This is a genomic window from Acidovorax sp. KKS102, from assembly GCF_000302535.1.
Taxonomy (GTDB): domain Bacteria; phylum Pseudomonadota; class Gammaproteobacteria; order Burkholderiales; family Burkholderiaceae_C; genus Acidovorax.
This window is the reverse complement of the sequence record NC_018708.1, coordinates 283923-341593: the sequence shown is the minus strand read 5'-3', so window position 1 is coordinate 341593 and position 57671 is coordinate 283923. Positions and strand designations below refer to the sequence as shown.

Below are 57671 nucleotides of genomic sequence, written 5' to 3'. Positions count from 1 at the left end.
CAGCGCCACTGGCGGGCGCGGTCGTTCCAGGGCATGGCGTACGGGATCAGCCGCTTGGCGATGGCGTGCAGGCGCTGCAGCTGGGGGTGGTTGTCGGGCGCCAGGGCGCGCTTGGCGCGGGCCTGCTCCAGCATCTGGCGGTACTGCTGCGCGGCAGACTGCTCCAGCGTCTCGGCGGGCACCAGCTTGCGCAGGCTGGAGGCTGAGCCCACATCCACCTGCGCCAGCACCGGCGCAGCCGCGCTGGCACCCGCCGCCAGCAGGAACGCGCGGCGTGCGGACCAAGGGGACGACGGCGCGACGGAAGGAGCGGGGCAGAAAAGACACATACAAGGCAATCCCAGAAGGAATAATGAGCAGCGCTGGCACACAACACACCAGAGCCTGCCGCGCAGATGGAGGCTGACAGGATGGCTACAAGGGTGCGTCGGCGATGATAGACAAAACCCCCGCTCGCCCATGTCAGACACCTCCACATCTTCCACCCCCAGCCTCGCTCCCGCTACCGCCCCGGACAAGCCCCCGCGCACCCCCTGGCTGCAGACCCTGCGCGTGTACCTGGAGCCCGCCAGCCTGCGCATGCTGACGCTGGGTTTTTCGGCCGGGCTGCCGCTGCTGCTGGTGCTGGGCACGCTGAGCTTTCGCCTGCGCGAGGCGGGCATCGACCGCAGCACCATCGGCTACTTGAGCTGGGTGGGTCTGGCCTACGGCTTCAAGTGGGTGTGGGCGCCGCTGGTGGACCGCATGCCCATCCCGATGCTCACACGGCTGCTGGGGCGGCGGCGCAGCTGGCTGCTGCTGGCACAGCTGGTGGTGGTGGCGGGCCTGGTGGGTATGGCCCTGGCCGACCCGCGCCTGACTCTGGGGCCCATCGTGTGGTGCGCCCTGGCCGTGGCATTTGGGTCGGCCACGCAGGACATCGCGCTCGATGCCTTCCGCATCGAATCCGCCGACGCCAACCACCAGGCCGCGCTGGCGGCGTCGTACCAGACGGGTTACCGCCTGGCGATGATCTGGGCCGGGGCAGGCGTGCTGTGGATTGCCGCGCGCTCCGAGGTCGCGCCCGCTGTTGGCCAGGCCCTCGCGCAAGGTGCCGCCGCGTACCAGAACGGCGCCTGGCAGGCCGCGTACCTGGCCATGGCCGCGTCGATGGTGGTGGGCATTGTCACCGTGCTGTTCTCGCGCGAGCCCGCACCGGTGGCGCTGCCCCCGGCCAAGAACCCTGCCGAGTGGATCCAAGGCGCGTTGGTGGCCCCGTTTGCCGACTTTCTGCGCCGCTATGGCTGGCATGCGGCGCTGATCCTGGCGCTGGTTGCCGTGTACCGCATCAGCGATGTGGTGATGGGCATCATGGCCAACCCGTTCTACGTGGACATGGGCTACACCAAGGACGAAGTGGCCGCCGTGACCAAGATTTACGGTGTGATCATGACGCTGGCGGGCGCCTTTGTGGGCGGCGTGTTGTCCATGCGCTTTGGCGTGATGCGCATTCTGATGCTGGGCGCCATCCTCAGCGCGGCCAGCAACCTGCTGTTCGCCTGGCTGGCGGGCCACGGGCACGACGTGACGGCGCTGATTGCCGTGGTGTCTGCCGACAATCTGGCCAGCGGCATCGCCTCGGCCGCGTTCATTGCCTACCTGTCGAGCCTGACCAACGTGAGCTACTCAGCCACGCAGTACGCGCTGTTCAGCTCGATGATGCTGCTGCTGCCGAAGTTTGTGGCGGGCTTCTCGGGCGACTATGTGGATGCGTTTGGCTACGCCCAGTTCTTCACCTCCACGGCGCTGCTGGGGCTGCCGGTGCTGGTGCTGGTGTGGCTGGCATCCCGCATCCAGAAGGTCGGTGGCGCCTGATTCATATGCCCAGACAGCTACTCAATCAATAGCAAATCCTGAAGCCTCTCGCCACCCGGTTTACCGGAACTTTACGGGGGCTTCAACACGGGGAGACGGCTCTACCGGACCATGAAGACCGTTTCAAAGCCTCGCCACTACACTGCCGCCATGAGCTCCCAACTGCTGATGATCGAAGACGACGCCCGCCTTGCGCAGATGGTGGGCGAGTACCTGGGCCAGTCGGGCCTGCAGGTCACACACCGCGCCGATGGCAAAAGTGGCCTGGCGCAGCTGCAGGGCCCTGATGCGGGCCCACTGCCCGACCTGGTGATCCTGGACCTGATGCTGCCCGACATGGATGGACTGGAAGTGTGCCGCCGCATCCGCTCGCTGCAGGGCAACGCGGCGCAGGTGCCGGTGCTCATGCTCACCGCCAAGGGCGACCCGATGGACCGCATCATCGGGCTGGAGCTGGGCGCTGACGACTACCTGCCCAAGCCCTTTGAGCCCCGCGAGCTGCTGGCCCGCATCCGCGCCATCCTGCGCCGGCGCACGGATGGTGGCGGTGCGGCCGCTGCCACCCAGGTGCTGCGCTTTGGCACGCTGGAGATTGACCGCGACGCGCGCACTGTGACCGTGGCGGGGCAGGCGGCGGACCTCACCTCGTACCAGTTCGACTTGCTGGTGGCGTTGGCCGAGCGCGCGGGCCGGGTGCTGACGCGCGACCAGATCATGGAGGCCGTGCGCGGCCGCGAGCTGGAGGCGTTTGACCGCTCCATCGACGTGCACATGGGCCGCATCCGCGCCGCCATCGAGCAGGACGCCAAGAACCCGCGCCGCATCCTCACTGTGCGCGGCGTGGGCTATGTGTTTGCCAAACAGCAGGATTGATCGCTGACGCAGGCACCCGCTGCCTGCGCTGCCGCCCCACGCATGTCCCTGTCCAACCCCTTCTCCCGCCGCCTTTATCTGCGCATCTGGCTCGCCGTGGTCGGCGGCATGGCGGTGCTGACGCTCACCGTGGGCTGGGCCTGGCGCATCGCCGAGGAGCAAAAGGCCCAGAACAACCAGCCGTTTGTGCCGCCCTCGCGCGAGATGGCGGTGCGCGACCCGTCGGGCAACCTGGTGCTGCGCGGTATGGCCACGCGTCAGCCGTCCGAGCCGGGCGAGGTGGTGGAATTCCACATCGAGGCAGAAAACGGCCAGATCTTCACCCTGCAGATGGCGCCGCGCCAGCCCCGCATGGGCCGCAATGGCGGCCGACCCGGTGGCCCCGGCCAGGACGAGGCCGCTTTCTGGACCCGGCCGCCCTTTGGCTTCTTGTGGCTGCTGGGCATCGTGGGCCTGGCGGTGGCCGTGGGTGTGTACCCCATCATCCGCCGCCTCACGCAGCGGCTGGAGGCGCTGCAGCGCAGCGTGAAGAAGTTTGGCGAGGGCGACCTGTCGGTGCGGGTGCCCGAGCAAGGCCAGGACGAAGTCGCCGACCTGGCGCGGCAGTTCAACGCAGCAGCCGAGCGTGTGGAAACCCTGGTCAAGTCGCACAAGTCGCTGCTGGCCAATGCCTCGCACGAGCTGCGCTCGCCCCTGACCCGCATCCGCATGGGGCTGGAGCTGATGGGCGGCCAGCAGCCCTCACCCGCGTTCCGCGAAGAGATCCTGCGCAACATCGCCGAGCTGGACCAGCTGGTGGACGAAATCCTGCTGGCCAGCCGCCTGGACGCACGCGAGGCCGACGTGGGTACCGTGGAGCTGGTGGACCTGATTGGCCTGGCTGCCGAGGAATGTGCGCGCGTGGACGCCGACCTGGACGTGAGCGCCAGCCCCGACTCGCTGGAAGTTCGCGGCGTTGCCAAGCTGCTGCGCCGGGCCATCCGCAACCTGCTGGAGAACGCACGCCGCTACAGCACGGGCGAGATCACGGTGGTGGTGCACCGCCGCCAGGGCCGCGCCGAGGTGCATGTGTGTGACCACGGCCCGGGCGTGCCGCCCAGCCAGCGCGAGCGCATCTTCGAGCCCTTCTACCGCCTGCCGGGCGCCAGTGAGCGCGCGGGCGGTGTGGGCCTGGGGCTGGCGCTGGTGCGGTCGATTGCCGGGCGCCACAACGGCACCGTGCACTGCCAGGACCGGGCTGACGGCGACAGCGGCGCATGTTTTGTGCTGGCGCTGCCGCTGGCACCGTCCACGCACTGAGCGGCGCGGAAATCTGCGCAGGAATCAGCGCGCCACCGAGCGGTGCGCCAGGGGCCAGCGCCAGGCCATGGCGGCAAACAGCACCGCCCCCACCCCCAGCGCTGCGGCCGCCACGGCGAGTCCGTAGACAAAACCCTGGCCCTGCGTGGCCGCGTGGTGCAGCATCCACGCCACCATGGGCGGGCCTACGATCTGGCCGATGCCGTAGGCGGCCGTGAGCAGACCCGGAAAACTGTCGCCCGCCGCAGGCCACACCCGTCGCGCCTCTTGCAGCGCATAGAAGGTAATGGCCGTGAAAGGCAAGCCCAGCAGCAGGCTGCCCAGCGCAAACCCCGCAGGGCCCGGCCACACCAGACTGAGCGCGATGGCCCCGGCCTGCACCACGTAGGCCGCCATCAGCAGCCAGCGCCGGTCCCACGCGGCCGGCGTGCGGGTGGACAACGCTGCGCCCAGCGCCACCCCGGCACCAAACAGCGGCCAGAACAGATCGGGCCAGGGCGACCCGGATGGCAGCGCCGCGCGCGCAATCACCGGCAAAAAGGTGGCGGTGACGATGTACCCCAGCCCCGCAAGCCCATAGGCGAGTGTGAGCCCTGCGCGCGCCCAGAATCCGTGGCCGGGGGTGGATCCGTCCACCACCGGTGCGGTGGCCGCAGCCGACGCGGGCATCGCCACCCCTTGCAGCACGGGCCAGATGGCGGCGCACAGCCCCACACTCAGCAGCCCGAACACCGCCCAGCCCACAGCGGCAGGCCACTGCAGCGCCACCATGGCACTGGCCGATAGGCCGGTGAGCACGATGCCCAGCCCCGGGCCACAAAAGATCAGTCCCCCGAGCGCAGCCTGGCCCAGCGCCACCAGCCGCAGCATGCACCACACCGAGACGTTCAAGAACACCAGCGCACTCGCCACGCCTGCCGCAAACCGCAGTGCGGGCCAGGCACCCGGCAGCGGCAGCGCCATGCCCAGCGTGAGCAGCACCGTGGCCGCCAGCCCCCAGCGCGCCAGTCGCGCCGCATGCCACCGCTGCCGTGCACGCGGCGCCACCCAGGGCAGCGCCATGCAGGCCAACGCCCCGATCAGGTACCCAAGGTAATTGGCCGTGGCCAGCCAGCTGCCGCCCGCCAGCGTGACCACGCCGTCGTGCAGCATCATGGGCAGCAGCGGCGTGAAGGCAAACCGGCCCACGCCCATCGCCACCGCCAACGCGGCCATGCCCGCCAGCGCTACGGACAGGGGGCGGTCTTGGGGGGCGGTGCGCGGTTCCATGCGGGCGGTTTCCAGTCTATGATTCTGTTTTGAGATTTATTTTTTACTAATCATCTCATAACAAGAATCATGATGGATTTTGCAGCCCTCGAAATTTTCCGGGCCGTGGCGCAGGAAGGCAGCGTCACCCGCGCGGCCGAGCGACTGGGCCGCGTGCAGTCCAACGTGACCACACGCGTGCAGCAGCTGGAGGAGCAACTCGGCGCCACGCTGTTCCTGCGCGAGGGCAAGCGCATGGTGCTGACACCTGCCGGGGAGGCGCTGCGCTGCTATGCCGACCGCCTGCTGGCGCTGGCCGAAGAAGCGCGCCAGTCGGTGCACCCCCACGAGCCCAGCGGCCGGCTGCGCCTGGGCGCTATGGAAAGCACGGCCGCCGCACGCCTGCCCCAGCCGCTGGCCCGGCTGCACGCACAGTGGCCGGGGCTGGTGCTGGAGCTGTCCACCGCCCCCTCGCGCCAGCTGGTGGAGCAGGTGCTGGCCCACACCCTCGACTGCGCACTGGTGGCCTGGCCGCCGCCGGGCATTGACGCCGACGCGCCGGTGGAGCGCACCGCCGTGTTTGCCGAGGCCCTGCTGCTGGCCCTGCCCGCCGACCACCCGCCCGTGGACACGCCCCAGGACCTGCAGCTGGACACCCTGGCCGCCTTCAGCCCCGGCTGCACCTACCGCCGTATGGGCGAGGCTTTCCTGCAGCAAAAGGACGGCAGCCCGCCGCGCGTGCTGGAGCTGGCCTCGTACCACGCCATCCTGGCCTGCGTGGCTGCCGGGCGCTGTGCGGGGGTGGTGCCCCAGGCCGTGATCGACCTGATGCGCGAACCGCCTGCCCTGCGCCTGGTGCCTTTGGCCACCTGCGACACAGTGCTGGTGCGCCGGCGCGGCTACCAGTCGCCCGCGCTGGGCGCGCTGCACGCCGCGCTGACCGCCAGCGAAGCGCCCCTCCCCACTGCATCCACCTGACCCCTTTTCCACAGATCGCACAAGGAGCCTCCATGCCCGCCGCCTTCACCACCCACCTGGGCCTTGCGCTGCCCATCATCCAGGGCCCGATGACCGGGTCGGACACGCCCGCACTGGCCGCCGCCGTGTCCGAGGCTGGCGGCCTGGGCATGCTGGGCTGCGGCATGCGCTCGCCCGTCGCCATGGCCGAGGCCGCCGCAGACGTGCGCCGCCGCACCGACCGGCCCTTTGGCATGAACCTGTTTGTGCAGGCCACGCCCACGCCCGACGACGCCACGGTGCAGGCCGCGATGCAGCGCCTGGCGCCGTTCTATGCCGAGTTCGGCCTGGTGCCCGAGCGGCCTGCGCAGTGGTGCGAGGACTTTGCCGCGCAGTTCGACGCCCTGGTGGCCGCACGCCCCGCAGTGGCCAGCTTCACCTTCGGCATCCTCACGGCGGCCCAGGTGGCCAGGCTGCAGGCGGTGGGCAGTTACGTGATCGGTACCGCCACCACGCTGGCCGAGGCGCAGGCCTGGGCCGCCGTGGGCGCGGATGCGGTCTGCGCATCGGGCATGGAAGCCGGGGGACACCGGGGCACGTTCCTGACACCCACACAGCCCGGCGCCACCGGCGTGGCGCCTTCATTGGCCGACTTTGCGGCAAGCATGGTGGGCACGCTGCCGCTGGTGGCGCAATGCGTGCAGGCCTTGTCCATCCCGGTGATTGCTGCGGGCGGCATCATGGACGGACGCGGCATTGCGGGCGCCCTGGCGCTGGGCGCCCAGGCGGTACAGATGGGCACGGCATTCCTCACCTGCCCTGAGTCGGCCATTGGCACCGCTTACCGCGAGGCCCTGACCCACGCCCAGGCCACCGACACGCGCACCACCCAGATCTTCTCGGGCCGGCCTGCGCGCGGCATCGTCAACCGCATGATGCAAGCGCTGCAGGCGGACGAGGCCACCGTGCCGCCCTACCCCGTGCAGAACGCGCTGACCGGCGCGCTGCGCCGCGCGGCCGCCCAGGCGGGCCAGGCGGACTGCCTGTCGCTGTGGGCAGGCCAGGGGGTGGCCCAGGTGCGGCCCATGCCAGCGGCGCAGCTGGTGGCGTTGTTGGCCCAGGAGTGGCAGCAGGCCACCGCGCCGCGTGGCAACTCCCCTATCGGCCACCAATAACTATTATTTTTATAGCGCCAGGGGCATATTGAACTAGCGCTTGCGGCCAGAAACGCCCTAAAACCCGCGCAGTAGCCTCCCGATATGAACAGGGCGCTAAAAACTGGCGCGCTGTGAAACCCGTGCCACCGTGGAGCTGGCTTTGCCAGGCCAAGGGTGGCGTCCCCTGGGGGGAAGGCGCCGCAGGCGACTCAGGGGGGCTTCACTGCCTCCAGGGCAGTTCGCGCGCAGGGCCCTGGATCATGGGTGGTTGGGCATTGAGGGTTTCGCCCGCCAGCACCCGTTCGTACATGCGCAGGTAGTTGCGTGCCATGCGCTCGGCGCCAAAGTGCTCCACCACATGCTGGTGGCAGGCGCGCGGGTCAAAGTGGTTGCCCCGCACCGCCTCGGCCAGCACCGAGGCCTGGTCGGACAGCACACCGCAGTGCACGGGCACCAGCTCCGGCAAGGCGCCGTAGGGGGTGGAGAACACGGGGCAGCCAAAGTACAGGCTCTCGATCACTGCCAGCCCGAAGGGCTCGTGCCAGCGCACCGGAAAGATCAGCCCGCGCGAGGCGTTGAGCAGGCCCGTCTTCTGCGTGCCGCCCACCATGCCGTGGAAGTGGATCTTGCGCGACAGCGTCCAGCGAAAGCCGCGCTTGAAGTTGATGCGGTTGCCGCCCAGCACGTCCAGCTCCACCCCGGCCATCTTGGCCACCTTGATGGCGCCGCGCACGTTCTTCACGCCCCAGGCCGCCTTGCCCAGGAAGTGGTAGTGCGAGCGCGGGCGGTCAAAGTCCACCGGGCCATAACCGGCCCAGTCCAGCCCGTTGTAGACGAACTCGCTGGAGCCATAACGCGCCGCGTGGTCGCGCGACAGGAACACCGTGTTGCGCGGCAGCGGCTTGGGCTTGCGGGCGTTGCCGTGCTCAGTCACCAGGTAGGGCTTGGACAGCTCGGAGCGCGGGTTGAACTGGAAATGCGTGATGTCCACGTCGGCCGGGATCTGCCCCTCCCACGGCTCGTCCGGCCGGATGGGCAGCACCTGGCCAAAGTCACAGGTCGAGCCCTCGGGCACCAGATAGCTCACGCGGTGGCCCTGCTGCACCAGCGTCTTGCCCAGGTCCCAGATCACGCGCTCGGTGCCGCCATAGCCGTACACCGGGATGGGAGAGTTGTTGACCAGCAGGATGTGCATGGCAGAGGTCCTTCAGGAAAGGGAGGCGGCGGCTTGCCCGGGCGTTTGCAGCCGCAGGCGCTCGCGGCCTTGCAGGATGGCCAGCACCAGCATGCCCATGAACAGGTAGAACATGGTGCCGCTGTTGTGCCCCAAAAACACCTGGGTGGTGCCAAAGCCCATATACGACACGGGCAGCAGCACGCCGATCATGCGCAGGCACAGCCTTTCAGCATCGAGCACGCCCGCAGCACCCGGGAACACGCGGCGCCGCGTGGGCCAGAACAGCACCAGCGGCACCCCATAAAAAATCAGCAAGACCACCACGCCAGGGATGCCGCGCTTGGCAAAGATGTCCAGCAGCTCGTTGTGGGCGTGGCTGAACTGCAAAACAATCGGGTGCGCCTCACCGGCAGCCACGCGGCGCTGCTTCTCGGCCTCGTAGCCGTAGCGGCCCCAGCCGGTCAGGGGGCGGTCCAGGCCCATGCGCCAGGCCAGCCCCCAGTGCGCCAGACGCTGGCCGACCGAACTGGCCGCATCGCCCCGCGCCTCGTACTGCGTGATCTCCTGCCGCGCCTCATCCACGCGCAGGCGCACCTCGTTGGCCTTGAAGGCCATCAGGCCCACAGCCCCCACCACGACCAGCACGGCGCCGATGATGGCCTTGCGGGGTTGGCCGGAGCGCCCCTGGAGCCACACGCACAACAGCAGCGCCATGGGCAACACCACCCAGCCCCCGCGCGACTCGGACAGCAGCGATCCTTCCAGCCCCAGCAGAATGCCCACCGCCCAGCCCGCGCGTTGCCAGGGCTTCCAGCGGTCCCACAGCACCAGCAGCGCCACCGAGCACATCAACCCCAGCAGCAGGCTGAGCCCGCCGTACTGGATCGCATTGGTAAAGCCGTTGGCGCGTGGCAGGTGCAGTACCAGGGCCTGGTACATGCCGATCAGGCCCGCCCCGCAAGCGCCCACCGCGATACCGGCCCAAAGCCAACGCACCCGCGGGGGATAGGCCAGCACGTACAGCAGGCACGGCAGCGCCAGCAGGTATTTGGCAGGCCGGTCCAGGTTGGACCAGCTGCCTTGTGCCGGGTCAAAATCCAGCGCCCAGACCGTGCCCATCGCCACGATGGAACCAAAAAGCAGCCAGGCATCGCGCCCTGGCCGGCGCCGCAGCCAAACTCCGGCGGTGGCCAGGCTGCACAACAGCAGCACCACCGCGCCCCAAGAGTAGCCCGAGCGCACCCACAGCGCCAGACCCGGCACCATGAACGCCGCCACGCCCGACAGGCGCACAAAAAGATCGTCAGCTTTGGTCAACGGCGCACGCTCTCACTCAGTTGCTGGTGGTCGTACTCCAGGGCGGCATACCGGAAGAACGCCTCCAGCGCCACAAACAGGCAATACAAAAAACCGGCCCCGCCACACAGAAAACCCAGGCGGAACACATACAGGCGCAGGAACATGCTGGTGCCCGAGGCCAGGCCGCGCACCACCCCGCCCTTCTTGCCCGTCGCGGCCCGCTTGGCAGCGCCGAGCATCGCGTACTGCGTGAGCTTTTCCAGGCTGCCGCGCACGGCGGTGCGCGAGTAGTGCAGCAGCCGCGCTTGGATCAGGCGGCGCGGCACGGCACCACCGCCCGGCGGTGGCAACAGTTCGGCCTGCTCGTGCACCACGCCCGTGAACTCGCGAACCATGGCGCGCACGAACAGGCGCTCGATCTGCGATTGCGAGCGAAAGTACTTGAGTTCGTGCCCGTAGGCCACCATGCGCCAGCGGATGGTCCACACGGCCTGCGCGCCCGAGCGCACGATGGCCTGCAGCTCCTGGGCGAACGCCGGAGTCATCACCTCGTCTGCATCCAGGAAGAAGATGTAGTCACCCCGCGCATGGGCCAGCAGCCGGTTGCGCTGCACGGCAAAGCCCTTCCAGTCGGGGTAGCTGTGGACTTCCGCGCCCAGGCGCTGGGCAATGGCCACGGTGTCGTCCGTGCTGCCACTATCTACCACCAGCAACTGGTCGGCAAACGCGGCGCTTTGCAGGCAGGCTTCGATGCGGTGCGCCTCGTTGAGGGTCAGCACCGCCACGGTCAACGTGGGCGGCACCGATGCGCCGCCGGTTGCAACTGGCATCAACCCATCAACCGGTCAGTGGCCAGCGTGCACATGCTCTCCGGCCTTCAGCCGGTACACCGTGCCGCAGTACGGGCACTTGGCTTCACCCGTGCGGGCCACGTCCAGATACACCTTGGGGTGGCTGTTCCACAGCTTCATGTCGGCCTTGGGGCTGGGGCAGAAGACGCCGCCTTGGGCGTTCAGGTCTTTGGCCTGGAGTTCAACGGTTGCTTGCGACATGTTCTTCAGACCTTGCTCAGCCAGTGGGCGTATTTGGGATTGCGGCCGTTCACGATGTCGAAGAAGGCGCTCTGGATTTTTTCGGTGATCGGGCCGCGCGATCCGCTGCCCAGCTCAATCCGGTCGAGTTCGCGGATGGGCGTGACTTCAGCGGCCGTGCCGGTGAAGAAGGCCTCGTCGGCGATGTACACCTCGTCGCGCGTGATGCGCTTTTGCACGATCTCCAAGCCCAGGTCCTTGGCAATGTGGAACACCGTGTTGCGGGTGATACCGTTCAGGGCACCGGCCGACAGGTCGGGCGTGTAGATCACGCCGTTCTTGACCACAAAGATGTTTTCGCCCGCGCCTTCGGACACAAAGCCCGAGCTGTCCAGCAGCAGGGCCTCGTCATAGCCGTCGTCCGTGGCTTCCATGTTGGCCAGGATGGAGTTGGTGTAGTTGCTCACCGCCTTGGCCTGCGTCATGGTGATGTTGACGTGGTGGCGGGTGTAGCTGCTGGTCTTGACGCGGATGCCACGCTTGAGGCCTTCCTCACCCAGGTAAGCGCCCCAGGCCCAGGCAGCGACCATCAGGTGAATCTGGTTGCCCTTGGGCGAGACACCCAGCTTTTGCGAGCCGATCCAGGTCAATGGGCGCAGATAGCAGGATTCGAGCTTGTTTTCGCGCACCACGGCCTTTTGGGCCTCGTTCACTTCTTCCTTGGTGAACGGGATCTTCATGCGCAGGATCTTGGCGCTGTTGAAGAGGCGGTCGGTGTGCTCTTCCAGGCGGAAGATCGCCGTGCCGTTGGCGGTGTTGTAGGCGCGCACGCCTTCGAAGGCGCCGCAGCCGTAGTGCAGGGTGTGGGTCAGCACATGGATCTTGGCGTCGCGCCAATCGACCATCTGGCCGTCCATCCAGATCTTGCCGTCACGGTCGGCCATCGAGGGAACTACGGGGCTCATGGGTGTCCTTTGGTTGCTGTGGGTCGCAAAAGCAGGATTTTACGGGCCCCCAGCCCGCCAGGAACCGCCGCCCGCCCGTGCAGCGCAGCAAACCCGCCGGAACAAGGTCGAGGCCTATGCCCCTTGGGCGGGGGTGTCAGCGTCTGCCGGTGGGCGCTCCAGCGTCCACTTCACCAGCTTGCCCTGACGAAATTCACAGGTCACGTGCGAACGGGTGCCGTCGGTCCAGCGGTAGATCTCCGGGTCGGCCCCTTCGGCCGACAGCAGCTCGCCCAGCGCCTGCGTCATGGCCACCACATGCATCAGGTTCACGCCCTCGGCCAGCCGCGCATTGAGCATCACGGCGCTGCCTACGTAGCCGATGGGGCGCTTGGCGGCCTTCTTCATCACATTGACCAGCCGCGTGAAGTGCAGCAGTGCCCACATGACCAGCCCGCCCACGACCGCCGCTACGCCCGCCCAGCCATAGGCCGAGAAACCAAAAACGATCAGGGCCACCGCCCCCAGGGGCACCAGGATGTTGCGCAAATTCATGGGCCCGATTGTCATACGGCGGCGCACCGGCGGCGCTGTGGGCATTGCGTAGAGAGGGTTACAAGCCGCGGACCACGTCCATGGCCTCCTCCACACGCTCCACAGCGTGGATGGTCAGGCCCTCGATGGGCTTTTTGGGCGCGTTGGCCTTGGGCACCACGGCCACGCTGAAGCCCAGCTTGGCAGCCTCCTTCAATCGCTCCTGCCCCCGGGGCGCAGGCCGCACCTCGCCCGCCAGGCCTACCTCACCAAACGCCAGGAAGCCCCGGGGCAGCGCCTTGCCGCGCAGGCTGGACGTGATGGACAACATCACCGCCAAATCGGCCGCAGGCTCGCTGATGCGCACACCGCCCACCGCGTTCACAAACACGTCCTGGTCCATGCACGCCACGCCCGCGTGGCGGTGCAGCACGGCCAGCAGCATGGCCAGGCGGTCCTTGTCCAGGCCCACACTCAGGCGCCGGGGGCTGGGGCCGCCGCTGTCCACCAGGGCCTGGATCTCGACCAGCAGGGGGCGTGTGCCCTCCAGCGTCACCATCACGCAGCTGCCGGGCACGGGCTCGGAGTGCTGACTCAAGAAGATGGCGCTGGGGTTGCTCACGCCCTTGAGGCCCTTTTCGGTCATGGCGAACACGCCAATCTCGTTGACGGCGCCAAAGCGGTTCTTGATGGCGCGCACCAGGCGGAACTGGCTGTGGGTATCGCCTTCGAAGTACAGCACCGTGTCCACCATGTGCTCCAGCACGCGCGGCCCGGCCAGAGCGCCCTCTTTGGTCACATGGCCCACCAGAATCACGGCGATGCCCGTGCCCTTGGCCATGCGCGTGAGGTGCGCTGCGCATTCGCGCACCTGGGCGACCGAACCCGGTGCGCTGGTGAGCTGGTCGGAATAGGTGGTCTGGATGGAGTCGATGACGACCACGGCCGGTTGCGTGGCGTCCACCGTGGCCAATATTTTTTCGAGCTGGATCTCGGCCAGCAACTGCACCTGACTGCCCTCGATGCCCAGGCGGCGTGAGCGAAGCGCCACCTGCGCGCCGCTTTCCTCGCCCGTCACGTACAGCGTGGGCAAGCCCGCGCGCTGCAGCGCGTCCATGGCCTGCAGCAGCAGGGTGGATTTGCCAATGCCCGGGTCGCCGCCAATCAGCACCACGCCGCCCTCCACAATGCCGCCGCCCAGCACGCGGTCCAGCTCGTCGATGCCGCTGGGGGTGCGGGCCACGTCCTGGGCCTCAATGGCCGCCAGCGGCAGCACGGGTTGCGCGTTGGCCAGGCCCGCGTAGCCTTGCGGCGCACTCAGGCGGTTCTTGCCCGGCCCGGCCTCGGCCACCTGCTCGATCAGCGTGTTCCAGGCGCCGCAGGACGGGCATTTGCCCAGCCAGCGCGGGCTGGTGCCGCCGCATTCGGTACAGGTGAACGTGGTTTTTTCTTTGGCCATGGCAGGTGTCGGTGGGCGAACGCAAAAGCAGGGGCAGCCGACTATAGCGACCCGCCCCGCACACAAAGACAACAGCCCGTACGATGGCGGGCTTGGCACCGCACGGAGTTGACATTGCAGACATCCACCAACCGCTTCAAACAGGCCATGGCGCAAAGCCAGGCGCAAATCGGCCTCTGGCTCGGGCTGGCCAACGGCTACAGCGCAGAGATCCTCGCGGGTACCGGCTACGACTGGCTGCTGGTCGATGGCGAGCACGCGCCCAACGACCTGCGCTCCATCCTGCACCAGCTGCAGGCCATCGCCAGCGCCACCAGCGCCCTGCCCCCCGGAATGCAGGCGCCCCACCCCATCGCCCGGGTGCCGGTGGGTGACACGGCCCTGATCAAGCAGTACCTGGACATCGGCGCACAGACCCTGCTGGTGCCCATGGTCGATACGCCCGAGCAGGCCCAGCAACTGGTGCGCGCCACACGCTACGCGCCCGAAGGCGTGCGCGGCATGGGCAGCGCGCTGGCCCGCTCGTCGCGCTGGCAGGCCTACCCGCAGTATGTGCACGAGGCCAACCAGCAGATCTGCCTGCTGGTGCAGGCCGAGACCGTGGAAGCCATGGCCAACCTCGACGCGATTGCCGCCACGCCCGGTGTGGACGGCGTGTTCATCGGCCCGGCCGACCTGTCGGCATCCATGGGCCACCCGGGCAACCCGGGGCACCCGGATGTGCAGGCCGCCATCCACGACGGCATCGCGCGCATCCTGCGCGCGGGCAAGGCGCCGGGCATCCTGGCCACCACCGAATCGCAGGCGCGCCAATGGCTGGCGGCTGGAGCGCTGTTTGTGGCCGTGGGCGTGGACACCATGCTGCTAGTGAGCGCTGCGCAGGAGCTGCTGGCACGCTACCGCAGCGCGCCAGACGCCGCCCCCAACCGGCCCGCAGGCTACTGAACTTTTTTTCTTCCAAACCCAAGGACAGACATCCATGAAAGCATGTATTTACGGCGCGGGCGCCATCGGCGGCTGGCTGGGCGTGGCCCTGGCGCAAGCGGGCCACACCGTCAGCATGGTGGCGCGGGGCGACACACTGCGCGCTCTGCAAACCGAAGGGCTGCGCATGCGTCGCCCCGACGGCACACTGGCGCAGGTGGCCGTCACGGCCCACAACGACCCGGCAGCCCTGGGTGTGCAAGACCTGGTGGTGGTCGCCGTCAAGGCGCCGGGCCTGCCTGACGTGGCGCGTGCCATGGCCCCGCTGATCGGGCCCGACACCATCGTGCTCACGGCCATGAACGGCGTGCCGTGGTGGTTCCTCGATGGCTTTGGCGGCGCGGCGCAGGGGCGTGCCCTTGAATCCGTGGACGCGGGCGGCGTGATCGCCAGCGCTATCCCGACGAGCCATGTGCTGGGCAGCGTGGTGCACACCAGCTGCTCGCTGGAGGCGCCGGGCTTCGTCAAACAGCATTTCGGCAACCGCCTCATCGTGGGCGAGCCCGACGGTAGCCGCAGCGAGCGCTTGCAAGCACTGGCCGACACGCTGCAGCGCGGTGGCATCGATGTGGAGGTGAGCACCACCATCCAGAAAGACATCTGGTTCAAGCTGTGGGGCAACCTCACGGTCAACCCCATCAGTGCACTCACCGGCGCCACCACCGACCGCATCCTGGACGACGACCTGGTGCGCGGCTTTGTGAGCGCGGTGATGCTGGAAGCCAAGGCCATCGGCGAAAAGCTGGGCCTGCCGATCGACCAGCAGCCCGAAGACCGCCACGCCGTCACGCGCAAGCTGGGCGCGTTCAAGACCTCGATGCTGCAGGACGTGGAAGCGAACAAGCCCCTGGAGATCGACGCCCTGGTGGGCGCCGTGCGCGAGCTGGGGCAGATCACCCACACGCCCACGCCCCACACCGATGCTTTGCTGGGCCTGGTGCGGCTGATGGCGCGCACACGCGGCCTGTACTGATTCATTTCAAGCAATATCGGCTGCAGGCGCTAGTGGAATATGCGCAGGCAGCTATTCAATTCATAGCATATTAACCATGACCCAACTCACGCTGTACTACACCCCCGGCACCTGCGCGCAGGCCGTTCGCATCGCTCTGGAAGAAGCGGGCGCCCCCTACGACCTGGTGCGCGTGGACTTCTCGGCCGGCCAGCAACGCACGCCCGAATACCTGGCGGTGAACCCCAAGGGCCGCGTGCCCGCGCTGGCCACGCCGCAAGGCACCCTGACCGAAACGCCTGCACTGCTGGCCTATGTGGCGCAGAGCTTTCCCGCAGCGCGCCTGGCGCCCGCCGACGCCTACGGCTTTGCGCGTTTGCAGGAGTTCCACAGCTACCTCGCGTCCACCGTGCACATCGCCCACGCCCACCGCCCCCGCGCCAGCCGCTGGGCCGACGAGCCCGAGGCCCAGGCCGCGATGCAGCGCAAGGTGCCGCAGAACATGACCGACTGTTTCAACCTCATCGAAAGCCACTACCTGCCGAACGCGGACCAGGGTCCGTGGGTGATGGGCGAGCAATACACGGTGGCCGACGGCTACCTGTTCACCATTGGCACCTGGCTGCACAGCGACGGTGTGGACATAACCCAGTTTCCGAAGGTGTTTGCACACACGCAGCGCATGCTGCAGCGCCCGGCGGTGCAGCGCGCAATGGCCTGATACGCCCCTTCAGCAGGCGCAAAAAAGCCCCGGTGCTTCGGGTCAGAAGCACCGGGGCTTTTTGTTTGCGACGGGGATCAGTTCACCTTCAAATACCGCCAGTCGATGCGGTTGTCCGCGCGATGGATGATCTCCACCTTCTTGGTACCCGCCCACGGAATCACCTGGTTGTACAGCGGGATGTGCGACACCAGCTCATGCTCCTTGATCAACGCCTGCTCGATCAGGCCGTTGCGCGTCGCAGTGTCCGTCTCCTTCTTCACACGCTCGATCAGCGCGTCCATCTGCGGGTCAGAGAAGCGGCCCAGGTTGAAGTTGCCATCGCCGCCCGCACCGGGCGAGCGCACCAGCGACTGCAGGCTGTAGAACGCGTCAAACGTGGGCACGCCCCAGCCCAGCAGGTAGATGCTGGCCTCGTTGCGCTGAATCATGGGGAAGTAGGTCGCAAATGGCAGCGAGCGCAGCTTGGCCTTCACGCCCACCTTGGCCCAGTGTGAGGTGATGGCCTGGCACAGCTGCTCGTCGTTGATGTAGCGGCCCGCGCTGCACGCAAAGTCCACCTCAAACCCGTTGGGGTAGCCCGCATCGGCCAGCAGTTTCTGCGCTGCCTTGGGGTCGTAGGGGTAGCGCACGTCGGCCTTCTTGGTCCAGCCGTTGACCTGGTTCGCGATCAGCGTGCCGGTGGGCTGGGCCAGGCCACGCAGCACCACGCGCTGGATGGACTGGATGTCGATGGCCTGGTACAGCGCCTTGCGCACGCGCAGATCCTTCAGCGGGTTCTTGCCCTTCACGTCCGAGCCGGGCAGCTCGTCGCGGAACTGATCCAGGCCCAGGAAGATGGTGCGGTACTCCGGCCCCTCCAGCACCTGCAGGTTGGGCGTCTGCTTGATGCGCGCCAGGTCTTGCAGGCTGGGGTCGATCACAAAGTCCACCTCACCCGACAGCAGCGCCGCTGTGCGCGTGGCGTCGGCCTTGATGGGGGTGTAGATGATCTCGGTCAGGTTGGTGGGGTACTTGCCCTTGCCCCACCAGTGCGGGTTGGGCTCCAGCACCACGCGCTGGTCGGGCGTCCACTGCTTGAGCTGGTAGGGGCCGGTGCCCAGCGCGTTGCGGTGGGCAAAGTTCTCGTCCTTGGTCTTGATGTCCTTGGGCTCGACCGACTTGTTCTTTTCGGCCCAGGCCTTGCTCATGATGCGCAGCTCGGTGAGCTGGTTCACCAGCACCGGGTTGGGCAGGTCGGAGTGGATGTCGATGGTGTAGGCATCGACCTTTTCCACACGGTCGATGCCCTGCGTGTAGACCGCGAAGTTGGAGCTTTTGGCCTTGGCCCGCTCCAGCGAGAACTTGGCGTCGTCCGCGGTGAACTCGCTGCCATCGCTGAACTTCACGCCCTTGCGCAGCGTCAGGCGCAGCTGCGTGGGCTTGATGAGCTTCCACTCGGTGGCCAGCGACGGCTCGGGCTTGAAGGTCTTGCTGTTGTATTCCACCAGCGTGTCGTACACCGCGCCGTGCATGGTGTTGTTCACGCCCACGTTCTGGGTGTGGATGTCCCAGGTGGAGATGTCCACCGAGCGGGACCAGCGGAAGGTCTTGGCCTGTGCGGCCAGGGGCAGTGCCGCAACAACGGCGGCGGCCAGGAGTAGGTGTTTGAAGCGCATGGACGGGAGGATAGGCAAAAACGCCAAAAAATGCTGAATGGCCAGACTATCCCCCAAGCGGCGCTTTTAGAAAACGAACTTATTCTTCTTAGCTTAAGGCAACGCTGCACAAGGCCTCGCGGGCAGCGCATCTCTTGCTTGGGCGATCTGCCGCGTTGCGAATGCTCGCAATAGCACCAGCTATTGCTGCGCTTCACGCCTCGCAGCTCTTCCCAAACCAGAGCGCGCTGGGCCGCGGGGCCTTATCCAGCGCTGCCCCAAGCCATCACCCCCGCCAGCACCAGCATGGTGGTGGCCGTCACCCCATCCAGCACCCGCCACGCCGCCGGGGTGGCAAACAGCGGCGCCAGCCAGCGGGCGCCGAGGCCAATCAACAAGAACCACAGCGCGCTGGCCAGCGAGCCCCCTGCGGCAAACAGCGCACGGCCCCAGGCCGGGTAGGGCGTTGCCATGGTGCCCAGCAGCACCACGGTGTCCAGGTACACATGCGGGTTGAGCCAGGTGAGCGCCACCACCGTGGCCAGCGTGGTGCGCAGGCTGGTACCGGGGCCGCTGGTGGCGACCAGCAACTGTCCTGGGCGCAGCGCCCGCGCGGCCGTCTGTGCCGCATACATCAACAGGAACAGCGCACCCGCCCAGCGCATGAACTGCGCCCATTCGGGCCGGGCCAGCAACACGCCACCCATGCCCCACACACCCACCTGCAGCAGCACCGCGTCCGACAACGCGCACACCAGCACCACGGGCATCACATGCTCGCGCCGCAGGCCCTGGCGCAGCACAAATGCGTTTTGCGCGCCAATGGCCATGATGAGCATGGCGGTGGATGTGAAACCGTGAACGAAGGCAGTGGAGACCATGGGCACAGATTCTGGCCAAGGGCCTGCGTTGACGCCAGCTATACTTTTTAACGATCCGTCAGAATAACTAACCATCTATGCAACTCGACTCCGCCCAGCTCAACGCGTTTGCCACGGTGATCGATGAGGGCAGCTTCGAGCGCGCGGCGGCGGTGCTGCATGTCACGCGCTCGGCGGTGTCGCAGCGCATCAAGCTGCTGGAAGAGCGCGTGGGCCAGGTGCTGGTGCGCCGCGCCACCCCCTGCACGCCCACCGAGGCGGGCCAGGCGCTGTACCGCCATGCGCGCGAGGTGGCGCTGAGCGAGGCCGATGCGCTGGCCACCATTGGCGGCGGGCAGCACAGCACCACGCGGCTGGCGATTGGCGTGAATGCCGACTCGCTGGCCACCTGGTTCCCCCACGCCATGGCGCAGGCGGCCGAGGGGCAGGCCATCACCTTCGACATCCATGTGGAAGACCAGGACCATTCGGCCAACCTGCTGCGCGAGGGCCGCGTGATGGCCGCCGTGACGGCCGACCCGCAGCCCGTGCAGGGCTGCCAGGTGCTGCCGCTGGGCACGCTGCGCTACCGCGCGCTCGCAAGCCCTGCGTTCATGGAGCGCCACTTTGCCCAAGGGGTGAACGCCACCACGCTGGCGCAGGCCCCCATGCTGGTGTTCAACCGCAAGGATGCGCTGCAGGCGCGTTTTGTGGGCCGCATCACGCGCCGCAAGCTGGCGCCACCCGTGCACTGGCTACCTGAGGCGCACGCCTTCGTCAAAGCCACGCGCGCCAGCCTGGGCTGGGGCATGACGCCCGACCCGCTGGTGGAGGACGACCTGAAGAGCGGCGCCCTGGTCGAGCTGATTGCGAACAAGCCCGTGGATGTACCGCTGTACTGGCAGTGCTGGCGCCTGAATGTGCAGGCGCTGCAGCACGTCACACAGGCGGTACAGCGGGCGGCGGCGCTTACCCTGCTGCGCTGACCAGGTCCTCGTGGTGGTCCGCCGCGCCACGCTTCCAGTAGGCAGAGATGCGCATGCGCTTCGGGTCCACGCCCGGCTTGGCCAGCATGGCGCGGCGCACGGCGGCCATGTCGCTGTGTTCGCCCGCGGCCCAGACAAAGCCCGCGCCGGGCGGCAGCGACAGAGCCTCCACAGCGGCAGGCAGCGCGCTCACCCACTGCAGATCCACCTGCGCCGCACTCGCCAACACCCGCTGGTCGGCCGGGTTGTTCAGCTGGATGCGCACGGTGGCCACCGCGCTGGCGGGCAGCTCGGCCAGACGGCGGGCGATGGCGGGCAGCGCGGTTTCGTCGCCCAGCAGCCAGTGCCAGTCAAAGCCCGTGGGCACCACCATGCTGCCGCGCGGCCCGGCAATGCCCACCCACTGGCCGACGGATGCGCTGGCGGCCCAGTCGGTGGCGGGGCCCGCGTCGTGCAGGGCCACTTCGATGTCCAGCTCGCCCGCAGCGGCGTCAAAACGCGCGGGGGTGTAGTCGCGCAGCACGGGGCGGGGGCCGTCAAACACGGGGCGGCCGTCCTGCAGCGTGGGCAAGGTGGGGCGATCCTGCCCGGGCGCAGGAAGGATGAGCTTGAGGTGGTCGTCAAACCCGGCGGTCACAAACCCCGCCAGCTCGGGGCCGGCCAGGGTCAGCCGCACAAAGCCGGGGCTGACCTGGGTGCGGCGCACCACCTGGAGGTGGCGGCCCTGCAAGGGGTGGCGGATGCGCTCGATGGCGAGGGAGGGGGCCGTGGCGGCCAGGGGCAGAGGTGCGTTCATGGCGTAAAATGTTGATTTAATCAACGAAATCATCCACCATTCAGTTGACTTTGTCAACCGATAGCCGCGCCATGCCCCCACTCGCCCGCCCCGATGTGTTTGAAGCCCTGCACGACCTGATGCACGCCTACCGGGCGCGCATGGTGCGCGCCATGACCTCCGTGCACCCGGACCTGACCTTCAACGAGGTGCGCGCGCTGAACTTCATTGGCCGCCACCCCGGCGCCACGCAGAAAGAGCTGGTGCGCCACAGCGGCGCCGACAAGGCCCAGGTGGCACGCATGCTGGGCCTGTTGCAGGACAAGGGCTGGCTGGAGCGCCAACCCCACGCCGAGGACCGGCGCAGCCTGTGCCTCACGCTGAGCGCCGAAGGCCAGGCGCTGTACCAGGCGCTGCAGGCCGCGCGGCAGACCCTGTCGGCCCAGGTGCTGGCGGGCTGCGACGACGACACGCAGGCGCAGTTGCTGACCCTGTTGGCGCGGGTGCGGGGCAACCTGGATGCGCTGCCGCCCCTGGAGACTGGCGAGGACTGCGGCCACGGCAAGGGCCGGTCCTCCCGGTAGGGGCCCCTCGGAGGCTCTTCCGACGCTTTTTGAAGGGATTTTTGCCCCCAGCGCTAGTGCAATATGCCCTAGCAGCTATCAAATAGAGAGCAAATCACCGCCCCTGGATCACGCGCAGCGCCTCGGGCAGCGAATGCACATGGGGCAGGAAATGGTCGATGGTGGCGCCCAGCAGCACGGCGCAAATCAGCGCGCCCAGCAGCGGCTTCCAGGTCAAGCGCACGGCGGCGCTGAGCCAGCCCTCGCGCTCCACCCCCACGGCGGCGCGGGCCGTGGCCACCGAGAAGGCAATCTCCACCGCCACGGTGAGCAGCACATCCCAGCCAAAGAACAGCATGGCGAGCGAGCCCGCGCCCAGGATCAGCGCCGCGCCAATGAGAAAGATGGCCACCACGGGCACGACCACCACTGCGCCCTCATCGGCGCTGCCTAGCGCATCGGCCGCGCCCCCGGCAATGTCGCCCAGCACACTGGAGTCGCTGCTGGAGCCCCCGCTGGACAGGCCTTGTGTCCACCCGCCCGCAAAGTCCCCCGATGCGCCACCGCCGCCAAAGTCGCCCCCACCGGTGCGCGGCAGGGGCACCTGGCCGCCCCCGGAGGGGCCGTTGCCGCTGGGCCAGGAGATGTCGGGCAGGTCCACACTGCCATCGCCCGACGGCCCATCCCGTCGCACCAGCCGCGCTGCCCACGCGCGCAGCACCAGCAGATAGCCGATGTAGCCCACCGACAACGTGATCAAGTACCGCAGTGCCAGTGACTCCACGCCCAGCACCATCTGCAGGTGCGAGGTGGCCCACATCAGCAGCAGCGTGAAGCTGCCGATCAGCAACCCGTGCCAGCGCAGGCTGTAGCGCTGCTGCAGGGTGCGCGCCACCGTGCCGTGGTGTGGCATGCGCACCGAGCGCCAGGTAGAGCTGCTTTTTTTCTTGGAACCGGAGGGGTTGCTGCGGGGTGTGGCCATGGAAGGAGCGCGCTGCGCGCGGTGGCAAACAGACGGCGCCATTTCACACCAGTTTCAGGCCGCGCCCCACACCGGCGGGCCCTGCGGCGTGAACTTGTGCGCGAACCGCGCCCTGCCGCACGCCAATGAGGGGGCTTCAGGCCCCGCCGTCCACCACCACCGGCACGCGCTGCGCCAGGGCGCACATCAGCTCGTAGCCCACGGTACCTGCTGCCTGCGCCACTTCGTCGATGGACAACACCACGCCATTGCTGGCGCGGCCCCAGAGCGTGACCTCGCTGCCAAAGCCCACGTCCACACCGGCCTGCTGCAGCGGCGTGAGGTCCACGGTCACCATGTCCATGCTCACCCGCCCCACCAGGCGCGTGCGCACGCCATTCACCAGCACCGGCGTGCCGGTGTCGCAGTGGCGGGGGTAGCCATCCGCGTAGCCACAGGCGGCGATGCCGATGGTGAGCGGGCCATCGGCCGTGAAGCGCGAGCCATAGCCCACGGTGTCGCCCGCCTGCAGTTGCTGGGTGGCGATGAGGCGCGTGGACAGCGTCATGGTGGGTTGCAACCCCCAGTGGCCAGCGTGGTGCTCGGGGAAGTCCGGCGCGCTGCCATACACCACGATGCCCGCGCGCACCCAGTCGGCGCGCACGCCCGCATCCTGCGCGTGGCGCAGCGTGGCGGCACTGTTGCTCAGGCTGCGCTCGCCAGGCAGGTCCTGCGCGGCGGCGTTGAAGGCTGCCATCTGGTGCGCAATGCCCCGCGGGCCATCGGCGTCGCTGAAGTGGGTCATGAACGAAATCTCGTCCACCTGCGGCAGCGCATTGAGCCGGGCCCACGCGGCGCGGTAGCGCTCGGGCGTGAAGCCCAGGCGGTTCATGCCCGAATTCATCTTGAGGAACACCCGGTGCGGCACCTGGGTCTTGTGCGCAGCCAGCATGTCGATCTGCTCGTCGCAGTGCACCGCGTGCCACAGGCCCAGGCGAGAGCACAGCTCCAGGTCGCGCGGCTCGAACACGCCTTCGAGCAGCAGGATGGGCCCGCGCCAGCCCAGGTGGCGCACGCGCTCGGCCTCGGCCAGGTCCAGCAGCGCAAAACCGTCGGCGCCGCGCAGGCCCTCGTACACCCGCTCGATGCCGTGGCCATAGGCATTGGCCTTGACCACCGCCCACACCTTGGCGTCAGGCACCGACTGGCGCACGCGCGCGAGGTTGTGGTGCAAGGCCGTGGTGTGGATGGTGGCAGCAATGGGACGGGGCATGGGACAGACTTGATGGAGCGAGGGATTTACCGGGGGACCAGCGCCAGATTCTGGCACTGTGGCCGTTTATCCGCGTGATATAACCGCCTGTCCCTCGCTACGATTCTTCACATTTACCAGGGCATCAGCCCAACTGATGCTCTCACCAGCCATTCGATGAAGCGCGGTTTTTACACCATCATGTCGGCGCAGTTTTTCAGCTCGCTGGCCGACAACGCACTCTTCGTAGCCGCTGTGGAACTCTTGCGCACCGGAGGCGCCCCCGAGTGGCAGCGCGCGGCCCTGGTGCCCATGTTCGCATTGTTCTATGTGGTGCTGGCACCCTTCGTCGGCGCCTTTGCCGATGCGCTGCCCAAGGGCAAGGTCATGTTCGTCAGCAACGCCATCAAGGTGGCGGGCTGCCTGATGATGCTGTTCGGCTCCCACCCGCTGATCGCCTATGCCGTCGTCGGCCTGGGGGCTGCGGCCTACTCGCCCGCCAAGTACGGCATCCTGACCGAGCTGCTGCCCGCGTCGCAACTCGTGAAGGCCAACGGCTGGATCGAGGGCCTGACGATTGCATCGATCATCCTGGGCGTGCTGTTTGGCGGCCAGCTGGTGGGGCAGCAGCTGTCGGGCATGCTGCTGGGCTTTGACTTTCCGCTGATCGACACCGGTGTGGACACGCCCGCCGAGGCCGCCATTGCCGCGCTGATCGCCGTGTATGCCCTGGCCGCGTGGTTCAACACCCGCATCCCGCACACGGGCGTCGAGATGCGCCCCCTGCGCGCCGACCCCTCGCGCAGCGTGCTGGCCAACACCCTCAACCTGCTGCCCGACTTCTGGGCCTGCAACAGCCGCCTGTGGCGCGACAAGCTGGGCCAGATCTCGCTGGCCACCACCACCCTGTTCTGGGGCGCCGGTGGCAACCTCAAGTTCATCGTGCTGGCGTGGGCCGCCGTAGCACTGGGCTACAACACCACGCAGGCCTCGGCCCTCACGGGTGTGGTGGCCATCGGCACCGCCGTGGGTGCCGTGGTGGCCTCGATGCGCATGCGCCTGGACATGGCCACCCGCGTGATCCCGCTGGGCATTGCGATGGGGCTGCTGCTGATCCTGATGGTGTTCATCAGCAACATCTGGCTGGCCATCCCCTTCCTCATCGTGCTGGGCGGCCTGGGCGGCTACCTGGTGGTGCCCATGAATGCGCTGCTGCAGCACCGGGGCCACAACCTGATGGGCGCGGGCCGCTCGATTGCCGTGCAGAACTTCAACGAGCAGGCCTGCATCCTGGGGCTGGGAGCGTTCTACAGCCTGTCGCTCAAACTGGGCCTTTCGGTGTTCGGCGCCATCACCACCTTCGGGCTGGTGGTGGCGGGCATCATGTGGGTCATCCGCCGCTGGCACCAGCGCAACTGCGTGAACCACCGCGACGAAGTGAACCACCTGCTGGATATCGCGCGGCACGATACGCACCATTGAGAAGCCCCCCTGAGCGGCTACGCCGCTTCCCCCGAGGGGGACGCACCCGGTAGCCTGGAGCTATGGAAGGCTCCCCCTGAGCCGCTGCGCGTCTTCCCCCTCTCTCGCTGCGCGGGAGGGGGACGCACCCAGTGGCCTGGCAAAGCCAGTTCCACGGGGGCACGGGCCTTGAAGCGTGCCAGTTTTAACTGGCTGTGCAGCATCGAACCATTTGCTACATAATTTATAGCTATCAGCGCATATTCCACTAGCGCTACCGCCTGTTTCTGCCTTCAATGCACTCTCCACTCCCCTTCGCCGCCCTGCTGTTCAACGCCTTTGTCTGGGGCTTGGCGTGGTGGCCGTTCCAGCACATGCACCAGGCGGGGCTGCACCCCTTGTGGGCCACGGCTTGCATGTATGCGGTGGTGTTGCTGGCGCTGCTGGCGTGGCGCCCCGGCATCCTGCAGCAGGTGCGCGCGCATCCGCAGCTGTGGCTGCTGGCGCTGGCCTCGGGGCTGAACAACGTGGCCTTCAACTGGGCCGTGACCATTGGCGATGTGGTGCGCGTGATCCTGCTGTTCTATCTGATGCCCGCCTGGGCCGTGCTGCTGGCCTGGCGCATCCTGGGCGAGCGCCCTACCCCTGCGGCACTGCTGCGCCTGGCGCTGGCCTTCACGGGCGTGGTGCTGGTGCTGCTGCCTGAAGGTGCGCCTGCATCGCGCCTGCTGCAAAATCTGTCGCTGGCCGACGCTCTGGCGCTGCTGGGCGGGTTCATGTTTGCACTCACCAACGTCACACTGCGCCGCCTGCACACCGTGCCGGGGCCCGCGCGCATGTTTGCGATGTTTGGCGGCTGCATGCTCATGGCGCTGGCCGTGGCCTGCATTGGCCTGCAAGTGGGCGTGGTGGAGGCTTTCCCCGCCCCCAACAGCACCTGGATCACCACCGGCCTGCTGCTGGCCGGGGTGCTGATGCTGGGCAACTGGGCGCTGCAATTTGGCGCCGCCCGCCTTGCGGCGGGCACCACCGCGCTGGTGATGCTCTCGGAGGTGATGTTTGCCAGCGTGTCGTCGGCCCTGCTGGGCGCGGCCACGCTGAACACGCGCACCGTGCTGGGCGGGGCGATGATCCTGCTGGCATCGCTGCTGGCGGCGCTGCAGTTCCGCCGACCGGGCGCTGCGGGCCCTCATTGATGGATTGACCCGCAGGCGCACAGGCCTCTGCAGCTGGGGCTACGATGGCCCGTCATCCCCACCCGGAGAACCCGCATGTCCACCAGCATCTACGACTTTGAAGCCCTGCAGATGAACGGCCAGGCCGTGCCTCTGTCGCAATACCGCGGCAAGGTATTGCTCATCGTGAACACCGCCAGCGCCTGCGGCTTCACGCCCCAGTTCGGCGGGCTGGAAGAACTGCACAAGGAATACGCAGACCAAGGCCTCGTCGTGCTGGGCTTCCCCTGCAACCAGTTCGGCGCCCAGGACCCCGGCAGCAACGACGAAATCGCCAGCTTCTGCCAGCTCAACTACGGCGTGAGCTTTCCGATGATGGCCAAGATCGACGTGAACGGCGCCAACGCCTCGCCCCTGTATCAGTGGCTTACCGCCGAAGCCCCAGGCCTGCTGGGCAGCAAGGCCATCAAGTGGAACTTCACCAAGTTCCTGGTTGGCAAGGACGGCCAGGTGATCCGCCGCTACGCGCCGCAGGACGCGCCGAAAAAGCTGGCGGGGGATATTGAGACGGCGCTGGCCACCTGAAGCAGTGCACCGCTCAGACTGCGGCAGAGGCCATCGACGCCACAGAAGGCAACCACCTGCACAACACCCGCTCCCGGCCTGTGGTCGGATGGGTATCGACCCGCTCCTCCACCAGGCCGTGGCGGGCATAAAAGCGCCTCGCACCGCTGTTGGCGGTCGCCACATGCAAGGTCCAGCCACCGGGGCACAGGCGATGCGCCCGTTGCACCAGTTCGGCCCCCACGCCCTGGCCCTGCCAGTCGGGGTCCACAAACAGTTGGTGCACATGGGCCTGGGCCGGGTCCAGCACCAGGAACGCCGTGACCTCGGGGCCTTCGGCACGCACCAGCGTTACACACGGCGGGCCGAACTCCGCGCGGACCCGCGCCTCCCAATGGTCGGGCGGAGCCACGAGCGTCACGGAAGGATTGGCGGAGCACCAGGCCCGGCGCCAGACGCGGGCCAGGGGCGTGCAGTCCGCGTCGGTGGCGGGCCGCAGAAGCGGCAACAGGGATACCGGAGCACGAACGGTCATGCCAGGATTGTGTCAGCCCATCGGGGGCTGGGCCCGTGCCCGCAGCGCGACTCCCGCACGGGGCGCAGACGGCCCTCGCACACCCGGCAACCCGAACAGCGACCGCAACCACCACACGCGCCGCACCACCGCCGTCAGCGCCCAGCAAAGCCCCACCGTCCCAACGGCCAGGGCCAGCGGCTCCCGCACGGGCCCCAATTGCGCGGGCGCCAGCCAGACTGCCAGCACGATGATGGCCGTCTGGTGCAGCAGGTACCAGGGGTAGACCGACTCGTTGGCCCACCGCAGCCAGCGCCAGGGTCGGTTGAGGCGGTGATGCGCCCAGCCCAGGATGGCCAGCAGCACCGTCCACAGGTACCCGTCGGCCAGCACGCGCAGGGGCAGGCGCGCAGCGCGCAAACCGTGTTGTTGTGCCGCTCCCAGCAGCCCCAGGTAACAAACCAGCAGCACCACCGCCAAAACGAAGGCACGCCAGCGCAGGCGCACGAGTTCCGCCCATAGACCGGTATCCAGCCCGATCCAGTAGCCGTAGACGAACACCGTGAAGTACACCGCGTGCAGCCAGGCGTCGTGGATCAAATCGTGCGTGGGCGGGAAATGCGGCCACAACAGCACCGAATACAGCGCCAGCGGCAGCACAGGCACCCCGACCAGCGCCGCGCCCCGCAGACCGGTGAACGCCCGGCGCACACGCTGCCCGGCGGTGGATTCGGCCAGGGGCAGCAGCACGGCCAGCACCACGGTATAGACCCACAGGTAGGCCAGGTACCACAGGTGGTTCCAGGTGACGCCCGCATGCCAGCCATCGAACGCGCCCGGCGGCCAGGTGCCGCCGCTGTAGTAGCGCAGCAGAAACGCACCGAAGCCCGGTGCGATGAGCCCTTTGGCCACGCCCTGCGCGTACGGCTGGTAGGGCACGATGACCGCCATGCCAAAGGCCAGCGGCACCAGCAGGCGCAGGCTGCGCAGTCGCACCAGCCCCGCCACCGACTGCCCCCGCCGCACAAACCCGAAGGCGAGGCCAGAGATCAGGAATACCAGGTCCATGCGCCAGAGATTGAGTGCCCGCATGGGCGCCTGCAGCCATTCCGCAGCGTGCGGGCTTTTGAGGTGCCAGTGCCATTCGGCCACGTAGTACATGGCCACGTGGTACAGGATGACCAGGGCAAAGGCCAGCGCCCGCAGCGCGTCGATGTCATGGCGGCGGACGGGGGTGGAGGCACAGGAGGACATGGGCATGGCACCACAAATGCAAAAGGAACACAGGGGCTGATGCTGCGGCCCTGCCCCTGCGCCCCCCACGACCAGGGGACGAGTTGGGGGGCCTTTGGGACCAGCGGTGGTCGGCAGGGACGAATCGCAGCTGTCCCGGAGCCACAGCGGCCCAGCCCTGCCTACACTTGCCCCCATGACCGCCCCCGCCGCGCCCACCTGGATCGACCGCTACCCCCACGACCGCGCCCTGCGGCGCCGTGCTGAGGTCTGCTTTTGGGCCGTGGTGCTGCTGGTGCAGGCGGCCTTCAACACCGTGGTGACCCGGATCGAACTGCGCAGCGCTGGGCAGGCCGTGGCCGCGTGGGAGCCCCTGCTGTGGGAGCTGACGAGCGCGCTGGTGGTGGCGGCGCTGATCCCGGCCGTGGTGGCTTTCGAGCAGCGCTTTGTGCTGCGCTGGGGCACGCTGCGGCGGCACCTGCCTTGGCATGTGCTGGCCAGCGCGGTGTATTGCACCATGCACCTGGCGGGCATGTGGGCGCTGCGCTACGCGGGCTATGCAGCGCTGGGCGAGCACTACCATCCGCCCGGCTGGTGGGCGCAGTGGGGGTACGAATACCTGAAGGATGTGCGCAGCTACGCGCTCACGGTGAGCGCCCTGGTGAGCTACCGCTTCTTGCTGCTGCGCCTGCAAGGCGAGGCCCGCGTGCTGGATGCGCCCGAGCCCCCCTCCCCGCCTGCACTCCAGGAACAGGCCCCGGCCCCGGATGCCACCGCGCCGGACGATCCGCTCGCCCCCCCATCACCGCCCGCGCAGCGCCCCGAGCGCTTCCTGGTGCGCAAGCTGCGCCGCGAGTTCCTGATCGCTGCGGGCGATATCGCCTGGCTGCAGGCCCAAGCCAACTATGTGGGCCTGCATGTGAACGGGCACGACTACCTGCTGCGCTCCACGCTCACCGACTTCCTCACGCAGTTGGACCCTGCGCGTTTTGTGCGCGTGCACCGCAGCTACGCCGTCAACCTGGATGCCATTGCCGTCATCGAACCGCTGGACAGCGGCGACGCGCGTTTGGTGATGAAGGATGGGAGCAGCGTGCCGTGCAGCCGCCGGTACCGCGACGGGCTGGCGCCCTCCCGCATGGATTGAGCGCGCCCAGCTCAGGCATTGAGCCCCGGCGTTTTCGCGCCCCCCCATTCGGGTGGGCCCTCGGCCATCTCGGCCTCGACCTTGCGCAGCAGGTCTGCCAGCGTCTTCCCAGGCTCCTGACGGAACTGCTCTTCCAGCACCACCAGACCCACGATGCGGTCGATGCGAAAGCCGCGAAAGTCGTTGCGCAGCTCGCACCAGGCCGACAGCGTCCAGACCTTGCCCCAGTAAAAGCAGCCCAGCGGCCGCAGGCGGCGCAGGCTGGGGCGGCCATGCACGTCGGCGTAGTCGATCTGCACCATGTGGCGGCTGTGCACCGCCTCGCGCAGCGCCTGCAGGTGGGACTGCACGCGCGGGTCGAGCCCCACCGAGGGCGCGTACAGCGCCTGCGCCTCGGCCGCGACCCGTGCCGCCGGGGGCAGCACGGACAGGATCTTGCCCAGCGCCATCTCCACCTCGCGGGCCAGGCCGGCGTCCAGCCAGGCCTGGGCCAGGCGGGCCGCCGCCACCAAAGCATTGGCCTCGCCTTGGCTGAACATCAGCGGCGGCAAGTCAAAGCCCGCGCCCAGGCGGTAGCCCACACCGGCTTCGCCCTCAATGGGCACGCCCTGGTGCTGGAGGTCCGCCACGTCGCGGTAGATGGTGCGGGCCGAGACTTCGAGCCGCTCGGCCAGGAAGGCAGCGGTGGACAGGCGCCGCCCCCGGATGAGCTGGACGATCTGGAACAGGCGGTCAGCGCGGCGCATGACCATGGCCCCGGGGGCGAGCTGCCGCCGACCGCTTGGGCCGTATCAGGTCGCAAAACTCAGCCATGGCCTTTGCTCTGCTGCACCAGTGCGTCGTCGATCTGGGCAGCGCGCACGAACGCGGGGCGCTGCATGAACGGCTGCGCATACCGCTCGAACGCCGGACGGCGTTCGATGGTGCCAAACTGCATGCCCCAGATCAGGTGCGCGCCCACGTACAGGTCCACTGCGGTGAAATGGTCGCTGCAGAGGTACGGCCCTTGGCTCACTGCCTGCTCCAGGGTGTTCATCACATCGGCGTAACTGCCGTAGCCCACCATGGCCGCGCGTTCGGTGGGTGCCAGCAGGTTCAGCGCCTTGGCGGTGGCGGCGCTTTCCAGAGGGCCGGCGCAAAAGAACAACCAGCGGTAATACGCAGCGCGTGCTGGCGTACCCACGGCCGGGGCCAACGATTTGTCAGGGAACAGGTCGGCCAGATAGGCGCAGATGGCCGCCACCTCGGTGACCACCGCCTGCCCGTGCCGCAGTGCAGGCACCTTGCCCATGGGGTTGATGGCCAGGTAGTCGGGGGCCTTCATGGTGGTGCCGTATTCGAGCAGCACGGTGTCGTAGGGCACACCACACTCTTCCAGCATCCAGCGCGCGGTGCGGCCTCGGGACATGGGGTGGGTGTAGAACGTCAGGGCGGCGGCAGATGTGTTCATGGATGAGGCTTTTGGTTTGATGGGGTCACGCACGCGGCGCACCGGGGGCGATGCCGATATGGATGGCCACGCGGTCCGGGCCTTCATACAGCTCGAAATCGGTGCCAAATCGCCGGGGCAGCTGGGGATGTGCCGCAAAGTAGCGCCAGACCTCGCCCCAGGCATCGATCACCATCTGCGGCATTGTGCCGTGGCCGTGGAACACCAGATAGTCGCCCGCCTGCACCGCGATCTGCACGGCCCGCGGCACCGGGGCAACGGGTGGCGGCACGGCCACGCCGGCGGTGACGTCAAAGGCGCCGTATTGGTCGGATTCGTAGCCGCTGTAGACGCCGAAGATGCGGCCCTCTTCGCCACGGCTGGGCAGTGTGCGCTCCCAGCTTTGGCTGAAAAAGCGGTCCCACAGGGCGCCGATGCGGCCGGTGGCGGGGTCCATCTCGTCGCGGTTGCAGGTGCGCACCGTCAGTCCTACAACGTGGAACGCAGCCACTGCGGTGCGGGTTGGGATGGTTGTCACGGTCAAGCTCCTCTCTCTGTGTCGGGCTTGGCATGTTGCAGCCCGGCTGCTGACAACATGGTGTCAGCAGCCTGTCGGCAGCGCTGTCACGGAACGTGACACACGCTGGCGCAGACAAGGGCTCGCTTCAGATCCATGTCAGGACTCACGACAAGGTGACGGAAGCAGCGCCAGGGGGGTGGTGGCGAGAGAAGGCCTGGGGAGCATTGCGCAGCCCCCACAGGGCACAGCCGGTCAGGCTGCGGTAGAGGCGCTGTCCGCCTGCACAGCGGCCGCAGCCGAAGCCGCTGCGGCTGCAGCAGCCGCCCGCCGGCGGGCGCGTTCCAGCTGCTGACCCACGGTGCGGGGCACCATTCCGTACATGTCGGCAAAGGCCTCCAGCGTCTGGCCGCTGGCCTCAAAGGCACGCAGCAGGGCTTCGTCCTTGGCGTTGCGGGCCGACCATTCGGCAAAGGCCTCTTCCAGGATGGCGTTGGCGGCATCGTCGCGGCTCAACACCAGCCCGGTGTAGGCCTCGCGCGTGAGGCCCGAGGCCTCGAACGCGGCCATCATCCGGTTGCGCAGCTTGGGCAGCAGGTCTTCGGTGGCGCGCGCCTTCTTGCGGCGGTACACCTCCAGCAGCGCATGGTGCACATGCTCGGGGGCCATGTCTTCCACGGGCTGACCTTGCAGGTCGTGCCGCTTGTCGCCCGCCGCCACGCTTTGCAGATAGCGCGTGGAGCGGGTGTGCAGGCCCAGCGCCACCTTGAGCGCCTCGCGCTCGAACAGCTCAGGGTGGGCGGCCAGGATGTCCTGGAAGATGCCGCGCTTGAGCGGGCGGAACACGGCACCGAACAGGTGGGGGTACAGCGCTGCGAGCTGCTCCAGCGCAGGGTGCACGCGCTGGGGTGCGCGCGGGGCAGCACCGGGTGCTGCGGCTTGGGGGCTGCCTTCGGCCGCCCCTTCAGAGGCCTGGCGCCCCTCGGGCTTGCGGCGGTTGCGGCCACCACGGCGGGACCCGCCCTTGCGCTGCGGCTCGGGCACGCCGGCTTCGGCAGCCGGCGCTGCCGGGGACTCGGGGGTTGCCACGGCAACGGCAGCCTCGGCCACCGCAGGCGCGGCCGGGGCGCTGGCAGGGGCTGCGTGGGGTTGTTCTTGTGTGGACGCGGAGTCGGTCATGGCGGTGCGGTTCGGGGGCAAACGGAGGGCGACAAAACCCTCGATCATGCCAGTGTTGGCGTTGCGGGCGCCAAACAGCCCTGGGGACACGCTACTTTGCCAGTGGATGGGTGCACCACTGCTGCTCGCACGGAACCCCGTCGCCGTTCCCGTCCATCTTGGTCCCAGGGCAGTTCTGCAGGAAGAACTTGGCTTCGGAGCACGATGTCATCTGTGAGCAGTGTTGGCGACCGTCACAGCGATACGAGGTGGCGAATGCTTGCGTCGGAGCAGCGGGGGCGTGCTGCTGCGGTGTCTCCAGCGCCTGCGCCGCCGCTTCAGCACGGACCGCTGCAGCCCGCTGCGTACGCCGGTCAAAATGCCAGTAGGCCGCCGCCAACAGCGCGCAGGCCACCACAAAGACAACGATGCGCATGGGCAGCCCCCGGGGCTCAGAGGGTTCGCGGCCGATGTCGCGGCGCGCCCGGGACGGGGCCGCAGTGGGCGAAGCGGCAGCGGGCCGGTTTCGGCGCACTCGAACCGCCTGCTTCTTGCCGTCTTGGTTCAGGGAGATTTCAAAACTCAGCGTTTCATTCAGCTGCGGCCGCAGGCCGTCGCGCGCAAATGCCGAGATGTGCACGAACACATCCTGGCCTGCCGGGATGGGCGTGATGAAGCCAAAACCCCGGTCGTCGTTCCACCGAGTGAGCGTCCCCTCGAAGCGCATGGCCTCCCCTTTCTAAGCTGTTTGGGGCGCCATGGTAGCGGCTGGTCACACAGCCAACCGCGAGGCTGCGAGGTCACGGCCCCAATAGCGCCTCGTCCAGCACCTCCACCCAGTGCCGCACAGGCGTGCCCGTGCCACTTTGCAGGTGGGTGATGCAGCCGATGTTGGCAGACAGGATCATGTCGGGCGGCTGGTTGCCGAAGGCTTCGCCGAGCACGCCGAGCTTGCGGTCGCGCAGCTGGTACGACAGGTCGGGGTTGAGCACCGAGTATGTGCCGGCCGAGCCGCAGCACAGGTGGGCATCGTTGCGCGCGGTGCGCAGCTTGAAGCCCAGCTGGTTCAGGTACGTCTCCACCCCGCCGCGCAGTTTTTGCCCGTGCTGCAGGGTGCAAGGGGGATGGTAGGCGTACAGGGTGTCCGGCTGGTTCACACGGCCCTGCAGCTTGGTGGCCAGCTCGGGCAGCAGGGCGGGCAGCAGTTCCGACAGGTCGCGCGTGAGGGCGCTGATGCGTTCGGCCTTGGCTGCGTACTGTGGGTCGTCCTTCAGGATGTGGCCGTATTCCTTGACGGTGACGCCGCAGCCCGAGGCGTTCATGACGATGGCCTCGACCCCACCCGCATCCACCAGCGGCCACCAGGCATCGATGTTGGCGCGCATCTCGGCCATGCCGCCGGCCTGGTCGTTGAGGTGGAACTTGACGGCGCCGCAGCAGCCGGCCTTGGATGCGATCACGGTCTGGATGCCCACGGCGTCGAGCACGCGGGCGGTGGCCGTGTTGATGTTGGGCATCATGGCCGGTTGCACGCAGCCCGCCAGCATGAGCACCTTGCGCGCATGTTCGCGCGTGGGCCAGGCGCCTGCGTCCTGCGGTGCGGGAACCTTGGCCTTGAGCGACTCGGGCAGCAGGCCACGCACCATTTGCCCGGCCTTCATGGCGGGGGCGAAAAGGGGCGATGGCAGGCCCTCTTTCAGCGCCCAGCGCAGGGCCTTTTCGCCCACGGGGCGGGGCACTTTTTCATCGACGATCTTGCGGCCAATATCGACCAGGTGGCCGTATTGCACGCCGCTGGGGCAGGTGCTTTCGCAGTTGCGGCAGGTGAGGCACCGGTCCAGGTGCATCTGGGTCTTGCGCGTGGGCTCGGCGCCTTCAAGCACTTGCTTGATGAGGTAGATGCGGCCGCGCGGGCCGTCCAGCTCGTCGCCCAGCAGCTGGTAGGTGGGGCAGGTGGCAGTGCAAAAGCCGCAGTGCACACATTTGCGCAGGATGGATTCGGCCTCCAGGCCATCGGCGCGGGCACGGTATTCAGGGGAGAGCTGGGTTTGCATGGGGCATGCCTGGGCGAAGGAACAAAAAAGAGGGGGCTGGTTCAGCGCGCTGTCGGCGGGTCCAGCGGCGGATCGTGCGGCGTCTGCAGCGCCAGCACCTTGCGCCAGGGCTGGCGCAGCCGGGCGCGGTCGGCCCACAGCGGGGGCAGCGACAGGGCCAGCAGCACCAGCGCCAGCGGCACCACAAACACAAAGCCCACATGCTTGAAGCCCGCCGCACCCGCAATGCCGCCCACCAGGAACATACCCACCAGCCCGGCAAACAGCCGCAGCCGCGCCTGGTTGGCGCGCACCTGCGATTCGGGCGCGGTGCCGGTGCGGTTCCAGTAGAGCGCCTTGCCCATCTCGATGCCCAGGTCGGTCACCACGCCGGTCATGTGGGTGGTGCGGATCTGGGACGAGGACATCTTGGTCACCGTGGCGTTCTGCAGCCCCATGATGAAGGACAGCAGCAGCACCGTGAGCGGCACCGCAAACGGCGTGGGCCAGCTGAGGGTGATGGCGCCCACCAGGCCGAACAGCAGCATCAGCACGGACTCCAGCAGCAGCGGCAGCGCGTAGGTGCTGCGCAGCTTGCGCTGGCGCGCCCAGTTGACCATGATGGCCGTGGTGCCCGCCCCCGACATGAAGGCCCACAGCGCGCCCACGGCGCCCAGCACCAGCTTCATCTGCCCCAGCACCAGGTTATCGGCCAGCGACGACAGGAACCCCGTCATGTGCGAGGTGTAGAGGTGCACCACCAGAAAGCCACCCGCGTTCACCGCCCCGGCGTTAAACGCCAGCAGCAGGCCCAGCACCTGGTTGCTGGCAACCGTGCGGTGGTGTCCGGTGAGGTGAAAAAGGCGTCGCATGGGCAAGGAAGCGTGGATGGCAAGGATGGCTGTCGCCCTGCCTACCAGGCCCGCGCCATGCGGCCGGGGTTGAAGATGCCTGCGGGGTCGAAGCTGTGCTTGAGGCGGGAGTGGATTTGCTCCAGCGCCTTGGATTGCAGGTCAAAAGCGCCGCTAGCGCCGGTTTTATTTGCCTCAGCAGCTATAAAAACAGAAGCACTGCCACCCACTGCACGGGCGGCTTCGCGCAGGGCGTCGCCTGCCGACTCGGGGGCCTGCACCCAGCGCAGCGCCCCGTGCCATTCCACCAGCGGCTGCGCACCGGCGGGCAAAGCCAGCACCGGCGCGGTGGCGGGGACGGACAGGCGCCACAGGGCATGGTCGGGGCGCGTGGCCCGGTCGGTGAACCACGGCAGGGTCTGCTCGCGGCAGGCGGTCCAGTCGGCGGCCACGGTGGCGTTGTCCATGCGTGTGCCGCCCATGGTCTTGCACGCGGCCTCCACCGCCGCCACGGCGCCGCGCAGGCGCACATAGAGCGTGCCCACACCACCGTCTTGCACCCAGCAGCTGGCATTGAGGGGCAGCGGCTGGCCGCCCCAGGCGTGCAGCTTGCGCAGAGCGTCGGCCTGGTTGATGCCCTCAAACAGGAGCGTGGCCTCGCCGGGCGCCACGGGCAGCACCTTGAGGCTCACCTCCGTCAGCAGGCCCAGCGTGCCCCAGGCCCCGGCCATCAGGCGCGCAACGTCATAGCCCGCCACGTTCTTCATCACCTGGCCGCCAAAGGTCAGCAGCTCGGCCTTGCCATTGAGCAGGGTCACGCCCAGCAGGTAATCCCGCACGGCGCCCACGCTGGCGCGGGCCGGGCCCGACAGGCCGGCCGCCACCATGCCGCCCACGGTGGCGGCGTCTGCAGGGGTCTTGGCGAAATGCGGGGGTTCAAAGGGCAGGCACTGGCCTTGTTCGGTCAGCACGGCCTCCAGCTCAGCCAGCGGGGTGCCAGCGCGCACGGTGACGACCAGCTCGCTGGGCTCGTAGCTCACGATGCCGCGCAGCACCCGGGTGTCGAGCACCTCGCCGTGCAGCGCCAGGCCATGGAAGTCCTTGGTGCCCCCGCCACGGATGCGCAACGGGGTCTGGTAGGCGGCGGCAGCGCGCACGCGCTCAGTGATCGGGGCGAGGGAGAAGTCCATCCGTGCATCGTAGCGGCAGCGGTCGGCCACACGGCAGGGGAGGAGCGTGAATTTTTTGAACAGCGGGTGTGCAAAGGACTGGCGGATGCCATGGGGCGCGTTTGTCCCCGCCAGTCCCACACCCCCACGCGCCCGCTACCCACCGGTACGAAAAAAGCCCGCCGGTGGTCGGCGGGCTGAAATAACCAGAGGAGTAACTCGCTTGTTCTTATTGCGACGCCACGGTGCCACCAGACACCGCAGCGCGTGGGGCGCAGAGCGATCAGCGGTTGTACGCTGTTTCGCCGTGCGAGGTGATGTCCAGACCTTCGCGTTCGGCTTCTTCCGAAACACGCAGGCCCACGAGCAGGTCGGCGATCTTGTAGGCGATGAAAGCCACCACACCGGACCAGACGATGGTGAACAGCACGCTCTTGACCTGAACCCAGACTTGAGCGCCCATGGCGAAGGTGTCAGGCGTCAGGCCGCCCGTGCCACCCAGGCTTTGCGAAGCGAACACACCGGTCAGGATGGCACCCAGGATACCGCCCACGCCGTGCACGCCGAACACGTCAAACGCGTCGTCCACGTTCAGCATGCGCTTGAGGCCACCCACACCCCACAGGCAGACCACACCAGCGATCAGGCCCATCACGATGGAACCCATGGGGCCCACGAAGCCTGCAGCAGGCGTCACGGCCACCAGGCCAGCCACCGCACCGGAGGCAGCGCCCAGCATCGAGGCCTTGCCCTTGTGCAGCGCTTCACCAGCGATCCAGGACAGCGTGGCGGCGGCAGTGGCCAGCACGGTGTTCACAAAAGCCAGGCCAGCGTTGGCGTTGGCAGCACCGGCAGAGCCCGCGTTGAAGCCGAACCAGCCCACCCACAGCAGCGAGGCGCCCACCATGGTCAGTGTCAGGCTGTGGGGTGTCATGGCTTCCTTGCCGAAGCCGATGCGCTTGCCCACCATGTATGCACCCACAAGGCCAGCGATACCGGCGTTGATGTGCACCACGGTGCCACCCGCAAAGTCCAGAGCACCGTCAGCACCCAGCAGACCGCCGCCCCACACGATGTGGGCCATGGGCACGTAGCTGAAGGTGAACCACAGCACCGAGAAGATCAGCACGGCAGCGAACTTGATGCGCTCGGCGAACGAGCCCACGATCAGTGCCACAGTGATGGCGGCAAACGTGCCCTGGAACGCGAAGAACACGTACTCAGGAATCGTGGTCAGGGCGCCGAAGGTCTCCTGGGTCACGCCCTTGAGGAAGATCTTGTCGAAGCCGCCGAAGAACTTGCCCTCGCCCGAGAACGCCAAGCTGTAGCCATAGATGGCCCACAGCAGCGAGATCAGCGAGAACACCACGAAGACCTGCATCAGCACCGACAGCATGTTCTTGCTGCGGCCCAGGCCGCCGTAGAACAGAGCCAGGCCAGGGATGGTCATCAGGATCACGAGCAGCGTGGAGGTCAGCATCCAGGCGGTGTCGCCGGAATCGACCTTGGGCGCTGGGGCCGCAGGGGCTGCCGGTGCGGCGGCTGCTTCTGCGGCAGGCGCGGCAGCGGCTGCGGGAGCTGCAGGTGCAGCAGCATCAGCGGCCGGTGCTGCAGCCGCGGGGGCTGCGGCGGCGGGCTCGGTGGCGGCAGGCGCCTGGGCCATGGACAGGTTGCCCATGGTCAGCAGACCGAGCCCCAGAATGAAGGAAGCAAGCAGTTTTTTCATGGCGTTTCTCTTCTTGGATGGGATGCGGCCTCGCCCTTACAGGGCTTCCTTGCCGGTTTCGCCAGTGCGGATGCGCACCACCTGCTCCAGGTGGGTCACGAAAATCTTGCCGTCACCGATCTTGCCGGTGCGCGCTGCGGTCTCGATGGACTCGATCACGCGGTCCACCAGGTCGTCGGCCACAGCGGCCTCGATCTTGACCTTGGGGAGAAAGTCCACCACGTACTCTGCACCGCGGTACAGCTCGGTGTGGCCCTTTTGGCGGCCAAAGCCTTTGACTTCGGTCACCGTGATGCCTTGCACGCCGATGTCGGAGAGCGCTTCGCGCACTTCGTCGAGCTTGAAGGGCTTGATGATGGCTGTCACCATTTTCATTTTCAGATCCTCCGGAATGGGCGCCACCGGCGCCCATTGAGACTTACAGGGTTTTGGTGAGCGTGACGATCACGCGCGACTTGTTGACCGGGCCGTAGAAGGCCTTCTTGGTGGCGCCGACCACGGCAGCGCCGAGGGACACGCCGCCACCGAAGTCGTACGAGCCGCCCAGGCTGTAATCCATGAAGTTGGGGGCGGTGATGTCACCACCAAAGCGGGTGAAACCGACCGATGCCTTCAGCGTGGTGCTGGGGGCCACTTCCTGGGCAAACGCCAGGTTCAGGTAGCCGGTGTTGCGGCCTTTCATGCCAGGACCTGCGTAGGCGAAGTAGTCCTTGGACAGGGTGTGCGAGTACTTGGCCGTCACGGGGCCGAAGGTGGCAGCGCCATAGACTTCGGTGGTGTTGCCCGCGCTGTTGCCGGGGTAGATGTAGGTCAGCAGACCCACATCCAGGTCCACGCCGCCAGCCTTGAACTTGTAGCCGCCGTACAGGTCGGATTCGAGCGAGTTGCCGGACAGCCAGTCCACGCTGGAGTTCCAGTTGCCCACGTAGAAGCCGGTCTCGCCGAAGGTGTAGTCAAAGCCGCCTTGCAGTGCGGGCTTGACGGTCTTGACCTTGGACGTGTCCTGGTCCTGGCCGCGGAACTTGTAGTTCGTGGTCAGGCTGACGTTGGCGGTGAGCTGGGCGCTGGCCAGCATGGGAAGGGTTGCAACAAGGGCAACGCCCAGGGTCTTGATGATGGCGCGGGTCATGTTTCCTCCGGTTGGACAAAGTAGGGACAAGCGCTTTAAGCACGGACCGTGCCACGCCAAGGTGCACAGGGCGCCGCACGGTTGCGTTGCGTTACAACAATCCCCAGTACAGTGGCGGTGACCGCGCTCGGAGCGCCGCACTCAACTGGTGCAGACGCCCCGCAGGCCGCGCTAAAAACCTACAAAACGCACCCATCTGGGGAGAAATCGCTTCATGAGTCTTGCTTTGGTGCAAAGCCGCGCCCTTCTGGGGCTGCAGGCGCCTGCAGTCACCGTCGAAGTGCATCTGGCCAACGGTTTGCCCAGCTTCACCCTGGTCGGGCTGGCCGAGGTGGAGGTGAAAGAAGCCCGCGAGCGTGTGCGCTCGGCACTGCAGAACGCGGGGCTGGAGTTCCCGACCAATAAGCGCATTACCGTCAACCTGGCCCCCGCCGATCTGCCCAAGGACTCGGGTCGCTTTGACCTGCCCATCGCCCTGGGCATCCTCGCCGCCAGCGGGCAGGTGGACGCCAGCCGCCTGGCGGGCTACGAGTTTGCGGGCGAGCTGTCGCTGTCGGGCGAGTTGCGCCCCGTGCGCGGCGCGCTGGCCACCAGCTTGGCGCTGCAGACGCAGCAGATCGATGCCCAGCTGGTGCTGCCCCCCGGCAGCGCCGAAGAAGCCGCCCTGGTGCCCGCCGCGCGCGTGGTGCGCGCCCGCCACCTGCTGGACGTGGTACGGGCGTTCCTGCCACCCGGCAGCACGGCCGGTGGCGATGCCGACGTGGCCAACGACGGCTGGACCCGCCTGCAGGCCACCGCGCTCGCCGCCAGCACCACCGGGCCCGACATGGCCGATGTGAAGGGCCAGGCGGGTGCCAAGCGCGCGCTGGAGATTGCAGCGGCCGGGGGCCACAGCGTTTTGATGGCCGGGCCACCCGGCTCGGGCAAGTCGATGCTGGCGCAGCGTTTTGCCGGGCTGCTGCCCGCGATGACGGTGGACGAAGCGCTGGAGAGCGCCGCCATTGCCAGCCTGGCAGGCCGCTTCAGGCCCGAGGCGTTTGGCGTGCGCCCCACGGGCCAGCCCCACCACACGGCCAGCGCGGTGGCGCTGGTGGGCGGTGGCTCGCCCCCCCGGCCGGGCGAGATTTCGCTGGCCCACCAGGGCGTGCTCTTCCTCGATGAACTGCCCGAATTCCCGCGCGCTGCGCTGGAGGCGCTGCGCGAGCCGCTGGAGACCGGCCACATCACCATCGCCCGGGCGGCGCAACGCGCGGAGTTTCCGGCCCGGTTCCAGATGATTGCGGCGATGAATCCGTGCCCCTGCGGCTTTCTGGGGTCCACCCAGCGCGCCTGCCGCTGCACGCCTGACCAGGTGCACCGCTACCAGGCCAAGCTCAGCGGCCCGCTGCTGGACCGCATCGACCTGCATGTGGAGGTGCCCGCCCTGCCCGCCGAGCAACTGGTGCAGGCGGCTGCGGGCGAGTCCACCGCCAGCATCCGCGCCCGGGTGGAGCAGGCCCGCGCCCTGGCCCTGGCGCGCCAGGGCTGCACCAACCAGGCGCTGCAGGGCCAGGCCATCGACGCCCACCTGCACCTGGATGATGCGGCTGCCAAGTTCCTCAACACCGCTGCCGCACGCCTGGGCTGGTCGGCCCGCAGCACGCACCGGGCGCTGAAGGTGGCGCGCACCATCGCCGACCTGGCGGGCGCGCCCGCCACCGAGGTCAGCCATGTGGCCGAGGCCGTGCAATACCGCCGCGTGCTGCGTTCCTGGTGATTGATTGCTATAAAATTGGCAGCATTAAGTGCTGCGACCACTAGCACCAGTGCCTAATATTGCCGGATTTCTCCAGATGTCCCGAGTTACCACCTACAGAGGAGAAGCTCGAGGAATATTGTCTCAAGGCCGCGCAGCGCGCCGTAATGTAGACAATGCGGCCCGGGCGCCTGGACATGACAACAGCACAGTTCACTCAGGGGCGTGTTGACAACATACTTTCTTGCTGAATCTTCCACGCCTGCTGATCACGCACAAAACGCAGCGTCTTGCGGCCCACCTCGTTGAAATCCGAGGACTGGTAATGCTGCACAAAGGTAGCCTCCGCTACACCGTTTTCGATGACGACCTTGAGGTTTTGCACAGCCACCTTGATCGGACCGACCTTGTTTAAGTTGCGGGCGCGTTGGCGCTTCCAATCGTCGATATTGCCCTGCTTTGGTTGGAAGCGATCCGTGTAAAACGACAGGTAACGATTCAGGTCCTTGGCTGACCAGGCGGCGGACCAGTCGCGGACCAATTCCTCGATCGCGGCCGCGTCGGCGGTTGCAGCAGGCTGGGCGGTATCGAGCTTGCTGGCCTGTGTCGCAGCGGCAGGACTAGCGGGCGCAGGGCGAGGTTGGCTGGCGGTCAGCTCAGGTGTTGGCGGCAGCGGGGGGCGTGCTGCCATTACGGCCGCAGTGTCCAGGACCAGAGGTGCAGTCATTTCCTTGCTGCACAGTGCGATTTCATCCTCGGCCGTGGCGTCGTCCATCGCAGACGGTGGTGGCGCCTGGACCAGCGGAGTCTGACCAAGAGCCGACAGCAGGCCATCGGTCTGCTGTAGCACGCGATATCCAGCCAGCAGCAGGTCATGTCGGCCGTTGACCACGGCCCTGCGGGCCTGGAACAGTTCGTTTTCGGTGTCCAGCAAATCCAGCAGTGATCGCTGACCGATGTCAAACTGCTGCCGGTACGCCTCGCGCGCCTTTTCAGAAGAAAGCTGATGTTGCTCCAACAACGAGAGCTGGTCACGCAGGCGACGCAAGTCGTTGTAGGCAATCACCGCAGTCTGGCGAATGTTGCGGCAGGCGTTGTCACGGACGTCCTGAGCTGTGTAGATGGACTCCTGCGCCAAGCGCACGCGCGCTTCGTCTGCACCACCGCGATAGAGGTTGTAGTTGAGGAGTACCTGCACCGAGCTGTTGCGGGTGCGCTCGGGTGTGTTTGTGGACGAGAGGGAGCGGTCCACCCCAGTCTGCGCCACCAGTTCCACCGAGGGAGACTTAGCAGCACGGCGCGCATTCAGGTCGGCGCGCGCAGCCCGGATGCCGGCTACGGCCGACAGGAAGGAGGGGTTGCGCCGCAACGCTTCTGGCAGTATCTGCTGGGCGTCTGGCAGCAGTGAAGCCATATCGGGAATCGGCTCCAGCCTCTGCAGAGGCGCCTTGCCCACCAACCGCTCGAAGCGCTGGGTCACGTCATGCAAGTTGGACGTATCTGTCAACCAGTTCGACTGCGAGAGCGCCGTACGTCCTAACGCCAATTCCAGATCCACACGGCGGCCAACGCCCGCCTGAGCGCGGCGCTCAATCTGCTGCATGGTTTCGTTGTGAAAACCCCAGTTATCGCGCGCCAGCATCTCCAGCTCGCGGTACCGTTGCACATCCAGATAGGCCTGCACGGTCTCCAGAGCCACCTGATTGCTGGAAGCGCGCAAGTCATAGTAACGACTCAGCCTAGCAAATCCAGCTCGACGCAGATCGCTGCCTGCCGCATTGCCATCAAAAATCAGCTGGCGCAATTGCAGATTCGCGCCAGGCCGACTATAAGTGTTCGTGTCTCCTGCGCTGCGGCTGCTGCTGTAGCCACCGAAAGCCTGCGCATCAACGCGGGGGCGCAATGGGGCACGTGCTACATCCTGCTCAGCATTTGAGGCCTGCAGCGCATGGAAACGGCTCAGAACTTCAGGGTTACGGCTGATGGCTTCCTGCACGGCTTGTCCGAGGGACGCAGGGATGCGTGGCCCCTCCCGCGTATCTTCGCGAGGTTGCGCAACAACAAGCGAACATGTCAATAAGGCAGCAAGGGCTACAGGATGAACAATGGACACACAATCTCCAGTCGACAACGCAATACCTAACTATTTTGCCGCGAATTGTCTGAAGGTATCAAAAACATGAACATCTTTAACATTTCCTATGCCTGAAATTTGGGTCTACTTCGGTGGTTTGGCTGGTGCCCTAATCGCGTAGCGAGCCGCATCCGGCAAGCACCCACCCGCGACGCACACCCCGCTCATGAACCCCAAGGCCCCCCGCACCGGCCACCCTAAGGCCTACCGCAATTTGGTAGCAGCCGCCGTGCTCGCGATGCTAGCCTGGTGCGTGGCGGCAATCGATGCAGACCTGATGGAGCGCACCGTGGCTCAGCGTTACGGTGCCCAGGGCCTGCAAAGCCTGAACGCCTGGCGAGCCATGCTGGCTGGCTTGAGCGATGCGCCAGAGACCGAAATCCTGCGCCGGGTCAATGAGCACTGGAATCGAACGATTCGCTTCGGCGAAGACTCGGAGATCTGGCATCAGGACGATTACTGGGCCACCCCGCTGGAGACCATGGGCCGTGGCAGGGGAGACTGCGAAGATTTCGTGATTGCCAAGTATTTCACCCTGCGCGCCCTGGGCGTGCCCGAGTCCCGCCTGCGGCTGACCTATGTGCGCGCACGTATCGGTAGCGCATCCAGTGGCGTCAGCCAGGCCCACATGGTGCTGAGCTACTACGCCACCCCAGAATCCATCCCCGTGGTTCTTGACAACCTAGTGTCTAGTATTCAGCCCGCCAGCGCGCGTACTGATCTGACACCCGTGTTCAGTTTCAATGCCCAAGGCATCTACACCGGTGCTGCCGCACAAGCGTCCTCCCCTGTGGAGCGCCTGACGCGCTGGCGTGACCTGCTGCTGCGTATGAGCAGCGAAGGTTCCATCCCATAGGAGAAAAATAGTGTCTTTACTGCGACGACTCTGGTTGAGCGTGTTGCTTGCAATGGTGGTTTTACTGGTCGGAACCTGGGGGGTGAGCATTGCCACAGCGCGCCTTTACCTCCAACAGCAGCTGTTGGCTCAAGGGGCTGACGCAGCAGTGTCATTGGCACTATCGATGTCACAGTACGGCGGTGAGCCCGCGATGACGGAGACACTCATCAACGCGCTGTTTGATGGAGGACACTTTCAGATAGTTCGCTACACCGATGTACAGGGACGCGTGGTCGTAGAACGTGACCGGAGCGCCTTCAAAGGTATCGATGACACCTCTCCCGCATGGTTCTCCCGCTGGGTCACACTGGAAGCAACGCCCGGCGAGGCTCTGGTGAGCAAGGGGTGGCAGCAGGCCGGCAAGGTCACTATAGTGGCCGATCCACACTTTGCCTACCAGGCTTTGTGGGAGGGCACGCTGCAGCTCGGGGCGCTGCTTGCACTGGCCGGACTGTTATGGGGGCTGGGCATCACACTGCTGATGCGTCGCTTGCGTCGGCCGCTGCAAGACTTGGCCCAACACGCCGACGCTATTGGAAACGGGCAGTTTGCGTCCATGACCGTGCCGCAGGTCAGCGAATTGCGTAGTGTGGCCCACGCACTGAATCGCATGGCTGGCCGCGTGCAAACCATGTTCGCTGAACAATCGGCACGGATCAGCCAACTGCACGCGGAGACCACCCGGGATCCGGTCTGCGGTCTTCCCAACCGCGAGTTCTTCATGGGTGCGCTTCGCAGTGCCCTGCATGAGGACGGCGATTCGCCGGAAGGCGGCTTGCTGCTCATGCGTGTGGCCGATCTGGCGACGGTGAACCGCCATATGGGGCGTGACCGTACCGATCAATGGCTGACGACTGTTGCCGAAACGTTGGCGGCCGTCTTGACGGTAGAGGGTGACTCCGTACTGGCGCGTATGAACGGCGCCGACTTTGCCTATCTGTTACCGGGGGCCAACATAGCGAGCATGCGAGCATTGGCCCATAAGGCAAGGATGGCAGTGGTGTCGCTTCAGGAGTGGCCACCCGAGGCAGGTATGCGTGCAGGGTGCGATGTAGCGTTCGGCATCTGGCGACAAGGGGAAGATGCAAGCCGGGTGATGGCGAGGCAAGACACCGCGCTGATGCTGGCAGAAAATGCCGTGGATGGAGTGGCAGAGGCAGACACGCCCGGCAGCAACGCGCCCCAAACCGGTGAAACTGCGTGGGGGGTCCTTTTGGAGCAATCCCTCGCACAACATCGATTTCAACTCATTTTTTACCCTGTCTGCCGAATGAACGGGGCTCTGCTACACCGGGAGGCCATGCTACGCATGCTACCCGCTCCTGGCGAAACCCAGAAGGAGGGCACCTTGCTGTCTGCGGGGCAATTCATGCCAGCTGCACTGCGGCTCGGCCGAATGGCAGACTGCGATCTGGTGGCTGTGGCCCTTGCGCTGGAACAACTGAATCATGCTCCAGGCCCGATCGCCGTCAATATTTCTCCGCGCTCCCTTGTGGACACCGCATTCCTCTCAAGGCTAGAGCAAGCGCTGGCGGCCTGTCATTCGCTATGCCACTGGCTTTCTTTCGAGCTTAGCGAGCGTGGCCTGGAAGAACACATCGATGGATTGACCGCTCTGTCGCAAGTCCTTGCGCGCCATGGTTGCAGGCTTGGCATCGAGCACTTCGGGCGTCAAATGGCCATATTGCCGCGACTACAAGCCCTACAAGTGCACTACCTTAAGGTTGATGGTGCATTTGTGGCGGACATCCACACAAACACCGGCCACCAACGCTTGATACGCGCCATGGTGGATGTGGCACGTGGACTGGAAATCGAGGTCTATGCGGAGCAGGTCGGCAACCATGCCCAATGGGAGGCTCTAGAAAAGCTGGGCATTTTAGGTGTCACCGGCCCTGCAGCGACACAGCAAATAATTGGCTGGGAGACAAAGGGAGGCACGCCACCTCCGTCGTGGGCTGGCGGGTGCCAGTAACCCTCACTCAATGTCCTCAGTGGCACTACAGGCCCACCCGCCCTGGTAACTTCCGGTCCTATGTAGAGCCAACAACCCGACAATCAAAGCCAGGGCCCCCGACTCTCAGGCATGCCGCCACCCATCTGGGCGCAACCCAGCTGCAAAACACGCTCTGTGATTACATGGCACCTGCGGACCAAAAGGCCGCGAGTTCCCTTGAAATCCCTGTGCGTACGAAAGCCACAGGAGCGCGGCATTGCACTCCTGTAGTCATTCGAGCACCGCATCGGTCTTTTAGTCCGTCAGAAGCTTGCCCTGATTGAGCAGGTTCAGAATGATGGCCTGCTCATTTTGGGTGCCTCCAACTGTCAGGTCTACGTTGGTCAATGTGATCTTTTGCGTGAAGGCGCCAGAACCTGAAGGTCGGATATCCACGACCGTATCGGTCCCAGATCGTGTGAAATTCAGATAGTCGCCGAGATTACCAGTGCCTCCCGTGCGGTTTTCGCCTTGCAGGATGTCCCTCAGATCCAGCATATCGCCACCAGCCGTTCTGGCTGCCATGTTGAAGTCAGTGATGGCATCATTGGCTGGAGTCTGACCCGTGCCCACGTCTGCCAATCTCCATACAAAGGTATCGGCACCGGCACCACCCGACAGATTGTCATTGCCTGCCCCTCCAACAAGGGTGTCATTTCCACTACTGCCAGACAGCGTGTCATTGCCCGCCAAGCCGTAAAGTGCATCAGCCCCTGCACTCCCGGTCAGAATATCGGCGCCTGCAGTGCCGACCACACCAGTGCCAGACTCCTGCGCCGTCACCGTGGTCAAAGTGTCGTAAACAGTAGCCGTCACGGCAACTGTGGCCGCCCCCGTGAAACCGCTCGGCAACGTCATATTGAGCCCTGTGACTGTCACTGCATGAGTAACTGGATCTTCAGTCACGGTATAGCCTATGGATCCCGTCAAAGGCAGTGTCCACGTCCCGTTGGACCCCAATACGCCACCCGAAAGCGTCGCACCGGCTGGAACAGAAACCACCACTGCGCTGACGTTTTCCGAATAGTCCACGTCCGACGGCGTTACGTTGATCGTCACCGGGACAGTGGTTGTCTGGAAGCTAATGCGGTTGATAAGGTAGTCGTCTCCCACGCCCGGAGCCGTGAAATCGATTCGGCTGATCAGAGCATTATTGGCCCCTGTCACTATGAAGGCGGGATCTACCTGATCTGTCTGACCATTGACGGTGCCGGTGCCAATCGCAGCGCCGGCAGCGTTGTATAGCGTATAGGTTGCCCGCTCTCCAGTAGCCAGCCACGCAAGTTGGATGGTGGCCGAAGAAACCGCCCTGGTGAAATTGACTGACACGCGCTCGGAAGCATTGTTCAAGAATCCAATTTCACTGTCAGCTCCGCTACTTGCACCTTGAACACCAAAGCCCGCCGCAGCCTGACCGGTAACGGTGCTCAATGTCGCCACAGACCCATTCAGTCCGTACGCCGTGACGGAAAACCCCTGCGTTGTCGAAGTGACATTAGCGGTGGTGATGTCCACCGTATTGGTGGTTGCAGCGCCAAGCGACACCGCGACAGCAGGAGCGTCTGCCACTGGTGCAATGCCGACATTAACCGTTGTCGACGCTACGCTACCCTTACCGTCAGAAACAATTACCGTAAAGCTATCGCTTCCCGAGTAGTCCTTTTGCGGTGTGTAGGTATACGAACCATCGGAATTCACCACCACCGAGCCACGCAAGGGATCGCTGCCCTTTTGATAAGTCAATGGATCCCCATCCACATCCACCGCAGCAACCCTCCCAGTCAACCCAGTGTCTTCACGCCCAGAAACGGTGTAGCTACCCGAAACAGGATTGAAATTCTGCTCCGGAACGTCCAAGAAACTAATGCCCTTCTGAGCATCGATCCGGATCGTGACAGAAGACGTTGCAGTATCCCCATCCTTGTCTGTAATGGTGTAAGAGAAGGTCTGTGAAAAACTCTGCCCCTGCGTCATTGCATCACGAGTCGCGCGATTCACTGTGAAATCGTATGTGCCGTCCGCCCGGGCCGTCATCGTTCCGTAAGTGCTTGTCAAAGCACCCCAGGTAACGGATGCCAAACCGTCAGCACCTGCTTGCGCTACCACTGATCCAGTGACTGTTGGCAGGCTATCCGTAGACTGAACACTGCCCCAGATCTCGTACCGGTTTGTCGCACTCTCATCCGTCGCGATCGTATTGACTATATTCCCCTGAGCGTCGCGGAAGCCCTCTAGACGAAAAGCGTATTTTTGCGTTCCGATTTGCAAAATCACGTCCTGAGCAGGAAGCGTAATGATGTCGCGTGAGGCAACTGGATCAGTGGAGTTTGGTGTTTCCAGATGGTCAACGAGCACAGAGAACCGTACCGTCTCTGTCACCCCATTGATCGTGACCTTCATAGACATCTCAAGATTCACACGGTCTAGCGGAGACCCAGTCACCGGCCAGTTTTCATGTGTGAAATCCGCGAGCTTGAAAGCAGTGCCTGCCTTTACAGTCGCCCCAGCAACCGTCGAAAATACATTACTATCGATCAAAGAATAACTAGAGCGGTTGTTATTCTGGGTTGCAGTGCCCCACACCACACTGTCGGCAAAACTGTCGACATCAGTATTGACAGTAGTCGCAGACGCACCATTCTCCAGAACCGCGCTAGTCCAGCCGGCCTCCAGAGAACGAACAATGATCTGATCAGCCTGGACTGTCAAAGTCGATACGCTGGACGAAGCCACTGGGCTGTCATCCTCGATCCGGACAGACAAAACACCAGTTGTCATGATGCGCCCATCGGTCGCTTTGACACCGATGTCAAAACTGAGAACATCCTCCTGGTTTTGGACAGGGTGGTCCAGAGGACGGCTCAGAGTGACTGTGTACTGACCTCTTGAATCAATCGCGATTCGGAGTACTTCAACCCCGCCAACAGCGCCCACCAGAACACCTGTATCAACCCCCGTCCACTGAAGCGACTGCCCGCCAGACGTGAGTGTGGCCAAGGGTCTGGCAAGAGCGACCGTGGTCAAGTCACCATCGATATCCGTAACATGCACTGACCCAGAGAAGATGCGAGCGTCAGTCGTATCCCCTGCACCTGCTGCGTCCTTCAGCCCCGCTGACAGACCTTCTTCAGAAACGATCGCGAGATCACCCACTACTTGCGGCGCGTCGTTCACCGGCGTCACATCAAAGCGCAGTGTGTTCGGGGTGCTGTCGTACGCCCCTGCCGTGTCTTGCACGCTGAACGTCACCCGCGCGTAGTCCGCGCCGCTGGCGTTGGCCGCCGGACTGAACTGCAGCTGCCCCAGTTGCGCCGCGCTGATCACCGCTCCGGCCTGCACCGCCACTCCGTTCAGCGTCAGGCTGCCCGCGGCCGGCACGCTGTCGATGCGCACTGCCGCCAGCTGTTGTCCTGCGTCCTGATCACTGAACCCGAAGTCTTGCGCGCTCAGGCTCACGCTGCTGTCTTCTGCCAGCGTGAAGGTCTTGTCCGCACCTTGCGGTGCGCTGTTGCTTCCCACGTTCACCGTCACCGTCGCGCTGGAGACCGCCCCTTGGCTGTCCACGATGTCGTACGTGATCCGCACCGCCCCGCTCACGTTCACCCCAGGCGTGAACTTCAGGGTCCCGTCGCTGTTGACCTCTACGCTGCCTTGCGCTGGGTTTTCCAGTCGCGCTCCTGTCACCCGCAGGCTGTCTGCCGGCAGGTCCGCGTCTGTGTCGTTGCCCAGTACGTTGATCGACAGCACCGGTGTGTTGATCGCCGTCGCCGCCGTGTCATCCACCGCCACTGGCGCGTCGTTCACCGGCGTCACATCAAAGCGCAGTGTGTTCGGGGTGCTGTCGTACGCCCCTGCCGTGTCTTGCACGCTGAACGTCACCCGCGCGTAGTCCGCGCCGCTGGCGTTGGCCGCCGGACTGAACTGCAGCTGCCCCAGTTGCGCCGCGCTGATCACCGCTCCGGCCTGCACCGCCACTCCGTTCAGCGTCAGGCTGCCCGCGGCCGGCACGCTGTCGATGCGCACTGCCGCCAGCTGTTGTCCTGCGTCCTGATCACTGAACCCGAAGTCTTGCGCGCTCAGGCTCACGCTGCTGTCTTCTGCCAGCGTGAAGGTCTTGTCCGCACCTTGCGGTGCGCTGTTGCTTCCCACGTTCACCGTCACCGTCGCGCTGGAGACCGCCCCTTGGCTGTCCACGATGTCGTACGTGATCCGCACCGCCCCGCTCACGTTCACCCCAGGCGTGAACTTCAGGGTCCCGTCGCTGTTGACCTCTACGCTGCCTTGCGCTGGGTTTTCCAGTCGCGCTCCTGTCACCCGCAGGCTGTCTGCCGGCAGGTCCGCGTCTGTGTCGTTGCCCAGTACGTTGATCGACAGCACCGGTGTGTTGATCGCCGTCGCCGCCGTGTCATCCACCGCCACTGGCGCGTCGTTCACCGGCGTCACATCAAAGCGCAGTGTGTTCGGGGTGCTGTCGTACGCCCCTGCCGTGTCTTGCACGCTGAACGTCACCCGCGCGTAGTCCGCGCCGCTGGCGTTGGCCGCCGGACTGAACTGCAGCTGCCCCAGTTGCGCCGCGCTGATCACCGCTCCGGCCTGCACCGCCACTCCGTTCAGCGTCAGGCTGCCCGCGGCCGGCACGCTGTCGATGCGCACTGCCGCCAGCTGTTGTCCTGCGTCCTGATCACTGAACCCGAAGTCTTGCGCGCTCAGGCTCACGCTGCTGTCTTCTGCCAGCGTGAAGGTCTTGTCCGCACCTTGCGGTGCGCTGTTGCTTCCCACGTTCACCGTCACCGTCGCGCTGGAGACCGCCCCTTGGCTGTCCACGATGTCGTACGTGATCCGCACCGCCCCGCTCACGTTCACCCCAGGCGTGAACTTCAGGGTCCCGTCGCTGTTGACCTCTACGCTGCCTTGCGCTGGGTTTTCCAGTCGCGCTCCTGTCACCCGCAGGCTGTCTGCCGGCAGGTCCGCGTCTGTGTCGTTGCCCAGTACGTTGATCGACAGCACCGGTGTGTTGATCGCCGTCGCCGCCGTGTCATCCACCGCCACTGGCGCGTCGTTCACCGGCGTCACATCAAAGCGCAGTGTGTTCGGGGTGCTGTCGTACGCCCCTGCCGTGTCTTGCACGCTGAACGTCACCCGCGCGTAGTCCGCGCCGCTGGCGTTGGCCGCCGGACTGAACTGCAGCTGCCCCAGTTGCGCCGCGCTGATCACCGCTCCGGCCTGCACCGCCACTCCGTTCAGCGTCAGGCTGCCCGCGGCCGGCACGCTGTCGATGCGCACTGCCGCCAGCTGTTGTCCTGCGTCCTGATCACTGAACCCGAAGTCTTGCGCGCTCAGGCTCACGCTGCTGTCTTCTGCCAGCGTGAAGGTCTTGTCCGCACCTTGCGGTGCGCTGTTGCTTCCCACGTTCACCGTCACCGTCGCGCTGGAGACCGCCCCTTGGCTGTCCACGATGTCGTACGTGATCCGCACCGCCCCGCTCACGTTCACCCCAGGCGTGAACTTCAGGGTCCCGTCGCTGTTGACCTCTACGCTGCCTTGCGCTGGGTTTTCCAGTCGCGCTCCTGTCACCCGCAGGCTGTCTGCCGGCAGGTCCGCGTCTGTGTCGTTGCCCAGTACGTTGATCGACAGCACCGGTGTGTTGATCGCCGTCGCCGCCGTGTCATCCACCGCCACTGGCGCGTCGTTCACCGGCGTCACATCAAAGCGCAGTGTGTTCGGGGTGCTGTCGTACGCCCCTGCCGTGTCTTGCACGCTGAACGTCACCCGCGCGTAGTCCGCGCCGCTGGCGTTGGCCGCCGGACTGAACTGCAGCTGCCCCAGTTGCGCCGCGCTGATCACCGCTCCGGCCTGCACCGCCACTCCGTTCAGCGTCAGGCTGCCCGCGGCCGGCACGCTGTCGATGCGCACTGCCGCCAGCTGTTGTCCTGCGTCCTGATCACTGAACCCGAAGTCTTGCGCGCTCAGGCTCACGCTGCTGTCTTCTGCCAGCGTGAAGGTCTTGTCCGCACCTTGCGGTGCGCTGTTGCTTCCCACGTTCACCGTCACCGTCGCGCTGGAGACCGCCCCTTGGCTGTCCACGATGTCGTACGTGATCCGCACCGCCCCGCTCACGTTCACCCCAGGCGTGAACTTCAGGGTCCCGTCGCTGTTGACCTCTACGCTGCCTTGCGCTGGGTTTTCCAGTCGCGCTCCTGTCACCCGCAGGCTGTCTGCCGGCAGGTCCGCGTCTGTGTCGTTGCCCAGTACGTTGATCGACAGCACCGGTGTGTTGATCGCCGTCGCCGCCGTGTCATCCACCGCCACTGGCGCGTCGTTCACCGGCGTCACATCAAAGCGCAGTGTGTTCGGGGTGCTGTCGTACGCCCCTGCCGTGTCTTGCACGCTGAACGTCACCCGCGCGTAGTCCGCGCCGCTGGCGTTGGCCGCCGGACTGAACTGCAGCTGCCCCAGTTGCGCCGCGCTGATCACCGCTCCGGCCTGCACCGCCACTCCGTTCAGCGTCAGGCTGCCCGCGGCCGGCACGCTGTCGATGCGCACTGCCGCCAGCTGTTGTCCTGCGTCCTGATCACTGAACCCGAAGTCTTGCGCGCTCAGGCTCACGCTGCTGTCTTCTGCCAGCGTGAAGGTCTTGTCCGCACCTTGCGGTGCGCTGTTGCTTCCCACGTTCACCGTCACCGTCGCGCTGGAGACCGCCCCTTGGCTGTCCACGATGTCGTACGTGATCCGCACCGCCCCGCTCACGTTCACCCCAGGCGTGAACTTCAGGGTCCCGTCGCTGTTGACCTCTACGCTGCCTTGCGCTGGGTTTTCCAGTCGCGCTCCTGTCACCCGCAGGCTGTCTGCCGGCAGGTCCGCGTCTGTGTCGTTGCCCAGTACGTTGATCGACAGCACCGGTGTGTTGATCGCCGTCGCCGCCGTGTCATCCACCGCCACTGGCGCGTCGTTCACCGGCGTCACATCAAAGCGCAGTGTGTTCGGGGTGCTGTCGTACGCCCCTGCCGTGTCTTGCACGCTGAACGTCACCCGCGCGTAGTCCGCGCCGCTGGCGTTGGCCGCCGGACTGAACTGCAGCTGCCCCAGTTGCGCCGCGCTGATCACCGCTCCGGCCTGCACCGCCACTCCGTTCAGCGTCAGGCTGCCCGCGGCCGGCACGCTGTCGATGCGCACTGCCGCCAGCTGTTGTCCTGCGTCCTGATCACTGAACCCGAAGTCTTGCGCGCTCAGGCTCACGCTGCTGTCTTCTGCCAGCGTGAAGGTCTTGTCCGCACCTTGCGGTGCGCTGTTGCTTCCCACGTTCACCGTCACCGTCGCGCTGGAGACCGCCCCTTGGCTGTCCACGATGTCGTACGTGATCCGCACCGCCCCGCTCACGTTCACCCCAGGCGTGAACTTCAGGGTCCCGTCGCTGTTGACCTCTACGCTGCCTTGCGCTGGGTTTTCCAGTCGCGCTCCTGTCACCCGCAGGCTGTCTGCCGGCAGGTCCGCGTCTGTGTCGTTGCCCAGTACGTTGATCGACAGCACCGGTGTGTTGATCGCCGTCGCCGCCGTGTCATCCACCGCCACTGGCGCGTCGTTCACCGGCGTCACATCAAAGCGCAGTGTGTTCGGGGTGCTGTCGTACGCCCCTGCCGTGTCTTGCACGCTGAACGTCACCCGCGCGTAGTCCGCGCCGCTGGCGTTGGCCGCCGGACTGAACTGCAGCTGCCCCAGTTGCGCCGCGCTGATCACCGCTCCGGCCTGCACCGCCACTCCGTTCAGCGTCAGGCTGCCCGCGGCCGGCACGCTGTCGATGCGCACTGCCGCCAGCTGTTGTCCTGCGTCCTGATCACTGAACCCGAAGTCTTGCGCGCTCAGGCTCACGCTGCTGTCTTCTGCCAGCGTGAAGGTCTTGTCCGCACCTTGCGGTGCGCTGTTGCTTCCCACGTTCACCGTCACCGTCGCGCTGGAGACCGCCCCTTGGCTGTCCACGATGTCGTACGTGATCCGCACCGCCCCGCTCACGTTCACCCCAGGCGTGAACTTCAGGGTCCCGTCGCTGTTGACCTCTACGCTGCCTTGCGCTGGGTTTTCCAGTCGCGCTCCTGTCACCCGCAGGCTGTCTGCCGGCAGGTCCGCGTCTGTGTCGTTGCCCAGTACGTTGATCGACAGCACCGGTGTGTTGATCGCCGTCGCCGCCGTGTCATCCACCGCCACTGGCGCGTCGTTCACCGGCGTCACATCAAAGCGCAGTGTGTTCGGGGTGCTGTCGTACGCCCCTGCCGTGTCTTGCACGCTGAACGTCACCCGCGCGTAGTCCGCGCCGCTGGCGTTGGCCGCCGGACTGAACTGCAGCTGCCCCAGTTGCGCCGCGCTGATCACCGCTCCGGCCTGCACCGCCACTCCGTTCAGCGTCAGGCTGCCCGCGGCCGGCACGCTGTCGATGCGCACTGCCGCCAGCTGTTGTCCTGCGTCCTGATCACTGAACCCGAAGTCTTGCGCGCTCAGGCTCACGCTGCTGTCTTCTGCCAGCGTGAAGGTCTTGTCCGCACCTTGCGGTGCGCTGTTGCTTCCCACGTTCACCGTCACCGTCGCGCTGGAGACCGCCCCTTGGCTGTCCACGATGTCGTACGTGATCCGCACCGCCCCGCTCACGTTCACCCCAGGCGTGAACTTCAGGGTCCCGTCGCTGTTGACCTCTACGCTGCCTTGCGCTGGGTTTTCCAGTCGCGCTCCTGTCACCCGCAGGCTGTCTGCCGGCAGGTCCGCGTCTGTGTCGTTGCCCAGTACGTTGATCGACAGCACCGGTGTGTTGATCGCCGTCGCCGCCGTGTCATCCACCGCCACTGGCGCGTCGTTCACCGGCGTCACATCAAAGCGCAGTGTGTTCGGGGTGCTGTCGTACGCCCCTGCCGTGTCTTGCACGCTGAACGTCACCCGCGCGTAGTCCGCGCCGCTGGCGTTGGCCGCCGGACTGAACTGCAGCTGCCCCAGTTGCGCCGCGCTGATCACCGCTCCGGCCTGCACCGCCACTCCGTTCAGCGTCAGGCTGCCCGCGGCCGGCACGCTGTCGATGCGCACTGCCGCCAGCTGTTGTCCTGCGTCCTGATCACTGAACCCGAAGTCTTGCGCGCTCAGGCTCACGCTGCTGTCTTCTGCCAGCGTGAAGGTCTTGTCCGCACCTTGCGGTGCGCTGTTGCTTCCCACGTTCACCGTCACCGTCGCGCTGGAGACCGCCCCTTGGCTGTCCACGATGTCGTACGTGATCCGCACCGCCCCGCTCACGTTCACCCCAGGCGTGAACTTCAGGGTCCCGTCGCTGTTGACCTCTACGCTGCCTTGCGCTGGGTTTTCCAGTCGCGCTCCTGTCACCCGCAGGCTGTCTGCCGGCAGGTCCGCGTCTGTGTCGTTGCCCAGTACGTTGATCGACAGCACCGGTGTGTTGATCGCCGTCGCCGCCGTGTCATCCACCGCCACTGGCGCGTCGTTCACCGGCGTCACGTCACCTGGAAAATGATCGTGCTGACCTGCCCGGCCGAGTCTCGGGCAGTAATAGTGAAGCTGTCTTCCCCGAAATAGTTGGGGCTAGGGGTGTATTCGTACGTCCCATCGGGGTTCACCACAACGGTTCCGTTGGTGGGGTCCGAACCTTTTTCGAAAGTCAACGCTCCCGCGTTAGGATCCGTGACTTGGACCTGTCCCCGGGACACGGTGTCCTCAGGCGTGGTGACAGCGGCGTTGGCCTCCGTCACCGGAGTGTTATCCGCGCCGACGAACGTGACAGCGACAGGCTCAGGCGTCGGATTGGTCGACTCGGACTGCTGGGAGGAGCTGGATGTGGTGTTGATGTCCTGCACCCCCTCATCAATACGGTCGAGCTGGACAAAGCTATGCCCCTCGCTGGCTCCTCCGCCCGACAGGCCGACTGCGGTGCTCTCGAGCCCCTGCAAGGGATCCTCGCCGCGCTCCAAAGACTGGATCACCCGGTCAATGGCTGCAGAGCCTTCTGCGGAAACTGCGGCCTCCGAGCGTTCGGGCACCGGAGCGCTGCCGAGCATTTCCGCGTCAGCGATCACATCCCGCGGCCCGGCCACCGAGATATCTCCCGTCGGCGTACGCATTTCCAGGATGGAACCGTCCGTCGTCACGACGCGCTGGCCTTCCTGGATCACATCTCCCACCTTGAGGGCTCGGAGCTGTCCCGAAGGCAGGCGGATAAAGGCCTCTCCAATCAGGGCGGTGATGGTGCCGGTGGCGGAAGCAGTGGTGGTGACTGTGGACATGGCAGATCGGGTAGTAGTTATTTAGATGCTACGCAACTAACGAATGCTTGCAAATTGGCCTTCAGAACAATGGCAAATGGGCCACGTTCGCAGTTTTATCTGCAAAAGTGGCCCATAGTGCTTGTCAGACGGTCTTTTTGCGCTACAAATTTGATATCAAAATCAGCGAACGCCGTGAACACGCAAAGCCAGTTGCAGCCGATCAGCAACGCCCAGCTGTTCGAAGGCCGCCGAGAGATGGGCTTTGACTGTTCGAGGGGCTATTCCCAGCTGGCGGGCGATGGCATCGTTGGACTCCCCCATGGCGGCCAGACCAGCCACTTGGCGCTCCCGATCGGTCAGGCCGGTATGCCAATCGGCAGATCTGGGCTCAGATTGACCATGGAGCAGTCCGCGCAGCATCCGTGACAGAAGGCTGCGCCCCACCCAGAGCTCCCCGTCGGCAATGACCCTCAGGGCTGACTGAAGGGTTTCGAGGGGGGCGTAAACATGGCAAAAGCCACACACTCCCGCTCGCAACGCAGCCGCACCGGCCTGATCATCCGGCTGCCCCAAACCAGCGAGGACTGCGGTGGACCGCAGGCGCTCGCGCCAACCCGGATCGGACCACACCGGAAGACCGAGGCCGTCCACGTCCAGGAGTACGAGCCGACGCCCCTGCTGGCGCCACGGCTCAAGATCAGACAAGGCATGTCCGCGTACCAACGACCATTCCGCACCCAGCGCAGACCAGCGTTTGGCCAATGCGTCGTCGCGGGTCAATAACAAAAGGGGTTCGCCCATCATGTTCAGGGGTTTAGCGCTCTGTGAGAGCCCGTTGCTTGGCGCGCAGCACAGGCTTGAGAAGATAGGACAGCACGGTTTTCTTGCCTGTGACGATGTCCACCTCGGCCATCATGCCGGGCAATATCGGCAAATTCTGCTCACCGAACTCACTTTTTGTGGTGCGCACACGCACGAGGTAGAAGGAATTGCCTCGCTCATCCGTCACAGTGTCAGCGCCAATTTGCTCGA

49 protein-coding genes (2 of these 49 cut by a window edge) are annotated in these 57671 nt (G+C 66.2%); 17 read left to right on the top strand and 32 right to left on the bottom strand.

What is annotated here, in order from left to right; all coding sequences use genetic code 11:
* Window positions 1–329 carry the start of a M48 family metallopeptidase gene (locus tag C380_RS01525; RefSeq protein WP_015012133.1) on the bottom strand. The gene continues 523 nt to the left of window position 1, outside the view, so only the first 329 of its 852 coding nucleotides appear in the window; it begins with the start codon at window positions 327–329; its stop codon lies beyond the left edge, outside the window.
* Window positions 330–459: 130 nt separating this feature from the next.
* Between C380_RS01525 and C380_RS01520 the strand changes: the two genes are divergently transcribed.
* The 3 genes from C380_RS01520 (at window position 460) to C380_RS01510 (ending at window position 4026) form a co-directional block, all read left to right on the top strand.
* On the top strand, window positions 460–1854 hold the full coding sequence (locus C380_RS01520) for an MFS transporter (RefSeq protein ID WP_015012132.1): 1395 nt from the start codon (window positions 460–462) through the stop codon (window positions 1852–1854).
* Between the two features lie 150 nt (window positions 1855–2004).
* Window positions 2005–2727 carry a response regulator transcription factor gene (locus tag C380_RS01515; protein WP_043565051.1) on the top strand — a complete coding sequence of 241 codons (723 nt, stop codon included), beginning with the start codon at window positions 2005–2007 and terminating at the stop codon, window positions 2725–2727.
* Window positions 2728–2769: 42 nt separating this feature from the next.
* The gene (locus C380_RS01510) at window positions 2770–4026 is read left to right on the top strand and encodes an ATP-binding protein (protein WP_015012130.1); all 1257 of its coding nucleotides are present in this window, start codon (window positions 2770–2772) and stop codon (window positions 4024–4026) included.
* Between the two features lie 24 nt (window positions 4027–4050).
* Here C380_RS01510 and C380_RS01505 read toward each other — a convergent pair whose 3' ends face one another.
* The gene (locus C380_RS01505; RefSeq protein WP_015012129.1) at window positions 4051–5295 is read right to left on the bottom strand and encodes a YbfB/YjiJ family MFS transporter; all 1245 of its coding nucleotides are present in this window, start codon (window positions 5293–5295) and stop codon (window positions 4051–4053) included.
* Window positions 5296–5367: 72 nt separating this feature from the next.
* On the opposite strand from C380_RS01505, the gene C380_RS01500 reads away from it, so the two are divergent.
* Together C380_RS01500 and C380_RS01495 are read left to right on the top strand one after the other, a co-directional pair.
* The gene (locus tag C380_RS01500) at window positions 5368–6252 is read left to right on the top strand and encodes a LysR substrate-binding domain-containing protein (protein ID WP_015012128.1); all 885 of its coding nucleotides are present in this window, start codon (window positions 5368–5370) and stop codon (window positions 6250–6252) included.
* A gap of 32 nt (window positions 6253–6284) precedes the next feature.
* Window positions 6285–7406 carry a nitronate monooxygenase family protein gene (locus tag C380_RS01495; RefSeq protein ID WP_015012127.1) on the top strand — a complete coding sequence of 374 codons (1122 nt, stop codon included), beginning with the start codon at window positions 6285–6287 and terminating at the stop codon, window positions 7404–7406.
* Window positions 7407–7608: 202 nt separating this feature from the next.
* On the opposite strand, the gene C380_RS01490 is transcribed toward C380_RS01495, so the two are convergent.
* The 7 genes from C380_RS01490 to radA form a co-directional block, all read right to left on the bottom strand.
* Window positions 7609–8583, bottom strand: coding sequence for a glycosyltransferase (locus tag C380_RS01490; protein WP_015012126.1), 975 nt, complete (start codon window positions 8581–8583; stop codon window positions 7609–7611).
* Window positions 8584–8595: 12 nt separating this feature from the next.
* Window positions 8596–9882 carry an O-antigen ligase gene (locus C380_RS01485; RefSeq protein WP_015012125.1) on the bottom strand — a complete coding sequence of 429 codons (1287 nt, stop codon included), beginning with the start codon at window positions 9880–9882 and terminating at the stop codon, window positions 8596–8598.
* Window positions 9879–10694 carry a glycosyltransferase family 2 protein gene (locus tag C380_RS01480; protein ID WP_015012124.1) on the bottom strand — a complete coding sequence of 272 codons (816 nt, stop codon included), beginning with the start codon at window positions 10692–10694 and terminating at the stop codon, window positions 9879–9881. Before C380_RS01480 ends, C380_RS01485 begins: the two co-directional genes overlap by 4 nt.
* Window positions 10695–10709: 15 nt before the next feature.
* Window positions 10710–10916 carry a zinc-finger domain-containing protein gene (locus C380_RS01475; protein WP_015012123.1) on the bottom strand — a complete coding sequence of 69 codons (207 nt, stop codon included), beginning with the start codon at window positions 10914–10916 and terminating at the stop codon, window positions 10710–10712.
* A gap of 5 nt (window positions 10917–10921) precedes the next feature.
* A complete protein-coding gene (locus tag C380_RS01470; RefSeq protein WP_015012122.1) occupies window positions 10922–11860 on the bottom strand; it encodes a branched-chain amino acid transaminase in 939 nt (312 codons plus the stop codon).
* A 114-nt stretch (window positions 11861–11974) separates the two neighbouring features.
* Window positions 11975–12394: a hypothetical protein gene (locus C380_RS01465; RefSeq protein ID WP_015012121.1), complete on the bottom strand. Its 420-nt coding sequence runs from the start codon at window positions 12392–12394 to the stop codon at window positions 11975–11977.
* A gap of 58 nt (window positions 12395–12452) precedes the next feature.
* Window positions 12453–13832, bottom strand: a complete 1380-nt coding sequence (gene radA / locus C380_RS01460) for a DNA repair protein RadA (protein ID WP_015012120.1) — start codon at window positions 13830–13832, stop codon at window positions 12453–12455.
* A 114-nt stretch (window positions 13833–13946) separates the two neighbouring features.
* Here radA and hpaI point away from each other — a divergent pair, with 114 nt between their 5' ends.
* From hpaI to C380_RS01445, 3 genes are all read left to right on the top strand, one after another.
* Window positions 13947–14777: a 4-hydroxy-2-oxoheptanedioate aldolase gene (gene hpaI / locus C380_RS01455; RefSeq protein ID WP_015012119.1), complete on the top strand. Its 831-nt coding sequence runs from the start codon at window positions 13947–13949 to the stop codon at window positions 14775–14777.
* A gap of 34 nt (window positions 14778–14811) precedes the next feature.
* The gene (locus tag C380_RS01450; protein WP_015012118.1) at window positions 14812–15789 is read left to right on the top strand and encodes a 2-dehydropantoate 2-reductase; all 978 of its coding nucleotides are present in this window, start codon (window positions 14812–14814) and stop codon (window positions 15787–15789) included.
* Between the two features lie 76 nt (window positions 15790–15865).
* On the top strand, window positions 15866–16489 hold the full coding sequence (locus C380_RS01445) for a glutathione S-transferase family protein (protein WP_015012117.1): 624 nt from the start codon (window positions 15866–15868) through the stop codon (window positions 16487–16489).
* Window positions 16490–16566: 77 nt separating this feature from the next.
* Here the strand turns inward: C380_RS01445 and C380_RS01440 are convergent, their stop codons facing one another.
* A complete protein-coding gene (locus tag C380_RS01440; protein ID WP_043565049.1) occupies window positions 16567–18147 on the bottom strand; it encodes an ABC transporter substrate-binding protein in 1581 nt (526 codons plus the stop codon).
* Between the two features lie 242 nt (window positions 18148–18389).
* Window positions 18390–19007 (bottom strand): LysE/ArgO family amino acid transporter, encoded by a 618-nt coding sequence (locus tag C380_RS01435; protein ID WP_015012115.1) that lies wholly within the window; start codon window positions 19005–19007, stop codon window positions 18390–18392.
* Between the two features lie 77 nt (window positions 19008–19084).
* On the opposite strand from C380_RS01435, the gene C380_RS01430 reads away from it, so the two are divergent.
* Window positions 19085–19972, top strand: coding sequence for a LysR family transcriptional regulator ArgP (locus C380_RS01430; protein ID WP_015012114.1), 888 nt, complete (start codon window positions 19085–19087; stop codon window positions 19970–19972).
* Here the strand turns inward: C380_RS01430 and C380_RS01425 are convergent.
* A complete protein-coding gene (locus tag C380_RS01425; protein ID WP_015012113.1) occupies window positions 19956–20768 on the bottom strand; it encodes a siderophore-interacting protein in 813 nt (270 codons plus the stop codon). The two genes, C380_RS01430 and C380_RS01425, sit on opposite strands and share 17 nt — an antisense overlap.
* 71 nt (window positions 20769–20839) lie before the next feature.
* On the opposite strand from C380_RS01425, the gene C380_RS01420 reads away from it, so the two are divergent.
* Entirely contained in the window at window positions 20840–21331 is a 492-nt protein-coding gene (locus C380_RS01420; protein ID WP_015012112.1) for a MarR family winged helix-turn-helix transcriptional regulator, read from the top strand.
* A 94-nt stretch (window positions 21332–21425) separates the two neighbouring features.
* On the opposite strand, the gene C380_RS01415 is transcribed toward C380_RS01420, so the two are convergent.
* Together C380_RS01415 and alr are read right to left on the bottom strand one after the other, a co-directional pair.
* Window positions 21426–22292, bottom strand: coding sequence for a hypothetical protein (locus tag C380_RS01415; RefSeq protein WP_015012111.1), 867 nt, complete (start codon window positions 22290–22292; stop codon window positions 21426–21428).
* 136 nt (window positions 22293–22428) lie between these two features.
* Window positions 22429–23544, bottom strand: coding sequence for an alanine racemase (gene alr / locus C380_RS01410; protein ID WP_015012110.1), 1116 nt, complete (start codon window positions 23542–23544; stop codon window positions 22429–22431).
* 156 nt (window positions 23545–23700) lie between these two features.
* On the opposite strand from alr, the gene lplT reads away from it, so the two are divergent.
* The 3 genes from lplT to C380_RS01395 all read left to right on the top strand — a co-directional run bounded on the left by lplT (window position 23701) and on the right by C380_RS01395 (window position 26744).
* On the top strand, window positions 23701–25005 hold the full coding sequence (gene lplT, locus C380_RS01405) for a lysophospholipid transporter LplT (protein ID WP_015012109.1): 1305 nt from the start codon (window positions 23701–23703) through the stop codon (window positions 25003–25005).
* A gap of 275 nt (window positions 25006–25280) precedes the next feature.
* Window positions 25281–26180, top strand: coding sequence for a DMT family transporter (locus C380_RS01400; protein WP_015012108.1), 900 nt, complete (start codon window positions 25281–25283; stop codon window positions 26178–26180).
* 75 nt (window positions 26181–26255) lie between these two features.
* On the top strand, window positions 26256–26744 hold the full coding sequence (locus tag C380_RS01395) for a glutathione peroxidase (RefSeq protein ID WP_015012107.1): 489 nt from the start codon (window positions 26256–26258) through the stop codon (window positions 26742–26744).
* Between the two features lie 13 nt (window positions 26745–26757).
* On the opposite strand, the gene C380_RS01390 is transcribed toward C380_RS01395, so the two are convergent.
* On the bottom strand, window positions 26758–27258 hold the full coding sequence (locus C380_RS01390) for a GNAT family N-acetyltransferase (protein WP_015012106.1): 501 nt from the start codon (window positions 27256–27258) through the stop codon (window positions 26758–26760).
* Between the two features lie 12 nt (window positions 27259–27270).
* Window positions 27271–28491 (bottom strand): acyltransferase, encoded by a 1221-nt coding sequence (locus C380_RS01385; RefSeq protein ID WP_015012105.1) that lies wholly within the window; start codon window positions 28489–28491, stop codon window positions 27271–27273.
* Window positions 28492–28666: 175 nt separating this feature from the next.
* On the opposite strand from C380_RS01385, the gene C380_RS01380 reads away from it, so the two are divergent.
* Window positions 28667–29617, top strand: coding sequence for a LytTR family DNA-binding domain-containing protein (locus C380_RS01380; protein WP_015012104.1), 951 nt, complete (start codon window positions 28667–28669; stop codon window positions 29615–29617).
* 11 nt (window positions 29618–29628) lie between these two features.
* Here the strand turns inward: C380_RS01380 and C380_RS01375 are convergent, their stop codons facing one another.
* The 11 genes from C380_RS01375 to C380_RS01325 form a co-directional block, all read right to left on the bottom strand.
* Window positions 29629–30363 carry a YafY family protein gene (locus C380_RS01375; RefSeq protein ID WP_043565913.1) on the bottom strand — a complete coding sequence of 245 codons (735 nt, stop codon included), beginning with the start codon at window positions 30361–30363 and terminating at the stop codon, window positions 29629–29631.
* A 59-nt stretch (window positions 30364–30422) separates the two neighbouring features.
* Entirely contained in the window at window positions 30423–31067 is a 645-nt protein-coding gene (locus tag C380_RS01370; protein ID WP_015012102.1) for a glutathione S-transferase family protein, read from the bottom strand.
* 25 nt (window positions 31068–31092) lie between these two features.
* Complete coding sequence (locus C380_RS01365; protein ID WP_015012101.1) at window positions 31093–31584, bottom strand: GyrI-like domain-containing protein; 492 nt, start codon at window positions 31582–31584, stop codon at window positions 31093–31095.
* Window positions 31585–31818: 234 nt separating this feature from the next.
* On the bottom strand, window positions 31819–32742 hold the full coding sequence (locus C380_RS01360; protein WP_043565911.1) for a ProQ/FINO family protein: 924 nt from the start codon (window positions 32740–32742) through the stop codon (window positions 31819–31821).
* Between the two features lie 91 nt (window positions 32743–32833).
* Entirely contained in the window at window positions 32834–33448 is a 615-nt protein-coding gene (locus C380_RS01355; RefSeq protein WP_015012099.1) for a cold shock domain-containing protein, read from the bottom strand.
* 73 nt (window positions 33449–33521) lie between these two features.
* The gene (gene glcF, locus C380_RS01350) at window positions 33522–34775 is read right to left on the bottom strand and encodes a glycolate oxidase subunit GlcF (RefSeq protein WP_015012098.1); all 1254 of its coding nucleotides are present in this window, start codon (window positions 34773–34775) and stop codon (window positions 33522–33524) included.
* Window positions 34776–34816: 41 nt separating this feature from the next.
* Window positions 34817–35626, bottom strand: a complete 810-nt coding sequence (locus tag C380_RS01345; RefSeq protein WP_015012097.1) for a YoaK family protein — start codon at window positions 35624–35626, stop codon at window positions 34817–34819.
* Between the two features lie 41 nt (window positions 35627–35667).
* Complete coding sequence (gene glcE, locus C380_RS01340; RefSeq protein ID WP_043565908.1) at window positions 35668–36795, bottom strand: glycolate oxidase subunit GlcE; 1128 nt, start codon at window positions 36793–36795, stop codon at window positions 35668–35670.
* A gap of 262 nt (window positions 36796–37057) precedes the next feature.
* On the bottom strand, window positions 37058–38500 hold the full coding sequence (locus tag C380_RS01335) for an ammonium transporter (protein WP_015012095.1): 1443 nt from the start codon (window positions 38498–38500) through the stop codon (window positions 37058–37060).
* Between the two features lie 36 nt (window positions 38501–38536).
* The gene (glnK, locus tag C380_RS01330) at window positions 38537–38875 is read right to left on the bottom strand and encodes a P-II family nitrogen regulator (RefSeq protein WP_015012094.1); all 339 of its coding nucleotides are present in this window, start codon (window positions 38873–38875) and stop codon (window positions 38537–38539) included.
* 43 nt (window positions 38876–38918) lie between these two features.
* Window positions 38919–39629: a TorF family putative porin gene (locus C380_RS01325; protein ID WP_015012093.1), complete on the bottom strand. Its 711-nt coding sequence runs from the start codon at window positions 39627–39629 to the stop codon at window positions 38919–38921.
* 214 nt (window positions 39630–39843) lie between these two features.
* Between C380_RS01325 and C380_RS01320 the strand changes: the two genes are divergently transcribed.
* Window positions 39844–41385 (top strand): YifB family Mg chelatase-like AAA ATPase, encoded by a 1542-nt coding sequence (locus C380_RS01320; protein WP_015012092.1) that lies wholly within the window; start codon window positions 39844–39846, stop codon window positions 41383–41385.
* Window positions 41386–41581: 196 nt separating this feature from the next.
* Here the strand turns inward: C380_RS01320 and C380_RS01315 are convergent, their stop codons facing one another.
* Window positions 41582–43477 carry a TolC family outer membrane protein gene (locus C380_RS01315; protein ID WP_369750478.1) on the bottom strand — a complete coding sequence of 632 codons (1896 nt, stop codon included), beginning with the start codon at window positions 43475–43477 and terminating at the stop codon, window positions 41582–41584.
* A 187-nt stretch (window positions 43478–43664) separates the two neighbouring features.
* Between C380_RS01315 and C380_RS01310 the strand changes: the two genes are divergently transcribed.
* Window positions 43665–44354 carry a transglutaminase-like cysteine peptidase gene (locus C380_RS01310; RefSeq protein ID WP_015012090.1) on the top strand — a complete coding sequence of 230 codons (690 nt, stop codon included), beginning with the start codon at window positions 43665–43667 and terminating at the stop codon, window positions 44352–44354.
* 52 nt (window positions 44355–44406) lie between these two features.
* Window positions 44407–46371, top strand: coding sequence for an EAL domain-containing protein (locus C380_RS01305; protein ID WP_043565047.1), 1965 nt, complete (start codon window positions 44407–44409; stop codon window positions 46369–46371).
* A 276-nt stretch (window positions 46372–46647) separates the two neighbouring features.
* Here the strand turns inward: C380_RS01305 and C380_RS01300 are convergent, their stop codons facing one another.
* From C380_RS01300 to C380_RS01285, 4 genes are all read right to left on the bottom strand, one after another.
* The gene (locus tag C380_RS01300; protein ID WP_015012088.1) at window positions 46648–55875 is read right to left on the bottom strand and encodes an Ig-like domain-containing protein; all 9228 of its coding nucleotides are present in this window, start codon (window positions 55873–55875) and stop codon (window positions 46648–46650) included.
* Window positions 55872–56657 (bottom strand): retention module-containing protein, encoded by a 786-nt coding sequence (locus C380_RS25440; RefSeq protein ID WP_015012087.1) that lies wholly within the window; start codon window positions 56655–56657, stop codon window positions 55872–55874. Before C380_RS25440 ends, C380_RS01300 begins: the two co-directional genes overlap by 4 nt.
* 162 nt (window positions 56658–56819) lie before the next feature.
* Entirely contained in the window at window positions 56820–57443 is a 624-nt protein-coding gene (locus C380_RS01290; protein ID WP_015012086.1) for a response regulator transcription factor, read from the bottom strand.
* 10 nt (window positions 57444–57453) lie between these two features.
* Window positions 57454–57671, bottom strand: partial view of an HlyD family type I secretion periplasmic adaptor subunit gene (locus C380_RS01285; RefSeq protein WP_015012085.1) — the 3' portion only. It continues 1111 nt past the right edge of the window; the window shows 218 of its 1329 coding nt (coding positions 1112–1329); its start codon lies off the right edge, out of view — the gene reads right to left on this strand; its stop codon occupies window positions 57454–57456.

Bases quoted from the DNA above. Each gene is read 5' to 3' on its own strand.
- C380_RS01520 (WP_015012132.1), top strand. From the start codon at position 460: ATGTCAGACACCTCCACATCTTCCACCCCCAGCCTCGCTCCCGCTACC.
- C380_RS01515 (WP_043565051.1), top strand. From the start codon at position 2,005: ATGAGCTCCCAACTGCTGATGATCGAAGACGACGCCCGCCTTGCGCAG.
- C380_RS01510 (WP_015012130.1), top strand. From the start codon at position 2,770: ATGTCCCTGTCCAACCCCTTCTCCCGCCGCCTTTATCTGCGCATCTGG.
- C380_RS01505 (WP_015012129.1), bottom strand. From the start codon at position 5,295: ATGGAACCGCGCACCGCCCCCCAAGACCGCCCCCTGTCCGTAGCGCTG.
- C380_RS01500 (WP_015012128.1), top strand. From the start codon at position 5,368: ATGGATTTTGCAGCCCTCGAAATTTTCCGGGCCGTGGCGCAGGAAGGC.
- C380_RS01495 (WP_015012127.1), top strand. From the start codon at position 6,285: ATGCCCGCCGCCTTCACCACCCACCTGGGCCTTGCGCTGCCCATCATC.
- C380_RS01490 (WP_015012126.1), bottom strand. From the start codon at position 8,583: ATGCACATCCTGCTGGTCAACAACTCTCCCATCCCGGTGTACGGCTAT.
- C380_RS01480 (WP_015012124.1), bottom strand. From the start codon at position 10,694: ATGCCAGTTGCAACCGGCGGCGCATCGGTGCCGCCCACGTTGACCGTG.
- C380_RS01475 (WP_015012123.1), bottom strand. From the start codon at position 10,916: ATGTCGCAAGCAACCGTTGAACTCCAGGCCAAAGACCTGAACGCCCAA.
- C380_RS01470 (WP_015012122.1), bottom strand. From the start codon at position 11,860: ATGAGCCCCGTAGTTCCCTCGATGGCCGACCGTGACGGCAAGATCTGG.
- C380_RS01465 (WP_015012121.1), bottom strand. From the start codon at position 12,394: ATGAATTTGCGCAACATCCTGGTGCCCCTGGGGGCGGTGGCCCTGATC.
- radA (WP_015012120.1), bottom strand. From the start codon at position 13,832: ATGGCCAAAGAAAAAACCACGTTCACCTGTACCGAATGCGGCGGCACC.
- C380_RS01450 (WP_015012118.1), top strand. From the start codon at position 14,812: ATGAAAGCATGTATTTACGGCGCGGGCGCCATCGGCGGCTGGCTGGGC.
- C380_RS01445 (WP_015012117.1), top strand. From the start codon at position 15,866: ATGACCCAACTCACGCTGTACTACACCCCCGGCACCTGCGCGCAGGCC.
- C380_RS01440 (WP_043565049.1), bottom strand. From the start codon at position 18,147: ATGCGCTTCAAACACCTACTCCTGGCCGCCGCCGTTGTTGCGGCACTG.
- C380_RS01435 (WP_015012115.1), bottom strand. From the start codon at position 19,007: ATGGTCTCCACTGCCTTCGTTCACGGTTTCACATCCACCGCCATGCTC.
- C380_RS01430 (WP_015012114.1), top strand. From the start codon at position 19,085: ATGCAACTCGACTCCGCCCAGCTCAACGCGTTTGCCACGGTGATCGAT.
- C380_RS01425 (WP_015012113.1), bottom strand. From the start codon at position 20,768: ATGAACGCACCTCTGCCCCTGGCCGCCACGGCCCCCTCCCTCGCCATC.
- C380_RS01420 (WP_015012112.1), top strand. From the start codon at position 20,840: ATGCCCCCACTCGCCCGCCCCGATGTGTTTGAAGCCCTGCACGACCTG.
- C380_RS01415 (WP_015012111.1), bottom strand. From the start codon at position 22,292: ATGGCCACACCCCGCAGCAACCCCTCCGGTTCCAAGAAAAAAAGCAGC.
- alr (WP_015012110.1), bottom strand. From the start codon at position 23,544: ATGCCCCGTCCCATTGCTGCCACCATCCACACCACGGCCTTGCACCAC.
- lplT (WP_015012109.1), top strand. From the start codon at position 23,701: ATGAAGCGCGGTTTTTACACCATCATGTCGGCGCAGTTTTTCAGCTCG.
- C380_RS01400 (WP_015012108.1), top strand. From the start codon at position 25,281: ATGCACTCTCCACTCCCCTTCGCCGCCCTGCTGTTCAACGCCTTTGTC.
- C380_RS01395 (WP_015012107.1), top strand. From the start codon at position 26,256: ATGTCCACCAGCATCTACGACTTTGAAGCCCTGCAGATGAACGGCCAG.
- C380_RS01390 (WP_015012106.1), bottom strand. From the start codon at position 27,258: ATGACCGTTCGTGCTCCGGTATCCCTGTTGCCGCTTCTGCGGCCCGCC.
- C380_RS01385 (WP_015012105.1), bottom strand. From the start codon at position 28,491: ATGTCCTCCTGTGCCTCCACCCCCGTCCGCCGCCATGACATCGACGCG.
- C380_RS01380 (WP_015012104.1), top strand. From the start codon at position 28,667: ATGACCGCCCCCGCCGCGCCCACCTGGATCGACCGCTACCCCCACGAC.
- C380_RS01375 (WP_043565913.1), bottom strand. From the start codon at position 30,363: ATGCGCCGCGCTGACCGCCTGTTCCAGATCGTCCAGCTCATCCGGGGG.
- C380_RS01370 (WP_015012102.1), bottom strand. From the start codon at position 31,067: ATGAACACATCTGCCGCCGCCCTGACGTTCTACACCCACCCCATGTCC.
- C380_RS01360 (WP_043565911.1), bottom strand. From the start codon at position 32,742: ATGACCGACTCCGCGTCCACACAAGAACAACCCCACGCAGCCCCTGCC.
- C380_RS01355 (WP_015012099.1), bottom strand. From the start codon at position 33,448: ATGCGCTTCGAGGGGACGCTCACTCGGTGGAACGACGACCGGGGTTTT.
- glcF (WP_015012098.1), bottom strand. From the start codon at position 34,775: ATGCAAACCCAGCTCTCCCCTGAATACCGTGCCCGCGCCGATGGCCTG.
- C380_RS01345 (WP_015012097.1), bottom strand. From the start codon at position 35,626: ATGCGACGCCTTTTTCACCTCACCGGACACCACCGCACGGTTGCCAGC.
- glcE (WP_043565908.1), bottom strand. From the start codon at position 36,795: ATGGACTTCTCCCTCGCCCCGATCACTGAGCGCGTGCGCGCTGCCGCC.
- C380_RS01335 (WP_015012095.1), bottom strand. From the start codon at position 38,500: ATGAAAAAACTGCTTGCTTCCTTCATTCTGGGGCTCGGTCTGCTGACC.
- glnK (WP_015012094.1), bottom strand. From the start codon at position 38,875: ATGAAAATGGTGACAGCCATCATCAAGCCCTTCAAGCTCGACGAAGTG.
- C380_RS01325 (WP_015012093.1), bottom strand. From the start codon at position 39,629: ATGACCCGCGCCATCATCAAGACCCTGGGCGTTGCCCTTGTTGCAACC.
- C380_RS01320 (WP_015012092.1), top strand. From the start codon at position 39,844: ATGAGTCTTGCTTTGGTGCAAAGCCGCGCCCTTCTGGGGCTGCAGGCG.
- C380_RS01310 (WP_015012090.1), top strand. From the start codon at position 43,665: ATGAACCCCAAGGCCCCCCGCACCGGCCACCCTAAGGCCTACCGCAAT.
- C380_RS01305 (WP_043565047.1), top strand. From the start codon at position 44,407: ATGGTGGTTTTACTGGTCGGAACCTGGGGGGTGAGCATTGCCACAGCG.
- C380_RS25440 (WP_015012087.1), bottom strand. From the start codon at position 56,657: ATGTCCACAGTCACCACCACTGCTTCCGCCACCGGCACCATCACCGCC.
- C380_RS01290 (WP_015012086.1), bottom strand. From the start codon at position 57,443: ATGATGGGCGAACCCCTTTTGTTATTGACCCGCGACGACGCATTGGCC.